This window comes from Acinetobacter sp. WCHAc060033, from assembly GCF_004209125.1.
Lineage (GTDB): Bacteria > Pseudomonadota > Gammaproteobacteria > Pseudomonadales > Moraxellaceae > Acinetobacter > Acinetobacter wuhouensis.
Window position 1 is genome coordinate 1 of sequence record NZ_SGSW01000012.1, and the last position, 57671, is coordinate 57671.

General features: G+C 38.1%; 49 protein-coding genes (1 of these 49 running past the window's edge). 16 read left to right on the forward strand and 33 right to left on the reverse strand.

From position 1 onward, the window contains the following. Nucleotides 1-137: 137 nt before the first annotated feature. Nucleotides 138-1511 (reverse strand): dihydrolipoyl dehydrogenase, encoded by a 1374-nt coding sequence (locus tag EXE10_RS06975; protein WP_130112859.1) that lies wholly within the window; start codon nucleotides 1509-1511, stop codon nucleotides 138-140. 140 nt (nucleotides 1512-1651) lie between these two features. On the opposite strand from EXE10_RS06975, the gene EXE10_RS06980 reads away from it, so the two are divergent. After that, entirely contained in the window at nucleotides 1652-3094 is a 1443-nt protein-coding gene (locus tag EXE10_RS06980; protein WP_130112860.1) for an Ig-like domain-containing protein, read from the forward strand. Between the two features lie 312 nt (nucleotides 3095-3406). Here EXE10_RS06980 and EXE10_RS06985 read toward each other — a convergent pair whose 3' ends face one another. From EXE10_RS06985 to thyA, 4 genes are all read right to left on the reverse strand, one after another. Next, nucleotides 3407-3847, reverse strand: a complete 441-nt coding sequence (locus EXE10_RS06985; RefSeq protein WP_130112861.1) for an META domain-containing protein — start codon at nucleotides 3845-3847, stop codon at nucleotides 3407-3409. A gap of 92 nt (nucleotides 3848-3939) precedes the next feature. Beyond that, nucleotides 3940-5001 (reverse strand): DUF4105 domain-containing protein, encoded by a 1062-nt coding sequence (locus EXE10_RS06990; protein ID WP_130112862.1) that lies wholly within the window; start codon nucleotides 4999-5001, stop codon nucleotides 3940-3942. Between the two features lie 29 nt (nucleotides 5002-5030). Continuing rightward, entirely contained in the window at nucleotides 5031-5543 is a 513-nt protein-coding gene (locus EXE10_RS06995; RefSeq protein ID WP_130112863.1) for a dihydrofolate reductase, read from the reverse strand. 118 nt (nucleotides 5544-5661) lie between these two features. After that, nucleotides 5662-6504 carry a thymidylate synthase gene (gene thyA / locus EXE10_RS07000; RefSeq protein WP_068975504.1) on the reverse strand — a complete coding sequence of 281 codons (843 nt, stop codon included), beginning with the start codon at nucleotides 6502-6504 and terminating at the stop codon, nucleotides 5662-5664. A gap of 218 nt (nucleotides 6505-6722) precedes the next feature. Between thyA and EXE10_RS07005 the strand changes: the two genes are divergently transcribed. Beyond that, complete coding sequence (locus EXE10_RS07005; protein ID WP_130112864.1) at nucleotides 6723-7523, forward strand: YwqG family protein; 801 nt, start codon at nucleotides 6723-6725, stop codon at nucleotides 7521-7523. 423 nt (nucleotides 7524-7946) lie between these two features. After that, the gene (locus EXE10_RS07010) at nucleotides 7947-8471 is read left to right on the forward strand and encodes a CHAP domain-containing protein (RefSeq protein WP_130112865.1); all 525 of its coding nucleotides are present in this window, start codon (nucleotides 7947-7949) and stop codon (nucleotides 8469-8471) included. 200 nt (nucleotides 8472-8671) lie between these two features. Here EXE10_RS07010 and EXE10_RS07015 read toward each other — a convergent pair whose 3' ends face one another. The 3 genes from EXE10_RS07015 to lgt all read right to left on the reverse strand — a co-directional run bounded on the left by EXE10_RS07015 (nucleotide 8672) and on the right by lgt (nucleotide 10347). Then, the gene (locus EXE10_RS07015; RefSeq protein WP_130112928.1) at nucleotides 8672-9043 is read right to left on the reverse strand and encodes a hypothetical protein; all 372 of its coding nucleotides are present in this window, start codon (nucleotides 9041-9043) and stop codon (nucleotides 8672-8674) included. Next, the gene (locus tag EXE10_RS07020) at nucleotides 9043-9441 is read right to left on the reverse strand and encodes a hypothetical protein (protein ID WP_130112866.1); all 399 of its coding nucleotides are present in this window, start codon (nucleotides 9439-9441) and stop codon (nucleotides 9043-9045) included. Before EXE10_RS07020 ends, EXE10_RS07015 begins: the two co-directional genes overlap by 1 nt. A gap of 87 nt (nucleotides 9442-9528) precedes the next feature. Continuing rightward, a complete protein-coding gene (gene lgt / locus EXE10_RS07025; RefSeq protein WP_087552376.1) occupies nucleotides 9529-10347 on the reverse strand; it encodes a prolipoprotein diacylglyceryl transferase in 819 nt (272 codons plus the stop codon). 95 nt (nucleotides 10348-10442) lie between these two features. Here lgt and EXE10_RS07030 point away from each other — a divergent pair, with 95 nt between their 5' ends. Next, the gene (locus tag EXE10_RS07030; protein ID WP_130112867.1) at nucleotides 10443-11225 is read left to right on the forward strand and encodes an NRDE family protein; all 783 of its coding nucleotides are present in this window, start codon (nucleotides 10443-10445) and stop codon (nucleotides 11223-11225) included. 61 nt (nucleotides 11226-11286) lie between these two features. Here EXE10_RS07030 and EXE10_RS07035 read toward each other — a convergent pair whose 3' ends face one another. The 4 genes from EXE10_RS07035 to tatA form a co-directional block, all read right to left on the reverse strand. After that, nucleotides 11287-13449 carry a PhoX family protein gene (locus tag EXE10_RS07035; RefSeq protein ID WP_130112868.1) on the reverse strand — a complete coding sequence of 721 codons (2163 nt, stop codon included), beginning with the start codon at nucleotides 13447-13449 and terminating at the stop codon, nucleotides 11287-11289. Nucleotides 13450-13817: 368 nt separating this feature from the next. Further along, complete coding sequence (gene tatC / locus EXE10_RS07040) at nucleotides 13818-14600, reverse strand: twin-arginine translocase subunit TatC (protein ID WP_130112869.1); 783 nt, start codon at nucleotides 14598-14600, stop codon at nucleotides 13818-13820. Continuing rightward, nucleotides 14597-15052, reverse strand: a complete 456-nt coding sequence (tatB, locus tag EXE10_RS07045; RefSeq protein WP_130112870.1) for a Sec-independent protein translocase protein TatB — start codon at nucleotides 15050-15052, stop codon at nucleotides 14597-14599. The genes tatC and tatB overlap by 4 nt, the downstream gene beginning before the upstream one ends. A 17-nt stretch (nucleotides 15053-15069) precedes the next feature. Then, on the reverse strand, nucleotides 15070-15294 hold the full coding sequence (gene tatA, locus EXE10_RS07050; RefSeq protein WP_068973052.1) for a Sec-independent protein translocase subunit TatA: 225 nt from the start codon (nucleotides 15292-15294) through the stop codon (nucleotides 15070-15072). A gap of 173 nt (nucleotides 15295-15467) precedes the next feature. On the opposite strand from tatA, the gene EXE10_RS07055 reads away from it, so the two are divergent. Further along, nucleotides 15468-16343, forward strand: a complete 876-nt coding sequence (locus EXE10_RS07055) for a permease (protein WP_130112871.1) — start codon at nucleotides 15468-15470, stop codon at nucleotides 16341-16343. Nucleotides 16344-16769: 426 nt separating this feature from the next. On the opposite strand, the gene rdgB is transcribed toward EXE10_RS07055, so the two are convergent. The 12 genes from rdgB to EXE10_RS07115 all read right to left on the reverse strand — a co-directional run bounded on the left by rdgB (nucleotide 16770) and on the right by EXE10_RS07115 (nucleotide 33715). Beyond that, nucleotides 16770-17396, reverse strand: coding sequence for an RdgB/HAM1 family non-canonical purine NTP pyrophosphatase (gene rdgB / locus EXE10_RS07060; protein ID WP_130112872.1), 627 nt, complete (start codon nucleotides 17394-17396; stop codon nucleotides 16770-16772). A gap of 356 nt (nucleotides 17397-17752) precedes the next feature. Beyond that, on the reverse strand, nucleotides 17753-18142 hold the full coding sequence (locus tag EXE10_RS07065) for a DUF4440 domain-containing protein (protein ID WP_130112873.1): 390 nt from the start codon (nucleotides 18140-18142) through the stop codon (nucleotides 17753-17755). 114 nt (nucleotides 18143-18256) lie between these two features. Further along, nucleotides 18257-19426, reverse strand: a complete 1170-nt coding sequence (locus EXE10_RS07070) for a zinc-binding dehydrogenase (RefSeq protein ID WP_130112874.1) — start codon at nucleotides 19424-19426, stop codon at nucleotides 18257-18259. Nucleotides 19427-19587: 161 nt separating this feature from the next. Further along, a complete protein-coding gene (locus EXE10_RS07075; protein ID WP_087552383.1) occupies nucleotides 19588-20184 on the reverse strand; it encodes a tetratricopeptide repeat protein in 597 nt (198 codons plus the stop codon). Further along, complete coding sequence (gene metW / locus EXE10_RS07080; RefSeq protein WP_068973057.1) at nucleotides 20181-20774, reverse strand: methionine biosynthesis protein MetW; 594 nt, start codon at nucleotides 20772-20774, stop codon at nucleotides 20181-20183. The genes EXE10_RS07075 and metW overlap by 4 nt, the downstream gene beginning before the upstream one ends. Continuing rightward, nucleotides 20774-21934, reverse strand: a complete 1161-nt coding sequence (gene metX, locus EXE10_RS07085; RefSeq protein ID WP_130112875.1) for a homoserine O-succinyltransferase MetX — start codon at nucleotides 21932-21934, stop codon at nucleotides 20774-20776. The genes metW and metX overlap by 1 nt, the downstream gene beginning before the upstream one ends. Before the next feature lie 399 nt (nucleotides 21935-22333). Next, nucleotides 22334-24031 (reverse strand): 2-isopropylmalate synthase, encoded by a 1698-nt coding sequence (gene leuA, locus EXE10_RS07090; protein WP_087552384.1) that lies wholly within the window; start codon nucleotides 24029-24031, stop codon nucleotides 22334-22336. 288 nt (nucleotides 24032-24319) lie between these two features. After that, a complete protein-coding gene (locus EXE10_RS07095) occupies nucleotides 24320-25426 on the reverse strand; it encodes an alpha-hydroxy acid oxidase (RefSeq protein ID WP_130112876.1) in 1107 nt (368 codons plus the stop codon). Nucleotides 25427-25428: 2 nt separating this feature from the next. Continuing rightward, a complete protein-coding gene (locus tag EXE10_RS07100; protein ID WP_130112877.1) occupies nucleotides 25429-26112 on the reverse strand; it encodes a Fe2+-dependent dioxygenase in 684 nt (227 codons plus the stop codon). Nucleotides 26113-26228: 116 nt separating this feature from the next. Further along, nucleotides 26229-28445 carry a catecholate siderophore receptor Fiu gene (locus EXE10_RS07105; protein ID WP_130112878.1) on the reverse strand — a complete coding sequence of 739 codons (2217 nt, stop codon included), beginning with the start codon at nucleotides 28443-28445 and terminating at the stop codon, nucleotides 26229-26231. A gap of 353 nt (nucleotides 28446-28798) precedes the next feature. After that, on the reverse strand, nucleotides 28799-31111 hold the full coding sequence (locus tag EXE10_RS07110) for a TonB-dependent receptor (RefSeq protein ID WP_068973063.1): 2313 nt from the start codon (nucleotides 31109-31111) through the stop codon (nucleotides 28799-28801). 414 nt (nucleotides 31112-31525) lie between these two features. After that, on the reverse strand, nucleotides 31526-33715 hold the full coding sequence (locus EXE10_RS07115) for a TonB-dependent receptor domain-containing protein (protein WP_130112879.1): 2190 nt from the start codon (nucleotides 33713-33715) through the stop codon (nucleotides 31526-31528). Between the two features lie 267 nt (nucleotides 33716-33982). Between EXE10_RS07115 and tig the strand changes: the two genes are divergently transcribed. The 4 genes from tig (at nucleotide 33983) to EXE10_RS07135 (ending at nucleotide 38391) form a co-directional block, all read left to right on the forward strand. Continuing rightward, nucleotides 33983-35314, forward strand: a complete 1332-nt coding sequence (gene tig / locus EXE10_RS07120) for a trigger factor (RefSeq protein ID WP_087552390.1) — start codon at nucleotides 33983-33985, stop codon at nucleotides 35312-35314. A 188-nt stretch (nucleotides 35315-35502) separates the two neighbouring features. Then, a complete protein-coding gene (clpP, locus tag EXE10_RS07125) occupies nucleotides 35503-36114 on the forward strand; it encodes an ATP-dependent Clp endopeptidase proteolytic subunit ClpP (RefSeq protein ID WP_068973066.1) in 612 nt (203 codons plus the stop codon). Nucleotides 36115-36150: 36 nt separating this feature from the next. After that, entirely contained in the window at nucleotides 36151-37461 is a 1311-nt protein-coding gene (clpX, locus tag EXE10_RS07130; RefSeq protein WP_130112880.1) for an ATP-dependent Clp protease ATP-binding subunit ClpX, read from the forward strand. A 180-nt stretch (nucleotides 37462-37641) separates the two neighbouring features. Continuing rightward, on the forward strand, nucleotides 37642-38391 hold the full coding sequence (locus tag EXE10_RS07135; RefSeq protein ID WP_130112881.1) for a DUF2846 domain-containing protein: 750 nt from the start codon (nucleotides 37642-37644) through the stop codon (nucleotides 38389-38391). A 45-nt stretch (nucleotides 38392-38436) separates the two neighbouring features. Here the strand turns inward: EXE10_RS07135 and EXE10_RS07140 are convergent, their stop codons facing one another. The 3 genes from EXE10_RS07140 to EXE10_RS07150 form a co-directional block, all read right to left on the reverse strand. Next, nucleotides 38437-38970 (reverse strand): DUF2059 domain-containing protein, encoded by a 534-nt coding sequence (locus tag EXE10_RS07140; protein ID WP_130112882.1) that lies wholly within the window; start codon nucleotides 38968-38970, stop codon nucleotides 38437-38439. A gap of 48 nt (nucleotides 38971-39018) precedes the next feature. Beyond that, nucleotides 39019-39567: a DUF2059 domain-containing protein gene (locus tag EXE10_RS07145; protein ID WP_228256797.1), complete on the reverse strand. Its 549-nt coding sequence runs from the start codon at nucleotides 39565-39567 to the stop codon at nucleotides 39019-39021. An 82-nt stretch (nucleotides 39568-39649) separates the two neighbouring features. Continuing rightward, entirely contained in the window at nucleotides 39650-41176 is a 1527-nt protein-coding gene (locus EXE10_RS07150) for a fumarate hydratase (protein WP_087552393.1), read from the reverse strand. 527 nt (nucleotides 41177-41703) lie between these two features. Here EXE10_RS07150 and EXE10_RS07155 point away from each other — a divergent pair. The 4 genes from EXE10_RS07155 (at nucleotide 41704) to EXE10_RS07170 (ending at nucleotide 44269) form a co-directional block, all read left to right on the forward strand. After that, nucleotides 41704-42336, forward strand: coding sequence for a class I SAM-dependent methyltransferase (locus tag EXE10_RS07155; RefSeq protein ID WP_130112883.1), 633 nt, complete (start codon nucleotides 41704-41706; stop codon nucleotides 42334-42336). 56 nt (nucleotides 42337-42392) lie between these two features. After that, nucleotides 42393-43040, forward strand: a complete 648-nt coding sequence (locus EXE10_RS07160) for a DUF6348 family protein (RefSeq protein ID WP_130112884.1) — start codon at nucleotides 42393-42395, stop codon at nucleotides 43038-43040. A gap of 219 nt (nucleotides 43041-43259) precedes the next feature. After that, on the forward strand, nucleotides 43260-43868 hold the full coding sequence (locus EXE10_RS07165) for a M17 family peptidase N-terminal domain-containing protein (RefSeq protein ID WP_130112885.1): 609 nt from the start codon (nucleotides 43260-43262) through the stop codon (nucleotides 43866-43868). Between the two features lie 14 nt (nucleotides 43869-43882). Continuing rightward, entirely contained in the window at nucleotides 43883-44269 is a 387-nt protein-coding gene (locus EXE10_RS07170) for a hypothetical protein (protein WP_130112886.1), read from the forward strand. Between the two features lie 349 nt (nucleotides 44270-44618). On the opposite strand, the gene EXE10_RS07175 is transcribed toward EXE10_RS07170, so the two are convergent. From EXE10_RS07175 to EXE10_RS07190, 4 genes are all read right to left on the reverse strand, one after another. Then, nucleotides 44619-45080, reverse strand: a complete 462-nt coding sequence (locus EXE10_RS07175) for a DUF2147 domain-containing protein (RefSeq protein WP_130112887.1) — start codon at nucleotides 45078-45080, stop codon at nucleotides 44619-44621. Between the two features lie 164 nt (nucleotides 45081-45244). Then, on the reverse strand, nucleotides 45245-47383 hold the full coding sequence (gene pta / locus EXE10_RS07180) for a phosphate acetyltransferase (RefSeq protein WP_130112888.1): 2139 nt from the start codon (nucleotides 47381-47383) through the stop codon (nucleotides 45245-45247). Nucleotides 47384-47562: 179 nt separating this feature from the next. Beyond that, complete coding sequence (locus tag EXE10_RS07185; protein WP_130112889.1) at nucleotides 47563-48780, reverse strand: acetate/propionate family kinase; 1218 nt, start codon at nucleotides 48778-48780, stop codon at nucleotides 47563-47565. 348 nt (nucleotides 48781-49128) lie between these two features. Next, on the reverse strand, nucleotides 49129-50394 hold the full coding sequence (locus tag EXE10_RS07190) for a glutamate-5-semialdehyde dehydrogenase (RefSeq protein ID WP_130112890.1): 1266 nt from the start codon (nucleotides 50392-50394) through the stop codon (nucleotides 49129-49131). 302 nt (nucleotides 50395-50696) lie between these two features. On the opposite strand from EXE10_RS07190, the gene EXE10_RS07195 reads away from it, so the two are divergent. After that, nucleotides 50697-52043 (forward strand): alpha/beta fold hydrolase, encoded by a 1347-nt coding sequence (locus EXE10_RS07195; protein ID WP_130112891.1) that lies wholly within the window; start codon nucleotides 50697-50699, stop codon nucleotides 52041-52043. Nucleotides 52044-52132: 89 nt separating this feature from the next. On the opposite strand, the gene EXE10_RS07200 is transcribed toward EXE10_RS07195, so the two are convergent. Both EXE10_RS07200 and nagZ read right to left on the reverse strand, forming a co-directional pair. Continuing rightward, on the reverse strand, nucleotides 52133-52975 hold the full coding sequence (locus EXE10_RS07200) for a class I SAM-dependent methyltransferase (protein WP_130112892.1): 843 nt from the start codon (nucleotides 52973-52975) through the stop codon (nucleotides 52133-52135). Nucleotides 52976-53123: 148 nt separating this feature from the next. After that, complete coding sequence (gene nagZ, locus EXE10_RS07205; protein WP_130112893.1) at nucleotides 53124-54143, reverse strand: beta-N-acetylhexosaminidase; 1020 nt, start codon at nucleotides 54141-54143, stop codon at nucleotides 53124-53126. A gap of 197 nt (nucleotides 54144-54340) precedes the next feature. Between nagZ and EXE10_RS07210 the strand changes: the two genes are divergently transcribed. Together EXE10_RS07210 and EXE10_RS07215 are read left to right on the forward strand one after the other, a co-directional pair. Then, nucleotides 54341-56524, forward strand: coding sequence for a carboxy terminal-processing peptidase (locus EXE10_RS07210; RefSeq protein ID WP_130112894.1), 2184 nt, complete (start codon nucleotides 54341-54343; stop codon nucleotides 56522-56524). A 212-nt stretch (nucleotides 56525-56736) separates the two neighbouring features. Then, a protein-coding gene (locus EXE10_RS07215; RefSeq protein ID WP_130112895.1) for an EAL domain-containing protein crosses the window boundary here: on the forward strand, nucleotides 56737-57671 show its 5' portion. It continues 1141 nt past the right edge of the window; the window shows 935 of its 2076 coding nt (coding positions 1-935); the start codon lies at nucleotides 56737-56739; its stop codon lies off the right edge, out of view.

Here is a 57671-nt window from a genome sequence, read left to right on the forward strand (position 1 = left end):
CTAAACACCCCAATCTCTAGCGAGATCGGGGTGTTTTTTTATTGGGTGAAAAATATAAATGTAATTGTTGGTATTTAGATAAAAAGAGCTTCTCTTATTCAATAGAAGCTCATAATCCACATTGATTTAACAATATATTATCGTAGTTGTCTTCTTGCATGTTTCAATGCAGTACGTAATCCTTCTTCTAGTGTTGGATGGTAAAAAGGTTTTTTAAGAATATCATCAATGGTTAACTCTTCACCGATCATCCAAGAGAGTAGATGTGCCATGTGTTCTGCGGATTCTACAAATAATTCAGCACCTAAAAGCTTTCTTGAATTTTTGTCTACATACACTTCTATCGCGCCTTTATTTTTACCTAAAACTAAAGCACGCCCCTGTTTTTCATAGGAAACAAAGCCAGTTATAAACTCAATGTTTGATTTGGTTAGATTTGTATAACTTTGTCCCACAATTGCCATTTCTGGATTGCTAAACACAATACCTAAAGGTGTTAAAGTATTTAGATTGCTTACTTTAGGAAAGTTTAAGCAACTTGAGATAACCTCACGTCCTTCATTGGCAGCTTCATGTTGTAATGGTGTTTGAGTAAAAGCATCACCAATGATAAAGATCGGTAATGACGACAATTGTTTACTTTTTAGATCAATTGGAAGTTTTTTTAGGTCTAAAAAAGTAGGATCAATATTTTCTAAAGCTAAGCTGGGTAAATGTGTATTACGCCCAGTAGCATTTAAAATATAGTCTACATGGATGGATTTAGACTGATTATTCTCAGTAAAGTGAATTTCAACGCCTGCTTCTTTATTTTTAATTTGGCTAGGTAAGACTTCAAATTTGATATTCAATTCTTTTGTTAGTTCTGTTTGGGCAATGTTTTGCAAATTTGGACTGCTGAGTACGCCGACCTTTTTACTACGCGCAAATATTGTTGTTTCAACACCCAAGCGATGCATTGCTTGCGCTAATTCAATTGCGATTACACCACTACCAATGACTGCAATGGATTTTGGTAAAGTATTTAATTCAAATATTTCATCTGATGTAATCAGTTTATCGCCAATTTCATTTTTCCAATTTTGGTCGTAGCTTGGTGTTGAACCGACAGCGATAATAAATGATTTTGCTCGGTATTGTTCTCCATTTACTTCAATGGTATTCGGATTGATAAATTTAGCTTCACCTGAAATTTTATGTTCTACATTCCAGCTTTCAACGTCGTTAAGTGTTGCTCGTGTAAAGCGGTTACGCAAAGTTTGTACATGTTCCATTATTTGGCTTGTATCTATTTCAGATTTTACGTTTAAAGCGACTTCTTGAGCATTTTGAATATCATGCATTCGATTGGCGGTGGAGATGAGTACTTTACTCGGCATACATCCTACACGTGCACAGGTGGTGTCCCATAGTCCTTTATTGATAATAAGTACATTTTGAGTATGTTTAATTGCTTCTTTATAAGCACTTATGCCTGCTGTTCCAGCACCGATAATAATAATGTCGTACATATATTAACCTGATTTTAAACAATAAAAATTACATAAAAAAACATTTATAAATAGCATATTTACACCTGTAAATATCTATGGTTACATAGCAGGCAAATTATACAAATACAAATTTAAGGTTTCTTCAGTTGGGTAAAGTTATGGATACTAGAAAATTTACTGGAAAGTTAAGTGCAATTGCTATTTCAATTTTGTTAGCGAGTTGTGGTGGGGGAGATGGTTACTATGGTAAAAGTGACTCATCAACTGAAACAGGAGGTGAAACGACTGGTGGTGAAACTACAAAAGTAGTAGTGGATTCCCTAAAAATTGAATTATCAAAATTATCAATGGCTGCTAGTAATGATACTTTAACAGTTACAGTACGTGCTTTGGATAATAATAAAGGTGGGCTAGCTGACTCAGATATAATTCTTAGTGTTGTTGATTCATCAGGTAATGTGCAAATACAAGGTGTTTCTAAAGTTACAACAGATGAAAATGGTAATGCAGTATTTGTATTAACAACACCTAGTACATCTTCGAATTTGCAAACTTTGATTGAAAATGGATTTTCAATAAAGGCACAAACAAATAATGGTCAATTAACACAGCAACAAACAATAGCTGTAACAGGTGATAAAACTTCAACAACAGATACCACAAGTATCGTTTTATTTAATGCTACTAAAGCGTCATTGAATGTTCGGAGTGATCTAACAACTTTAACATTAACTGCTGTTGATGCAAATGGTGCGGTTTTACCAAATCAAGCGATTTCATTGAAAGTCAATGATGTTGCTAAAAATGGAGTCAAATATGTACCACAGGCAACACAAACTGATGCTAATGGTCAAATTACATATACTTTAATTATCTCTGAATCAGCCCGTAATAGTAGCTATTCTGCAACTCAATTTATTCAAGATGGCTTAAATTTAGAAGCAAATTTTGGACAATCATCAACTATATATAAATATAAAATTAATATAGTGAATTCTACAGTTCCTACACCTGTAGGTGCAATCAATGTTGCCTATAACCCTACTAAAATTCAAGACTCAGCAACTGGTGTTTACTATTATCAAAATGTTTCAGTGCAAGTAAATGATGTTGATGGTAAACCTTTACCAAATACAGAAGTAACGATGGGGGTGAATCCTCTATCATATATCAAAGGTGGATATAGTTTTGATATAGTTGATGGTGAGAAAAAGTATGTTTATCATCCAACAGCTTCATGTACTAATCCTACTAAAGTTGTAAATAGTAATGGTGTTTCTGTAAATCAATTGGATCCAGTGAATGGGCAGACTGTACAAGTAGTTTCATATATTAAAAATGAAAATGAACCTGCAACTAACAATAAATATACGACTGATCCCAATGGTCGTTTTGATTTAATGATCCAATATCCAAAAATGTTTGGTAGCTGGTTAAATGTACAATTATCAGCAACTTCGACAGTGAACTCATCAACCATAACAGGTACGACATCGCTATTATTACCATATTTAGGGACAGATGTTGATACTACAGCAGAAAATGGTCCAAATATGCGTAGCCCATTTGGCACAAGTTTCAACTGTGCGGATGGAAACTAGGTTATAAAAACAGCGCCTCGGCGCTGTTTTTTATTTCACAGATGTCCCCATACTGACACCGACAGTCGGTCTTACATTCATTGAACTACAAGCTGAAAGCAGTAAACATGCGATCACGACAGTTGCTAAAATTTTCATAAAGACAGCCAAATACTAAAACAAAACTCTATTTTAAATTGGAATAATGGATGGGGTATGTATTAAAAGTATTGTTTCTATCCCGTATTTATGACTAAAAGTATGCCAAAAACAAAAAAGCCAAAATCTAAATGTGTAGACTTTGGCTTTAGATTATATTTAATGATTTGGTACTTATTGAATCTTATACTCTAAAACACGATTTCCATATTGATCGAGCAATTTCAAAGTTTTGTCATAGACTTGATAGCCTTTCACCTTGTTCAACGCCTCAGTATATTGCCCTGCAAGTTGCATCGTATTTTGACAAAACATATTGGTCGCACCCAATTGCCCAAGCGTGATGTGCTGTCCTTTAATCGCATACTGTCCCATGAGACGATTACAACCATCTGAACCACTGACACGTAAGTCAGAACCAAACTGAATACTTGGATTATTACGTGCATTTGGATCAGCTTTAAATTCAGTCGCACCAATATAAGTGAGTTCCCAATTTTTATTTTGTAATAAGGCTAAATTTTGAGCTTGTTGATCTGAATTAGGTGTAGTTGTACAAGCTGTTATCAATAAGCTTGCGGTCACAATTGAAGTTGAAATTAGGGTTTTTAACATAAACGATCTCTTTAATTTCAATAAATTTATCTACATAGAAAATAAATGAAATTTCTGGTCTGAGCAAATTTAAATATACAACTTGCGATTACTCATTTCTCTAAAGGTTGGGGTAAACCAAGACGAACGACTTTTGAAAAATTGGTACTGTTCTGATATTTAAAATGCGCATATCTCGCAGTTCTTGGGTTGATATGTGCATTTTTATACCATTCTTTCATTGACCATTGATGACTAATCGCACCTAAATCATATAAATAATTCGGTAAATAACCAGAAGCAAACAGTCGATAATCGGATGGAAGTTTTTTAGGACTAATGGCTTGAATCATATCAAAAACCAAAGTTGTACAGTTACTTGTTAGCGTGTTGTACCATTTCGGATTTTGGGCTAAACCATCGGATTTTGATAAGTATTCTTCAAACAGTGCTTTGCTTTCTGTTTTTGGTAATTGAATGGGAAAGAAGTAGACTTGTTCACCACGAATATTACTGCGTGTATAGACAATATCTTTTTCATCTGCGGCAATCAAACTCAGCTCAAACTGTCGAAAGAAACCACCGATGGCAGAAAAGCTTTCGGTTTTCTCTTTGCGGATTTCTATTGAAAAAACTAATGGTTTTTGATCTGAAAAATTAAAACTAACCAAGGTATGCGCGATTTGAGGTCCCATCCAATAGGAGGTAATGATATTGACCCCAGTGATGTGATCTAAATTAAATGTTCGAGTATCCCATTGTTCATCATACTGGGTTTCTGAATGCCAGTTAAAATTACGGACATTGTGAATGGTGACTAGATTTCCTTGTTTTTCATAGCTAAAAATACGAGAGACTTCAGGACTCCATTGACGATCTTGTTTTGCTGGAATATTGAAATACCACAATAGACTGATCAAAAAAGCCGCTATGTAAATCAAAGTATCTGTTTTTCGGCTAAACAGATTTTTTGTAAAATAGATTCCTAGAATACTAAAAGCGAAAATAACCCAAAGCGCGATGATGATATAACTCACCACTTGTCCTAAAGGTTGTTGTATCCATATCGCTAAACAAAACCAGAGTGATGTTAGAACAATGAAAAGCCCAAAAAGGGAATGGAGCAAGCCCATTAAAATGGTATGCATTACTGATTTTCTATTTACACTGTTCATAACATGCTATTTTTATTTATTAAACAGCTCTATTTTCGGTAAGTTGCAAACTCAAATGCAATGGCAGTTTTGTCATCAATATGTGATTCAGTTGCGACTTTTTTAAATTCAGCAGGAATTTCTGGGTAATGTGCATCGCCTTGTACATCAAGCTCAACATGAGTGAGTTCTAAACGATCTGCAATATTGACGGTTTGTTTGAAAATTTCTCCACCACCGATGATAAAGATTGTATTAGGTTTTTCTGAGGCTAAAACATCAGGAATGGCTTGTTCTAGTGCTGATTCAATTGAGTCCGCAGTTTTTACACCTTCAAAAGCCCAGTTTGGATCACGAGTAATCACCCAGTTGACACGTTTCGGTAGAGCACGTCCCATCGATTCAAGGGTTTTACGTCCCATTACCACCACACCGCCTTGGGTGATTTCTTTAAAGTGTTTTAGGTCGGCTGAAATATGCCAAGGAAGATCGTTGCCTTTGCCGATACAATGTTGCTGATCCATTGCAACCACATGCACAATTTCAAAATTTTTAAATGTCATAATTAACTCGTTTTTTAATCCTTCCCACCCCCCTTTGTCAAAGGGAGGAGTTTAAGAGAGGAGAATATTTTTAAAGAGGGATTTAGGGGAATTCAATTAATGTGGTGTTATTTTAAAATTAAACCGCAACAGGAGCTTTAATCGCAGGATGTGATTCATAACCGACGATTTCAATATCTTCAAATTTAAAATCGAAAATGTCTTTGATTTCAGGATTGAGTTTCAATTGACATAAAGGTAATGGTTCACGGGTCAATTGTAATTGCGCTTGTTCAAAATGGTTGGCATATAAATGTGTATCACCACCTGTCCAAACGAAGTCGCCTACACCTAAGCCACACACTTGCGCGATCATGTGTGTGAGTAGGGCATAGCTTGCAATATTAAACGGCACACCTAAAAACACATCTGCGCTACGTTGATACAGTTGACAAGATAACTTTCCATCTTGAACGAAGAACTGGAACAAGGTATGGCAAGGTGGTAGTGCGACTTTACCTGCTTCATTTGGATTCCAACCAGATACGATTAAACGACGCGAGTTTGGATTGGTTTTGATTTCATTGACCAACCAACTGATTTGATCAAAGCCATCATTTTCAAACAAACCATCCTCTTTTTTAGTCGCACCAAAGTTACGCCATTGATGACCATAAACAGGTCCCAATTCACCTTCAGGACGTCCAAAACGAGCCGTTTGTTCAGCAGTTGACCATTCATCCCAAATCGATACTTTATTGTCTTTTAAATACTGAACATTGGTATCACCTTTCAAGAACCATAACAGTTCAATGACGATTGAACGGAAATGCACTTTTTTGGTGGTGAGTAAAGGGAAGCCTTTAGATAAGTCAAAACGCATTTGATGACCAAATACAGAACGTGTACCTGTACCCGTACGATCACCTTTGTCACCGCCATTGTCTAGGATATGTTGTAAAAGGTCTAAATACGCTTTCATAAATGTTCCAAGTTGAGGAGAGTGGCTATCGACAAGACCAAAGGATAAGACAAGTCATGTCGCACAGCTACTGATCCGTAATATTTTTGAATAGCTAGAGAGTTTATACTAATCTCATGGTCTTTTTAACTATGATATTTTTTTAGTTTGTGACCTAACTTTAAAAAGCCGATTTATATCGTATTTACAATCAAACCTAAGATGAAGAGAGATAACAAATGAGTATAGATTTGAATGAACTTCCTGCTTGCCTACAACCCTATAAGGAACAAATTGTAGCAACTCAAAAAGACAGTATTGAAATCAATCTATCTGCTGCTGATCAGTTAAGTCTTTGGCAAAGTAAAGTGGGTGGACATCCATATTTACCGATTGGGCAACAATACCCACAAAGTTTAGAGGGTGAAAATTTACAATTATTGGCACAGATTAATTTTGCTGAATTGCCTGAAAATGATCAGTATCCGAAGTCAGGAATCCTGCAATTTTTTATCAATCCAAATGATGATTTATATGGTTTGGACTTCGATGATCAACAAAAACAAGATGGTTTTCGGGTTATTTTCTATGACACGGTTCAGCAAGATGATTCGGCATTGGTACAAGATTTTCCTGTATTGGGGGATGATGCTTATAGCCCAGTTTCAGGTCAATCCGCTGTGCAATTTGAAAAAGCGGTTAGCTATATTGATCTGAATAATTTTGATTTTGCGAGTAAAGTCACTGATCCTTATGATAAAGAGGATGATGAGAGTGAAGCATTCGTGGATGAATATAGTGAAGTGATCTCTGCAAATGGTCATCGTCTTGGTGGTTATCCATTCTTCACTCAGTCTGATCCACGTGAATATAATGAGAATATTCAAGACTATGTCTTACTGTTGCAGATTGATACGGATGATACAGACGGTATAGAGATTATGTGGGGTGATTCAGGTGTAGGGAATTTCTTTATCCATCCAAATGATCTTAAAAAGCGTGATTTTTCCAAAGTGCTGTATAACTGGGATTGTTATTAATTCGCATTGCTGTATCACATTTGTTATTGGTTGTTTGAGGGAAAGCTTATGAGAAATTCATAAGCTTTTTTATTTAAAAATAGAAATTTAGATGCGTTTTAAGCAGAAATTAAAAATATAAATGTGACTTAACTGACAGTTTAATTGATTGATTAGATTCATGAAATATTTTACCAATACGACTTAAAATTCATTGGTTGGTTAAAAAACAATCAATTAAAAGTGTTTTGTATACTTTGTAAATTCAGTAGTTTCAGTGAGTTGGGGTATTTCAAATGAGATTTATTAACACTTACATATTTTTTTACATGTTTTAAGTCTACATTTTAAGGTTTGCTGATTAGTATTCATGGCTTGTGAATTGTTTTGTTGGTTTGAACAAGGCTGTTTGGATCAATTGAAAAGGGCTGTTGAGGACGCTACATGATTTATGACCACAATGTGAATATGAATGAATACGTGAATCCCACGGTAAATGTTCAGATTCGATCAGAAAATAATAATAAATTTAACCCAGAGCAATTTTTAAAAAATAAAGCATTTGAAAATTATAAAAATCAAAATGATGAGAACAATCAGTTTAAGTTTTTGGATATTTCAAAGTTTACTGAAAAGTTAGTGAGCATGTCTCGAAGCACAACTGCGCATCGTTGTGCACGATATGTACGTATTGCACTTCAGTCAGCAGGGGCTCGTTTTACGGATCATCCAATTGCAGCATCAGATTGGGGTTCAACATTAACAGAGATTGGTTATAAGCAAATTCGTCCAGCCTTTGATAATCCACAAGAAGGCGATATTTACATCATTAACCGTACCAGTCGTCATCGTTATGGGCATATTGCTGGGTTTACAGGCTCTCAGTGGGTGTCGGATTATAGACAACGTAGCCACGATGTTTATAAAGATCCAAACGTGACTTATGAATATTACCGTTTACCAAGTTAATCGCTTTTATTTTCAAAATTTTATTTCAAATATGCTGTTATAAATAGACTTCTTACATAATTACTTTGTTGTTTTAGAAAGTTATTTAATGTGATGTAAGACGTGTGTTTATCTAGTTTGATATATTGTGGTATTCGTCGATATAAAAAGAAGTTATTTACTGGATAGCTTCTTTTTTTTTGAGAATTTAGAAACGTTTATTATTCAAATCGCTTGGCTCGATTTTGATAAATAGACACAATAAATAAGCCTAATGCACTAAAGCCAATCGCTTGTATGGCGGTAAAGAGTTTGTGTTGAGGTGCTAATAAACAGATCACTAAAATTACAGCAACAATAGGTGCAATAGAAAACAGAATTTTAAAGCCTTGTGCATAAGGATTATTTTCAGAAATTTTAAGGCTTTGTTGGTGTAATAAATGTGCTACAACACCAATCCCTAAGCAAATCATCGTGAGTGTTGTACTGAGTTTCTCAATGCCTGAGCAATAGTAAATAATGCCACAGACGACGATTGAACTGATCAGCTTTATTTCACGAGTACAGCGTTCAGAATACCAAAACTCCAACATCATTTTGACTCTGATTTTGTTTCTGGCGAAGTTGTGTTTTGGTGCAGTAATGATAAAGGTGAAAAAATACACACTGCCAAAGCCATGAAAGCAATACCTTGCGCACCTGGAATCAGGATTTCACCATTATTCATATTTTTAAAGACCAATGCTAAGACCAAAGCCAATGGAATCCAAGTCAGTAAGCGATAAAAAATTCCTGTTGGATTTTTTGCAGCAAAGTGAATTTTACAATAACGACAAATGAGGAAAATAATCCCTGTTCCTGCAAAAAGTAAAATATTGTCCAATGTTAAAGGTTGGTAAAGATATAAACCAATGCTGACACATGCCAGTAAAACCAGAAAGGCTAATTTTTTTGCAACAGAAACGGTAGGATTAAACCAAAATTCAAGCATGGTAATGTCAAAATATTGAGATGCTGATAATTTAACATAAAAAAGGTGAAGTCACTGCTTCACCTTTTATGCCTTAATGTAGCTTTATTAAGTATTTCGTTGTGGACCCCAGTCGAAGATTTTCTTTTGGTAGGCATACCAGATGAGCCATAGACCAATCAAAATCATTGGCAATGAAAGGATTTGTCCTTTGGTCATCCATCCGAACAAGATATAGCCTTGATCTGCATCAGGTTCACGGAAGAATTCCATAAAGAAGCGTGCGCAGCCATACCCCATGAGGAATATCGCAGAAACCGCGTAACGTGGACGAGGTTTAGCACTGTAGAACCAAAGGATAATGAACAGCAGTAATCCTTCACACAAGGCTTGGTAAATTTGTGATGGGTGACGGATTAACTGTAATGGATCAGTTGGGAAGATCATGCCTAAGGCAAAGTTAGGATCTGTGACTTGGCGACCATAAAGCTCACCACCAATGAAGTTACCAATTCGTCCAAACATCAGACCTGTGGGTACACATGGGGCAATAAAGTCTAAAGTTTCGAACCATGTTTTCTTATATTTATGGCACCACAGTAACATGGCAATCATCACACCGAGAAAACCGCCATGAAAACTCATGCCGCCAGTCCAAACTTTAAAGAGCCAAATTGGATCTGCTAGGAATTTTCCAAACTCGTAAAATAGTACATAACCGATACGACCACCAAGTACCACGCCTAATGCACCATAGAATACGAGATCAGAAACCATTTCTGAGTTCCAATTGTCACGCTTTTTAGCACGATAAGTCGCGAGTCCCCACGCACAGAGAAATGCGAGAAGATACATCAGTCCATACCAATGAACCTTGAGTGGACCCAGTTCGAGTGCTACAGGGTCAATATTCGGGTAGGTCAGCATTCCTAATCCTTTGAAATTATATTTTGCACAGATTTTAGCTGAAACATATTAAAAATGTTGTACATTCAATGTGTAAAGTTCATGGAATGTGTTTTATGTGTATTGTGGCGTTGGCATGGCAAGTTTTAGATGATTTACCTCTATGTTTAATTTCAAATCGCGATGAGTTTTATCACCGTCCAAGCTCTCAATTACATGCTTGGTCTGATTCTCCTATTATCGCAGGGCAAGACTTACAATCTGGCGGTACGTGGATGGGTGTGACACAACAAGGTCGCTGGGCAATTGTCACCAACTTCCGAGATGCTCAGGATAAACAGACTTATCCAACCACACGCGGTCAATTAATACAGGATTTTTTAGAATCTGATCAAACTCCGATTCGCTTTGCACAGGAACTTGAAACAAAACAGTGTGATTATGCGGGCTTTAATTTATTCGTTGGTGATCAACAACAAGCGGTCTATATGAGCAATCGTGGTGAAGCACCGCAAATTTTAGCCAAAGGTGTATTTGTCGTTTCCAATGGTTTGATGACTGACGACTGGGAAAAGACCAAGCATTTACGTAAACGCTTTACCCAAGAATTCTTACCGATGATGCAATTATCAAGTATTCCTCAACAAGATCTACAAAATGCTGTGTGGGATATTTTGGAAGATGAACGCAAAATTATTCCAGACTTATTACCTAACACTGGAATTAATACAGAGATGGAAGAATTACTTTCTTCAACCTTTATCCAAAGCCCGATTTATGGCACACGCTGTTCAAACTTTTTAAAAATTGGGCATTCACAAATTGATTGGATCGAGAAGACACAACAAGGTGAATATTCAGGTGATTTAGTCAATATACAGCGCGATATTCAAAACTAAAAAATCCATACATGCCTAGACGTGTATGGATTTGAAACAGTTTTTTAAAGTAAATGGGTCATTAACCCGCGATCACGCCACCATCTTTACGCGTAATGACGACAGTCGCTGAACGAGGACGTGCAGTTTTGTTGCTTGCATCTTTTTGCGATGCAGGCCAGTTACTATCAGGTTTGTCATAGCCTTTCGAGTCTTCACCAGGATGTTGAACATTGATGAAAATGGCTTTGTAATCTGGTGTCATGGTGACACCTGTGATTTCACATTGCTTAGGTCCTGTTAGGAAACGACGTAAGTTCTCATCGGTAATTTTCTTACCCACAATGGTTTCTTGACCCGCTGATGTTGTTGCTTTTGTACCATCACCAACGACACCAGGCAAGGCTGCGAGCATCATACAGTTAGTAGTATCTGTATATGCGCCGTCATCTGTTTGAATCCAAAGTACACCGCGTGGGTCGAACCACATACCATCTGGTGATGACAAGTCATTATTATCATTTAAACCCGAAAGGTTAATGTTGCTCGCCATTTTTGCTTCTGCACCAAAGAGATAAATATCCCAAGTGAAACTTTCAGCAGTGGTTTTATTGTCTTTTTCATGGAAACGGATAATGTGACCATTAACATTACCCTTACCGCCTTCTGGGTCGGTATAGTTACGTGGGTTTGCTGCATCTAGTGCATGCGTTGTGCCACGGTTTGAGTTGTTGGTCAACGTCACATAGACTTCGCCATTTTCAGGGTTTACTGCAACCCATTCAGGACGATCCATTTTTGTTGCTTTAACTGCATCACCTGCCAAACGTGCAAATGTAGTGATCTCAGCTTGAGATTTAAATGGGTAAACGCTATTGCTCTCATTCAAACCATTTTTACCATAAGCCAGTTCGATCCATTTGCCTGTACCATCGTTATTGAACTGAGCAACATAAAGTTTGCCTGAGTTCATATATTTGTCACCCGCTTTGTAACCGCCGTTGACATCTTTGGCATCCCATTTTGCATCAGATACAAATTTGTAGATGTATTCTCCACGTGAGTCATCTCCCATGTAGAACGCAAGGTTTTCACCTTCAATTAAACGGCTCGCACGGCAGTCTTCATGTGCAAAGCGGCCTAAAGAAGTACGTTTTACAGGGTTTGAGCGACTGTCAAATGGGTCTATTTCAACAATCCAACCAAAGGTGTTGGCACTGTTGCGGAAGTCTTTGTCTGCTGTATCAGCAGTGATTGATGAATTCCAACGGTCATAGAGGTCTTGGCGTTCTATTATACCTACTGCTGTTTCCCAACCATAGCGTGAACTCGCACCATCTTTTAAACCATAGCGATTTAATGCCACGATCTCGGCAGGTGTACGCTTAGTATCATCACCTTTGTTACGCACGAAATAGCCAATGAAGTTTTCTTCAGTGGTTAAATATGTTCCCCAAGGTGTATAACCATTACCACAGTTATTATGCGTGCCACGGGTTTGTTTTGCAGTTGGTGAATACTGAGTTTTAACTAAGTCCGAACCTGCAACAGCCCCTGCAAAATCCATCACTGTAGATGCTGTAATGCGACGATTTAATAATGAGTTTTTAACGACTTCGACTTTTTGTGTTGAGCTATTTTTTTTCAACTCAATTACAGAAACACCATGAGCGTTCATTTCACGAATGACTTCATCTTCAGGGCGACGACCATCAACTTTGGTTGCACCCTTAGGGTGTAAGAATGTTTGGTTGATATATTCATGGTTCATGACCAATAAGCCACGTTCAGATGCTTTAGCATCATATTTTAAAGATGATGCATTTAATCCAAAGTAGCTCATACCATCATGACAGTCACCTGAGCGGAACTGGAAGCTCGGGCCTGATGGAACATTATTGTCATCCCATTCTGCATAACTCGGGTTGATTGAATCACCTAATGCATAGAGTACATTTGCTTCGTAGCCTTCTGGAACGGTGACAATATCATTTAGATTCTTAGCAACAGGTTTGAATGTTAGTTTTTCAGGCTTTTTAATTGGTGAAATTGTCGTGGTTTTATCGTCGTCATCATTGCAACCTGTCAGGGTCGATGCGAGTGCAAGTGCTGTAGCACCGCTGGCTGTTTTTGCAATCAAACTACGGCGTGAAATATGTTGCTCTAAAATATCGCGAAAATGAATATTGTTTGAAGTGTTATTATCTAACTCTTGATTTTCATGATATGGCGTGAGGTCAGTCATGTGATTCCCTTTGGCTAAAGTGTTTGAAAAATAAATATTTAATCTGCTAGACCATACTTGAGTTATGTGTAAACTTTCTTACTGTTATATTTACATTTAATTAAATTTTAAGAATATTTTAAGTTTTTAATAATTTCTTACTCGGCTTTATCGGTACAGTTTTTTATTTGAGTAAAAGCGAAAAGTGGCTTTGTTAAAGCGGGAATGTAAGAATCTGGAATTGAATTGGCATAGAATAAATAGTAGTTCAGACAAATATGAGCCGTCTGAAAAACAAACTTTGATGATTTTGAAATAATTTAAAAATAAAAAAAGCCGTGGCTTAAGACCCAAGCCACGGCTGAAACTTTAAAACTGGTTAGTTGTATTTAAGCTTCGCTTTTTTTGCCTTTCTCGATCAGTTTGCCCAGCACTAAACCGATTTCAAACAACATCCACATCGGAACTGCGAGCATGATCATTGAAATTGCATCTGGTGGTGTAATAAACATTGATACGAAGAAACAGCCAACGACTATGAAACGACGTTTCTCTGCTAAGGTTTTAGTGCTCACTAAACCGATTAAAATAAGAACTAATGTAATAATCGGAATTTCAAAGGTCAAACCAAAGACCAAAAATAGTTTTAAACAAAAACTGAGGTAGCTATTAATATCAGTCATTGGTGCAACAGTTTCAGGAGAAACACTGATAAAAAAATGCAGTATAGAGGGGAGTGCAATAAAGTAGGCAAATGCAACGCCTGCGTAAAATAAGATAATACTGCCAAATAACAAAGGAAAAGCCAGATTTTTTTCTTTCTCGTACAGCGCAGGTTTGATGAATGCCCATAACTGATAAATGATAAAAGGCATTGCAATCATCAGCGCAATGAAAAAATTCAACTTAAAGGGTGCCATGAATGTTGCTGTTACATCCGTGGCAATCATGGTTGAATTTGCAGGGAGTTGTTTTCTAAGTGGTTCTGATAAAGTAATGTAGGTTTTATTGGCGAAGGGTAATAAGCAAAAAAATACCGCAATCAATACACCGACGATTTTAAATAAATGCCTTCTCAATGCAACCAAATGCTGAGTAATCGGCATTGCCTCTAGTTGAGGGGTATCACTCGAAGGATCTGTTTGTACTTGAGGTAATAAAGATTCGGTCATACAGCTACCTTAAGTTCAGGTGTATTTGTTTCAATTGGCACGATTCGAAGTGTCGGTTGGCTACAGTTTTGATGTTCAAACCAGTTTTTTGATTGGTAAATCAATGGCATGGAAATATCTGTTTTATAGTAGTTTATTGACTTATTAAATGTTTTTGATTCTAAAGATGTTTCTTGTTCTGCCAAGATTTTTTGTTGTTGTAACTCTTGCATTTGAGCTTCCATTTTCTTTTCAAGCTCTTGAATGCGTTGCATCTCTTGTTGCATCTGCTCTCTAAACTCAGAAAGACGTAATTCACGATCAATGTCATTTTGAACATTGCTGATTGCACGTTTAAATTTGCTATACCACTTTGCAGCAAATCGTGCAGCTTCAGGGAGTTTTTCAGGACCAAGCACCAACAGGGCAATGATGCCGAAAACTAAAAGTTCTGAAAATCCTACATCTAACATGATCTACGCCTCACCGATTAGTGTTTTACCGTAGAGTTCACATCAGTATGAGTGGTTTGATGCTCAATCGTACGTGCTTCAGTTGCAGATGTGGTCGTTGCTTCATCTTCTTTGATTGATTTTTTAAAGTCTTTAACTGCACCACCAACATCTTTACCAAGGTTTTTGAGTTTAGATGTACCGAAAAGCAAAATCACCACAATAGCAAAAATCAGTACATGCCAAATTGATAAGCCAGCCATAGTTTTAACTCCTATTTTATTAACAGCTATAACAACAGTTCTGCATGACAAAAAGGTGACATTAATATTTCAATTTAAAGACAGGGGGCTTCTGGTTAATTTTTTCAATTGCTTAAATGCATCAATTTTTAAAGTGGTACTATAGTCATGATTTGAGAATCAGGTGTAGGATCATGGCGTTGTTATTTCCAGTTTTATCATTTATGTGTGGTTTGATACTGGCAAGTAGCAAGTTTTCGGCAGAATTAAAGCCATTATTGTCCTTATTGCTGGCTCGAATTTTTATCCCGATTGTGATTATTTACAATATGGTGTTTTATAAATCGGGTAGCATCACTTTAATTTTATTTGCTTTTTTCTCATGCTTTATTCTGTTCTTTGTCTTTCTGCAACTGTCAAAAGATCGCTTGGCTTCATTGTGTTTTAGCTATACCAATATGGCGTGGTTGGGCTTTCCAATTGCGATCGCGATTTTTGGAACAGAACACAGTATGGCAATGATTCCACTCTATATTGGGGTATCTATTTTTGGTAATTCATGGGCGGTGACCTCGGTCAGTTCTGAACCACAGCCAAAGTTATATTTATTGAAAAAAATGCTGCAATCTCCGCCTGTAATCGCCTTGATTGTTGCAGGTGTTTTACGCTGTTTTGATGTACAACATTTTCAAAATAATCTGATTGTTGAATGGATTTACACTTTGGCGAAATGGAGCATGAGTTTTGCTGGCATGTGTGTTTTAGGCATGTGGTTGCGAAAAACCAAAGTACATTGGGCGGATATACAAACCAGTGTCAAACTTGCTGTATTGAAAATGTTTTGTGGTTTGATTTTGTGTGGCATGGCTTATTTTCTTTTACAACTTCCGAATATTAATACCTATATTGGCGTGATGTTTCTATTATTTTGTTTGCCTCCAGCTGCCAATATTGTAGCGTTGGAAACACATTATCAAGGCACAGGTGTTTCAGCCAAATATATTGCTTCTGGAACGATTGTCAGTGTGGTGGTGTGTGTGATTTATGGTGTGGTGGTGCAGTTATTGTAAATGACTTAAGTAACTGATGTTACGCAGTAGCATAAAAAACTTATTTTGATCTCCATGGAAGTTGATACGCGTTAACGTCATCCGCAACGTGTTTGAGGCAGGACTACATCTATAAGTTAATGTTTCTGCGATCTATCAATCAGATGATGGTATTTGACGAGTTTTGCGGATGACAATGGTTTTGCTTACTTTTCCCGTAAGAAAAGTAAGGCGAGCCGCAGGCTAATCCCTAAATCAAAATAATTGATGTAAGACTCCGTCAAATAAGTTTTAAAATTATTTTTAAAAGACATCTTTATTTTAAAGTGAGTAACACCAATAAATAATTTGAATAATAGAACGTCTTTCTTGCTCATAAGTTTAAATCTACCCTTGCGGAACATGTCCCTCACTTTTGAAAAAGGAGGGCGGACTTCCCATAGGGGCTTACTTTTCTAAACTTGCTTTAAATAATTGCATCGCTTGTCCACGATGGCTGATTTTATTCTTTTCTTCCTTACTCATTTCGGCACTTGAGATATTGAGCTTAGGTAACCAGAATAAAGGATCATAACCAAAACCATTTTCACCACGAGCTTGTTCTAAAACTTCACCTTGCCAAATGCCTTGGAAAATTTGTGGCAATGGATCTTCGGCATGTTGTACCAAAGCCAATACACAAACGAACATGCCTTGTATTGGTTGATCACTTTTACGTAAAGGTTTTAAATTTTCTAAAAGTTTTTCGTTATTCGCCGCATCATTGCCGTGTTCACCTGCATAGCGTGCGGAATAGATGCCAGGTGCGCCACCTAAAACAGGTACACAGATACCTGAGTCATCCGCAATCGCAGGTTTTCCTGAAATTTTAGAAGCATGACGTGCTTTGATAATGGCATTTTCAATAAAGCTTAAACCATCTTCAATTGCATCTTCGATATTGAGTTTTCCTTGAGGAATCACTTCAACAGGTAGTTTTAACTCAGCAAACATTTTTTCAAATTCAGCAATTTTACCTTTGTTATTACTTGCGAGTACCAGTGTTCCTTGGGATAACCAATCTTGTGCAGACATTTCAATTGCTCTGAGTTTGAATCGTGGGGGATAGTTTAACGGATTCTATGTATTAAATTCCTTTCAATTTTTAGTTATCGTGTTTTATTGAATATTTTTGGCTTTCTTGGAAATGATTTCATCTAAACTTTGTTTTAATTCAATAATATCTGAATTTTGACTGAGAATATAAGTAACACATACCACTAGAGTTATCGGAATAAGAATAAATAAATCTTTTAATCCTTGATCAAATTTAAACAATTCCATGCAGAGGAGGGTGGTCGCCAATCAAAAGGGCGGGCAAAGATTCCGATAAAAATGGCTAAAATACGTATACGTACGAGTTAAGCGAAGTAGTATTTTTTATCATATTTTCAGAGCTTATCATCACCAGCTTGAACTTGTGGTGTACCTTGATGAAAAATCATTTGCCATAGACCTTGATCATTCATGATCCAAATGGAAGAGCGCAAAGCAAAATTATATTTATCCTGTGTTATGGTATTGATCTGATAACTTAAGTAAGTCAATAACATACCTTGATTAGATAATGCTTGAAATTGAAAATCCTGTGCATGAATGATATCTGAGTCTACATCATTTAAAAGCGCATTGATCATTTCGGCTTTATGGACAACTCGTCCAGACTTTGTAAACTCTTTAAAATCTGTATGTAAATATTGATCGAGTATGATTAAGTTTTTTCGATCAGCATGATGCAGTTGGCATTCATATTGGATGAGCTGCTTAAAGATTTCATTCATTGTTCCGAGTTCTCATCGTAATATTTAAATGATTTTAGATTTAAATTAAACAGACATCCGAATCAATTAGCCTCATTGCGGTTTTACACAAAAAGGCTAATTGAGTGATTCAATTTATTTCATTGAAATATCTGAACCAACTTTCTTAGGGTCAACCAAAATTTTTGCATGTAATTCAGGATCACGTAGCGCAGAAAAAGCATTAATCACGCCATCTAAACCCACGATGCCTGTAATCAGCGGTGAGCAATCAATTTTGCCTTCTGCAATCATATGTAAAGCGTCACGAAATTCTAAAGGCGTATAACCCAGTACAAATTGCATTTCGATTTCTTTATTAATCGCCAAAGCAGGCTCAATACGATCGCTTTGCATACAAACACCTACACCAATGATTTTTGAAAATAATGGTGCGCCGTCAATGATATGTTGCAAAATTCCAGGTACACCGACACATTCAAAAATCACTGCACGTTTAGGTAATGCACCTAATTTATCTGCAACTCTCCAAGCATGCCACCATGGCATTCCTGTCGCCTGAATTTTATCGAAAATACCTAAACCATAATTGAGCGCATCGGCAGCATTACCAAGTAAGCCAAGTTCTTTCCAGTTTTCAAAAGGGGAGTTTTGCGCAGGGTCAATCACTACATCTGCACCACAACGTTCAGCCAGTTTACGACGATTGGCAGAAAAGTCACTGGCAATGACTTTTTTCACGCCTGCTGCTTTGAGCATTAAGATAATACCGAGTCCTACAGGACCACAACCAATAACAATTGCAGGCTCACTATTTTTGATTCGGCTACGTCGAACGGCATGTAAAGCAACAGCCATCGGTTCAGTCATGGCAGCACTGTCAGCATCTAAACCATTGGGAACTTCAAACATCAGACTAGATTGCGCTAATACTTGTTCTGCATAACCACCCGATGCATTTGGTGACAATCCCGTGGATTGATAGCCTAAATCATCGAATTGCAATAAAGGCATAGCGCAGACGAGCGTATCGGTTTTGAACTTCTTACGTGTCTTTGGTCCATAATCCATGATTTTTCCGCAAAATTCATGCCCCATGACAAATTTATCTGCATTTTTTGCTAAACCTTGGAAGCCAACTTTTGCAGCTAAATTATGCATATGGTCACAGTTATGTTGCATGTGTAAATCACTACCACAGATTCCACAACGGACGACTTCAAGTAGTACTTGTCCTTTGGAGGGCTTAAGTTCAGCAAGGTGTTCTATGGTTAATTCAGCATTTTGGCAGACAACTGATTTCATTCTAACTTCCGTATTTTTTATTTAAATATTGAGTTCATCATTACAGTTCTTATTGTATAAAAATATGGCTCTTATTCACGAAGCCGACGTTGGATAGGCAAATGTTGTGTTATGGCAATAAAAAAAAGCACCTTGCGGTGCTTTCAGTTTTAATGGTCAGCTTATTGTGCTTGAATCCATTGATCTGCACGTTGTGTTGCAGTACGGATTTGATCTTGGGTTAAATTGGCAGCCAAAGCCGTTTTTTTGCTTTGCGACATGTTGATGACTTTATTGTCTAACATGCCATCACGTGTTGAAAGCTCATACCACTGGTAAGCACCCATGTAGTTTTTCTTTTGCTCTTCCATCACTGCTAAGTTAAAGCTGGCACGGTTGTCGCCGTGGCTTGCTGCTTTTTCAAAGTATTGGCGAGCAGAAGTTTCACTTTTAGAAACACCTAAACCATCTGCATACATACGACCCACATTCAATTGAGCTGATGAAATACCTTGATCAGCCGCAGCTTTAAACCAAGTAAAAGCTTGTTTTAAATCTTTAGAAACACCACCACTACCTGCTTGGTAATGGGTTGCTAAATAAAATTGAGCCGCAGGCTGTCCAGCTTTCGCTGCTTTTTGCAAAGAGTTAACATCCATGTGCGCATATTGCGCAGCCATTTGTGAAACAGATTGCTGTTGTTGTGGGACATAGTCCGCATGGGCTTGAATACTGAGCAGCCCAAAAAATAATGTACTGCCTAATAATAATTTTTTCATATAGCGCTCACTCGATAGATCGCGACTTCGCCAAACAAATTCGGTACAGCTTTGCTTAAAAAACTGCCTTGTTGGTTCCCATTTACAGCGAGTCGGTCAATAATTTGAATCTGATTTTCAGCACACAGGGCTTCAAAATCACGAAAGGTGCATAGGTGGATATTGGGTGTATTGTACCACATATACGGTAAGGCATCAGAAACAGGCATCATCCCTTTTAAAGCAAGGAATGAACGAGTTTTCCAATACGCAAAATTAGGAAACGTAATAATTGCTTGTTTCCCTACACGCACCATATCGCGCAGAAGCACATCGGGTGCATCTACAGCTTGTAAAGCTTGTGCCATCACCACATAGTCAAAAGACTGGTCGGCAAAGCGTCCCAAACCGAGGTTTAAGTCTTGTTGGATAATATTTAACCCTTTGCTGACCGCAATTGCAATCTTTTCTTGATCAATTTCTAAACCGTATGCCTGAATTTGATGTTTTTTGCTCATTTGTGACAATAATTCACCATCACCACAGCCTAAATCAAGCACGCTTGCGCCAGGATTAATCCATTTTTCGGCAAGTTGTTGGTCAATACGCATTACACAGCCTCCTTAGGTGTTGAATTAAGGTGTTCAGTACCACCTAAAAATGCACGTAAAGATTTGACGTACAACGGAATAGGGAAGAGGAATGAGTCATGACCTTGTTCAGCATCAATATCTAAATAACTGACAGGTTTATGATTGGTAATCAATCCATTGACAATTTCTTGTGAGCGTTGTGGGCTAAAACGCCAATCGGTCGTGAATGAAATTACCATAAAGCGGCATTTAGTATTTGATAATGCTCGGGTTAATGATTGCTCATATTCACGAGATGGATCGAAATAGTCCAAGGCTTTGGTCATGATCAAATAAGTATTGGCATCAAAGTTACGGCTAAATTGCTCACCTTGATAACGCAAATAGCTTTCAACTTGGAATTCGACATCGAAACCATACATAAATTTGCCCGACTTTAAGTCACGACCAAATTTTTGTTTCATCGCTTCTTCAGAAAGATAGGTAATATGACCGACCATACGTGCCAAGATTAAGCCACGTTTAGGATAACTATCATGTTCTAAATAGCGACCATTGTGAAAGTCTGGATCTGACAAAATCGACTGACGCGCCACTTCGTTAAAGGCAATATTTTGTGCTGAAAGTTTCGGTGCAGAAGCAATAATCACACAATTTTTCAAACGATCAGGATAATCAATTGACCATTGTAAAGCTTGCATACCGCCCAATGATCCACCAATGATCGAGTACCATACATCAATACCTAAACGATCTGAAAGCAAGGCTTGAGTTTTAACCCAATCACGTACAGTCACGAGAGGGAAGTCTGGTCCATAAGGACGATTTTCATTTTCAGGATTTGGAGAAGTTGGTCCTGTAGAACCGCTACAGCCACCAATATTATTCAGTGCAACCACAAAGAATTTTGAGGTATCAATGGCTTTTCCTAGTCCGATGCAGGCATCCCACCAACCCGCTTTTTTATCATCTTCATGATGATAACCCGCCGCGTGATGATGCCCTGAAAGTGCATGACAAATCAAAATCGCATTGGATTTATCTGCATTCAGTTCGCCATACGTTTCCACCATGATTTCATAGCGTGGCAACATTCGACCACACTCAAGTTCTAAAGGTTCTTCAAATTCAAACTTTTGTGGGGTTACGATCCCCACCGAATCAGCTGGAAAAGACACAGGAAATGTTCGCCTTAAATTTTGAGAAATAGGTAATTTTCATAAATCAATTTTTGATCGGAAAACGCCTGGTTTTGATCATTTGAACTTGACTATATTTCGCAAAGAAAGTTCCCTCTTTTTTTAGGAGAGGGTAAGGGAGAGGTAATTATTTACCCTCATCTGAACCATCTCCAACGACCTCTTGTGCTTTAACAAAGCGATGCTTTATTGCGCTTAAGGAGAAAGGATTTTCATTGCTGATTTAATAGCACTTTAGCCTGTAAAGTTGTTCATTCTTTGATTCGTGAAAATACTCATTTCTAATGAATACATAAAAGAAAGGATACCACTAGAGGCATCCTTTCTAAAGTCTTTTAATTGATATGGCTTATATCGATCAGGCACATTCGCCTTGATTTATACGGCAGCAGCAATCACTTGGTCTGTGCTAAGTACACCTTGATCAATCAAGCGGTTGGTTGCTGCAATAATCGCTTCAATAGATGATGTGACGATATTGTCATGAACCCCTGCACCGAATGCAGATTTACCTTTACCTTGAACTTGTAATTCAATCAATGCCAAAGCTTTTGCATGTGCACCTGAGCTAATACTGCGTTCTTCATAGTTCAAGACATCAATCGGCAATTGAAGTGCATTCAAAATTGCAGAGATAGGACCGTTACCTTCACCACGTAAATGCTGAGTTTCACCATTCACTTCAATATCAAGTTCAATCACTTGGTTGCCATTTTCATCCGACAAACGATAGTTTTTCGCTGAATAATGGGCATCTTTTGCAGCAACATAAGTGTCTTTGAACAATGTCCAAATTTGCTGTGCAGTAACTTCAACACCTTCATCATCAGCCACTTGTTGAACCACTTGCGAGAATTCAACTTGTAAACGACGAGGTAATACCACGTTGTAGTTCGATTCCAACAAGTACGCAATACCGCCTTTACCTGATTGTGAGTTAACACGAATCACTGCATCGTAGTCACGACCTAAATCACGTGGGTCGATTGGCAAGTAAGGCATATCCCACATTTCTTCGTTCTTTTGGAACTCGAAACCTTTTTTAATCGCATCTTGGTGTGAACCTGAGAATGCTGTGAAGACCAAATCACCTGCATACGGATGACGTGGATGTACAGGCAAGCCTGTGCATTCTTCAACAGTGGCAATGATTTCATTGATGTTTGAGAAATCCAATTCACATGGCACACCTTGGGTATACATGTTCAAGGCAATCGCAGCAACGTCGACGTTACCTGTACGTTCACCATTCCCAAACACACAACCTTCAACACGGTCTGCACCTGCCATGATTGCCAATTCAGAAGCAGCGATACCACAACCACGGTCATTATGACAATGAACTGAAATGATCACGCCATCACGACGTTGGATGTTACGGTGCATCCATTCGATTTGGTCGGCATAGACATGCGGGCCTGAAACTTCAACCGTTGCAGGCAAGTTCAAAATCACTTTATTTTCAGGCGACGCTTCCCAAATTTCAGTCACAGCATCACAAACGTCTTTTGCGACTTCTAATTCAGTTGCAGTAAAGCATTCAGGGCTGTATTGGAAAATAAAATCTGTTTCAGGCTGTTTTGCTGCATATTCTTTGACTTTGGTTGCAGCATTGATTGCCAATTGTTTTGCACCTGCAACATCAACATTCAACACTTTCTGACGGAAGGTTGGCGAGTTTGAGTTGTAGATATGCACAATCGCGCGTTTTGCACCTTGTAAAGATTCAAAAGTACGTGCGATCAAATGATCACGTGCTTGAACCAAAACTTCGATATAAACATCATCAGGAATATGACCTTCTTCGATCAATTTACGAGTGAAATCAAAATCCACTTGTGATGCAGATGGAAAGCCAATTTCAATATGTTTAAAGCCAATTTTCACCAACATTTGGAACATTTTGAATTTTTGTTCAATGTTCATCGGTTCGAAAATCGCTTGGTTACCATCACGAAGATCCGTGCTCATCCAAATCGGCGCTTTATTGATTTCGTTGTTTGGCCATTGACGGTCAGGCAAGTCTACACGTTGATACATGCGACGATATTTTTTACTTGGATCAGCCAACATCATGAGGTAACTCCTTGTGTAGTTCTTGTTGCTCGTTGCTTCGGTAAAGACAAGGGATAAAGGCAACTTACTACATATATAGATTGTGTCTATCTGTTCAATTTACAAGTGTTTTTACAAAAAATGCTGTAAATTTAAATAAGCTTCATCGTGGGTAATATAACTCAGCTTATATACGGATGACTTGCAAATGGTTTAACTTGAGATTAATTCTAAAACAGTTGTCTTGGAAATAATTTCCTTAATTTGCACAAAAAATATAAGTTGAGAGAAAAATTTCCTTTAAAAAGCTTAATCGTGAAAAATATATTCTTTATTGATTTCTTTCACGGTAGCTGTTCCCATCAAAGCCATAGTAATTTCAAATTCTTCCTTCAAGATTTTCAATACATGCGCCACACCTAAAGCCCCTGCGACGGACAAGCCATAAATCGCAGGGCGACCAATCAAGATTGCAGAAGCACCCATTGCCAAAGCTTTAAAAACATCAGTTCCGCGACGGATACCGCCATCGAGTAAGAGTGGAAAATTAGCAGGAACCACAGCTTTGATTTTTTCTAAGGCTTTCAGTGGAGAAATAGACGTATCTAAAACACGCCCACCGTGATTAGAAATGATTAAGCCTTGCACACCGATTTCTACTGCTTTTTTAGCATCAAGCGGATGTAGTACGCCTTTTAAAATCACAGGTAAATCTGTGTTTACAATGATAAATTCGATGTCCGCCCATTTCGGTGCAATTTGCATTAAACCTTCAAATACAGGATGTTGATGCGCTTCTAATTCAGGTAGGGGAATATGTGCAGGTGTATGTGGATGTTGCATGCCTTCGGGTAGTTGGAAAAACACACGACGCTCACGATCTCGAATGCCTGTATGTGGAGAATCCACTGTGATTACAATGGCTTTAAAGTTTTGTTGCTCTGCAAGGCGTACCAAAGCCAATGATTTTTCCCGATCACCTTGCCAATACAGTTGAAACCATTTCAAAGGATTTTCTTGTTTTAAATGTCGCATGTCGGTATTGGTGAAAGTGCTCAATAGCATATTGCTTCCCAATACTTCAGCTGCCAAAGCGGTGGCTGCTTCTGCATCAGGATGGAACTGTTGTTGATGTCCAATCGGTGCAAGAAAAATCGGATGCGGAAATTTCTGTCCAAAGATTTCAATCTCGGTTGAACCTTGCGTCAGGTCATTGAGCAATCTTGGAACGAGTTGAATGTTTTGAAATTGTTGTAAATTATTTCTGACACTCTGTTCATCCATTGCACCGCCTTGTAGATAGTGCCACACCATATCAGACAGATGTTTCTGCGCCTGAATTTCATAATCTGCAATGGTTTGTAAATACGCAGGGATTTGTGTCAATGGAGCGAGGATTTGCTGTGTTTCTGCCATGTTTATAAATCTCCCCATTGACGAAGCAAATTATGATAATGGCTAGTCAAACTCACCACTTCTTCATTATCACCCAACTGTTGACGGAGTTTGATAATCGTCATGTCTAGATTAAACAACATGGTACGTTGCCAATCATCTTTGACCATGCTTTGCATCCATGTAAATGCTGCGATACGTTTTCCTGAAGTGACAGGTTCAACACGATGTAAACTGGTCGCAGGGTAGAGAATTGCATCGCCTGCATCGAGTTTAACTTCATGACAACCATAGTTATCTTCTACGATCAGCTCACCACCTTCGTATTCTTCAGGATCAGATAAAAAAACAGTCATCGACACATCGGTACGAATCATTTGCCCTGTGAGTGATGAAAATTGCACTGCATTATCAACATGATTACCGTAGTTGCCACTGTCCTGATAACAGTTCAGCATCGGTTGTAAAATGTGTTTAGGCAGTCCTGCTGATTGTACCAAAAGATTGTTTTTGAGCGCTTTTAAAACTTGAGTTGAGATCTCTTGGTAGACTTCGTGATGAACATCAACTTGTAAATTATTCTTAATCTGTTGAGCTTGTGAGCCTGCACTTAATTTGCCATTGAGCCAAAGTTTTTCATCTTGTAACTGTGCTCGAAACTCAGCGACTTGTTGTTTTGTTAATACTGCTGGAATATGTAACATCATTGGCTTGGATCACTCTTTGAAACAATATTTTGTACAAATAATAAAGTAGTACACTCGCTAAGAATGTACTACTTTTTGACATTCAACTAAATGTAAATTTAGGAGAATTTGAACTTTTAGAACTTGTAGTTTACCGATAATGCAGCAGAACGAGGTTGTCCAATAGAAACACGACTACCTCCATTATTCAGTGTATTGAGGTACTCTTTATCTGCAAGGTTATAGACGTTTAAGTTCACTGAGGCATTTTTAAAGCTATAACCTGCTAAAGCATCAAAAACCACATAACCTGGAATAGAAGGCATTGCTGCTGGAGCTGTACTGTCGGTAATAACACGCTTTTGATCATCTACATATCGTGCGCCTAGACCGATGTTAAACCCTTTGTATTTGTAAGTAGACCATAAACTTGCAGTCCATTCAGGTGACCAACGAACACTATCAGTTTTTGTCACTACTCCTGTTGTTGCATTGACACTGATTTGATCTTCTTGCTCAGTTTTCATGTGAGCAATACCTGCTGAGATGTTCCAAGCATCGGTAATTTTGCCTACTGCACTCAGTTCTACACCTTTAACGATGGTTTTACCTTCTTGTACAGATTCAAGAGTGATCGCATCTTGAGTAAATTGATTCTCATTGACAGTGTAATATGCTGCCGCATTGACTGCTAATTTGTCATTGAGTAAGTCCCATTTTGTACCCACTTCATAGTTATGTGTTTCTTGTGGTTTCGCTGCTGAACTATTCGCTCCTGTTGCAGATAAGCTAAAGTTTGCACTGCCTGGAGGTGTCAATGATTTTGCATATGCAGCATAGACACTACTTTTTTCTGTTGGTTTAAACAGTGCGCCTAATTTCCAACTGACTAAAGTATCGTGAGCAGAAAAAGAACTGAGTACGTTGGTTGCGCTGAGTGAATCATAATCTGTGTCGTAATAATCAACACGAATGCCTGTGTTAAACTGTAAGCGGTTATCTAACATTTTTAAAGTATCAAATAAGAACACAGCCGCGGTATCCGTTTGACCATCATTTTTTGCACCTGTATGTGTAACTGGTGCAAATACGTCAGTTTTATAATTTGGTCTATAAAGATTTGCAGGCGTCGTCGTTGTACCTGTTGCAGCAGCCAGTGGTTTTGTGATTTGTTGCTCTTGTAAGAGTTCTAATCCAGCAACGACATTGTGTTCAATTGCCCCAGTTTTAACATTCCAGTTTAAGGTTGACTGGTTTGCTAAAATTTTATTGGTCTGATCTACCCCTTGTCTTGAACGTGTTAGTGTCCATTTTGAAGGATCTGTAGAATTGTTGCGATTGAGTGCACCAGTCCCTGTAAGTACTCGATCCATTTGGGTTTTGCCAAGGCGTGTTAAGTTCGTAAACTTTAAATTGTTGGCTAAATCACTTTCGATTTTTGCACTCACTAAATTAGAGTCAATATCTTCATAATCATTTTTGCTACCATAATAATTTTCAAAATCTACTTTCGGTGCTGTTGCTAAAATAGAGTCTGCATTCCAGAAACCTTTATGCCCAACAGCAGGGATGCCACCATCTGGAATATTACGTTGACGCACATGTTGGGAATATAGATAGAAGCGTGTATCTGTATCTAAACCAAAGGCGATCGATGGTGCGATGGCATAGCTATTACTTTCTACGACATCACGACCTTCCACACCACCATCTTGTCCCATGACATTGAGACGAACAGCAGTACTTCCATTAATGGCTTGGTTTAAGTCAGCTGATAAACGACCATTTTCTGCGGTGTTATAACGTGCTGAAACAGAACGGCTGTTAGTCAGAGAAGGGAGTTTACTCACAAGATTAATATAACCTGATGCTGAACCACGACCTGTTTCAGAACCTGATGGACCTTTTACAACTTCGATCTGTTCTAAGTTGAATACATCACGGCTGATTGCACCTAAGTCACGGATACCATCAAGATAAGTAGAGGTTTGAGTTGAAAAACCACGCATTTGGAACGTATCACCAGCACTGGTATTCCCATTTTCACCCAGCTGTAAAGTAATCCCCGGTGTGTTGCGCAAAGCTTCAACTAAAGAAGTTGCACCTTGTTCTTGAATAATTGCTTTTGAAATAATCGAAACTGTTTGAGGTGTATCAACCAAAGGCTGTGTGTATTTTGCTGAGCTAACTTTGTCTACTTTATAAGGATTCTCTTCTGTCTTTTCAGCTTTAACATCTATCGTAGGTAGCTGAGAAACATCAGTTTGCGCAGCATGTACAAATAAAGGCAACGATGCAGCAATTGCAATAAATGATGCAGATTTATTGAGTTTTCGGCTTTTGATTTGTGCCATGTTGGAATCCCTTAAAATAGATAATTCATGTTCATAAGCACTGCACAATAGTTCTGGAGAAAATTGTGCAGAGTTCATGAAGGCTTTGTTAAATAGTGTAACAATGGTGCGAATAATAATGAGAATACTTATCAATAACAATGGTGATTATTCTTATTTATATTTGGAAATTATGTTTGATTTTTAAGTTTTGATTTATTAAAACAATAATGAAAACGATGAAAGCATGTCTTTAACTATATGAATAATGAGATTTTTTTAATATTTGGTAAAATTTAACTACTTAAAGACAAGCATAAAAATAGCCCCTAGGAGTAGGGGCTATTTTATAGTTCGATCAGTGTATTGAAAACTTAGTATTTAAAGTTTAAAGATAATACTGCACTACGACCTTCAGCTTCTGTTGCATAATGTGAAGAATATGCTTTAGTGAAGTAGCGTTTGTCTGAAAGGTTGTTTAGGTTAAGTTGTAAATCAACATTTTTGTTTACGTTATAACGTGCCATAGCATCGTAACGGACATAACCTGGTACAAATTTAGTATTTGCAGCATTGCCATAGACTTTATCCATTGCAATAGCACCAACACCTAAATTTAACTGTGGAAGTACTTGGTAAGTCGTCCAAAGAGTAGCTGAGTTTTTAGCAACGTTTTGAACTTGGTTCCCTTCATTTGTTTCTTTTGGACCATCATCAACAAGTTCGCTATCTAAATAGGTATAACCAGCGCTTACAGCCCATTTTTCAGTGATATTGCCATTAGCACCAAGTTCAAGACCATCTACACGAGTTTCACCGATATTACGTGTAAATCCATCAGTAGTAACTGCTTTGGTATTTTCTTTTTCAGTACGGAAAATTGCAGCAGTTAAGTTTAGCTTATCATTTAGAACATCCCATTTTGTGCCAATTTCATAAGTTTTAACTTCTTCTGGCTTTAAATTGTTCATCGCACGAGCTTGTTCTTCTGTCGTGTTACGACCTGGCGCACCGATCCCTTCTGAGCCATCGCCACCATCTACACCGACAGGATTTGCAGAGGTAGCATAGCTGATATAAACAGAACCATTTTCGCGTGGTTTAAATGTTAAACCAGCTTGGTAATTGAAAAAGTCTGAGTCACTGTTCAGTTTAAGTTTGTCACCTACTTTAGCTGTAGGTTTTGCAGCTGTCACAGCACTGTTTAATGCGCCATAAGTCATGACCTGATCTGTTTCAAACTTATCCCAGCGAACACCAAGATCAAGGATCCATTGCGGGTTAAATTCAATGCTGTCTAGGAAATATACAGAGGTGGATTTAGACTGGATGTTGTATTGGTCAGCGCCTTGAGTACTTAACGTTCCATTGAAACCATAGCGTTCAGGGTTATTGACATTAACACATCCAGGACCTGTAGATGTCACTGCTGAACCACAAGCATACGAAGTACCTGTAGCGTCCTTACCGTTGATAATATACTGGGTACGATCAGTTTCCTGGTCTGAATATTCAGCACCTAAGTTGAAGCTGTGTTTGAGTGCGCCTGTATTAAATTTACCTGTCAGAGCCAGCTGATCAGTAAATGTATCTGTATCAGCAATACGGGAGTTTGCACGTGCCCAGACATTGCCTGTTAATGCACCTGTAGCAGAGTAGAAGTTACCTTTAGAGTCATCAGGGTTTGTCCAGAGGTAATCATTTTTAGACTTGTTATATACTGCCGTATTAGTAAGTGTTAAATCATCAGTTAAATCATGTTCTAATTTGATCGTACCTACTTGATTTTCTTGTTTTTGGAAATCACGGTCTTTCCATCCATAATAGATGCCTTGTTTAACATCAATAGGTTTACCATTTCCGTTCAAACCAGCATTTGCATTGGTTGCTGCAAATGGATTGTTGTAAGGAATACCTGAATCAGGAGTATCGTCAGTTCTTAAGTAATAATAGCTTAACGTCGCACGAGTTGGTGTATCTAAACCAAAAGTAATACTTGGTGCAATACCTGCACGTTTGTATTCAGCGCCATCATCTTGACCTGCTTTTTCGTTATGGTGACCCATCACAGCAACACGTGCTGCAACGCCGTTACCAAAGTCTTTGTTACCATCTAAAGTAATACGTTGATAGTTATCTGTACCGCCTGCAACAGAACCTTCTAAAAAGTCACCTTTTTTAGCAACTTTAGAAATCATATTGATGCTACCACCTGAAGTACCAGCACCGCCCATAGCAGATGCAGAACCTTTGGTCACTTCAACTTGTTCTACAGCGAACATTTCACGGTTTTGTGAAGTTGAATTACGTACACCGTCAACATACATAGAGCTTTCAGAGTTATAACCGCGAATGAAAGGACGGTCACCATTTGGATTACCACCTTCACCTGCACCCAAAGTAATACCAGGAACGGTACGAAGTGCATCACTCAAAGTTGTAACCTGAGTATCCTCGATCAATTGTTTTGAGATCACAGAAACTGACTTAGGCGTATCTAGTAAAGGTGCAACAAATTTTTTATTTGCAGATTCATCTACTTTTAAACTTTGTTCAGCAGTCGCTTGTGCTTTAATTGTTGGAAGTTGTGTTGTTTCTTCTTGTGCGATCGCTGCTGTTGCAATAACAGAAAGAGAAGAGGCGATTGCGGTTGAAACAATCTTTTTGCGTGATTTGATAAAAGACATACGTGACTCACAAAGAGTAGTGTAAATTTGTATGCGAATAATAATGATTCTTGTTTTTTGTTGCATCTGTTTTTTATTGAAATTGTCGATGGTTTTCTCATTGAAATTCGTCTAAATAAATTAAGGAAAAGATATTTTTAAAATAAAATATTGATATTTATTTAATTTTTTGAAAATTGAAGTATTTCAAAATGTTAAAAAAAGGATGGTTCATGGATGCTGTTTTATCATTAAGTAAGTTTGTTGAAGATTCAAACAGCTTTTTAAAGTGAGGTTTGAGAGCGTGGGATAAGAATAAAAATGAGTTGTGAAATAGTGCGAAATAGATATTGCTATTATAGAATAATAAAAACCCATTAATTTTTATCCAATTAATGGGTTTTTTAGGTAGATTTTTAAATATTATTAATTAAATTAAAACTTAAACGTTGTACTGAGTTGTACACGACGTCCTTCCTGCGTATTGCTATATCGGTTGTAATAACTTGAATCTACTTTTTCATAATCGATAAAGTTTTTATCAAATACGTTATATAAAGCTACACCAACATCCCAGTTTTTGTTAATTGTAAAGTTTGAACCAAGATGCAGCAGGGCATATGATTCATAGTCGCCTAAAGCATCATAAACTTTTTTATTGGCTGCACTTAGGTTTTCATATGTTGATGTAAAACGAGCACGGTCACTTCGGTATTCACCTCTTGCCCACAATTGAATATTGTCATCCGCTTGCCATTTTAAAGAGGCATTCACGATATGCTTAGGTGTATCATTAAGAGGTGGATTCCCTAGTTTTGAATCTTTAATTTCAGTTTCTGTCCATGTGTAATTTAAGCCAAATTTCCAAGTAGGTAAGAATGACCAGTTTAGACCTGTTTCAATACCATAGATTTCTGCTTCTTCTGCATTCATTGAACGAGAAATTGTCCATGCACGACTACCCGTATCGCCCGCTTGCATCACCCAAGGCGTTCCGATGCTCGCCATGAATTGCTCACATTCAGCTTTATTGATGTTGGCATCACAGGTTTTTTCGATAGGACCAGAAACAATCTTATCTTCAACTTTATTGTAGAATGCACTGATATTGGCGTCAAAGTTTGATGTATTACTAAAATATGCACCGAGTTCGAAGTTTTTACTGGTTTCTGGCTTTAAATCAGGATTACCAAATAAAGGACTACGACCTTGTCCACCCACATTATAAATACCAGTAGTTAGACGCTCTAAACGAGGTGCTTTATATCCCTCTGAATATCCACCTTTGAACGTCCAGTTATCATTGGCATTCCATACTAAATACGCACGAGGTGTCCAAAAGTCACCAAAAGTATCATGATCATCAAAGCGTAAACCTAATGTTAGCGCTAGGGCATCTGTAAGTGCCCAAGTGTCTTCAGCAAATAAGCCTAATTGTTCAAAAGAAATCTCTTTATTTACTCTTAAACCATCTTTAATACTGGCATCCCACCATTGACCGCCAACCGTAATATTGTGACCGCTGAAATGTTGAGTCGTGAATTTTGTATCAAAAATAGTATCTTCACTCTCTAATAAACGTGGAGTGATATTTGTAGAGCCGTTTTGCGCACGTGAAGGAATCAAACGACCAATCGTTTCAGTTTGGGTGTTCGTAATGCTCGAATCTAAAGTGCCAAGATGAGTTCGCCAAGTATGTGCTAGGGTTAGTTTTTCACGATTGTATTCTTGTGCTTTGTCATAACCACCATTTGCACCCAACGTACCTAATTGACCGAGTGAATTGTCATACCATTGTTCTGTCTGTTCATATTCAGCAGAAATATCATGGTTATCCGTCGGTGTTAAAGTAAAACGCAGACCGATCGTTTCTAAATCTGACTTGGTTGGGTTATTTCCCATACTGAGTTCAATAGCGTCATCTTTATCATCAGTACGAGTCACATGAGATTGGCTTCTTTCTGCTTTTCTTCCACGAAGCTGAACACCTAGAAGATCTTTAATAATTGGTCCTGATAAATATGCATCAGCAGAACGTTGGTTACCAAAGTCTGAAGAGTTTGGATTTATCGTTCCCTCAAGTGTTACAGCACCTGTCCATTCATTGCTTACTTTCTTGGTGATAATATTGACCACACCACCCATTGCGTCAGAACCATATAATGTTGACGCAGGGCCGCGGATAATTTCGATTCGTTCAATCGCAGAAATAGGCGGAATAAAACTATTATTGGATTCACCAAAACCATTTGGTGTGATGTCACCTGTACTATTCTGACGACGACCATCGACTAAAACTAAAGTGTATTCAGAGTCCATTCCTCGAATACGAATGTTCAATCCACCTGTTTTCCCCGCTGTTGGACTAATATCGACACCTTCAACATCAACTAATGCATCAGCAATTGAGTTTATTCTTTTATTTTTAAAATCTTCGGCGGTAATTACTGTCATTGTTGCAGGAGCATTTTTAATATCTTGCTCAAATCCAGATGCAGTAACCACAATGGTAGAAAGTTGATGAGATGTCGTGGTGTTTTCAGGACTAGCTGTATTTGCAAATGCTGAACTTGCAGTAATGCTCAGGATCGCAAGTGCGAGTGGGCAGAGTGGGGATGTACTCATAAATAGAATTCCAAGTGGACGAGATAAATATATGAAAATAAATAAAATATAAAAAACAAACAAATGATAATGATAAAGTTTATCGTTTGCAATAAAAAATGTACAAAAATGAGTAATTATTCTAAAACATTGAAAAAAATAATAATGACTAGAAAGCTAAGAAAAAAAACGATAGTTTCGTTATCCTGTTTTGTATATCCTTTAATGTTGTCATATAATGTGGCACTTTTTAAAAAACTGTAATTACTAAATTCTATCGAGGAAGCCATGCAAGTAACTTCTGAAGCGGTTTCGGGCGTTGCCCGTCGTTTAAATGTATCTGTACCGACGAGCCGTGTGAACGCGCAATTTGAAGCTCGCTTAAAACGCACTGCTAAAACTGCGAAAATCAATGGTTTCCGTCCAGGTAAAGTGCCATTAGACGTTGTACGTCGCGAATATGGTGCGGGTATTTATCAAGAAGTAGTGAACGATGTAATTCGTGACACTGTTTTTGAAGCGATTCAACAAGAAAAAATCAATGCTGTTGGTATGCCAAACATCGACAAAGTTGAAAACAAAGATGATGCTTTAGTTTATCAAGCAACTGTAGAAGTTTACCCTGAAGTTGAAGTTAAATTTGACGGTCTTGAAGTAACACGTAAATCATCTGAAGTGAATGACAAAGATGTAGACGTAATGCTTGAAAACCTTCAAAAGCAACGTGCTGAATGGACTGAAACTAAAGGCATGGCTAAAAAAGACATGCAAGTAACTTTCGACTTCGAAGGTACTGTTGATGGTGAGAAGTTTGAAGGCGGCGCTGCTGAAGACTTTAAACTTGTATTAGGTTCTGGTCGTATGATCCCTGGCTTCGAAGACGGTATCGTTGGTATGAAGAAAGGCGAAGAGAAAGTTATCGACGTAACTTTCCCAGAAGACTACCAAGCTGAAAACCTTGCAGGTAAAGCTGCTCAATTCAAAATCACTGTGAAGCTTGTTGAAAAACAAAAACTTCCTGAAATTGATGCTGAATTCTTAAAAATCTTTGGTCTAACTGAAGAAGAAGGCGTTGAAAAATTAAAAGCTGACGTTCGTAAAAACATGGAACGTGAAGTGAAAAACGGTCTTCGTAACCAAGTGAAAGGTGCAACTTTTGATGCGCTTGTTGCTGCAAACGAAGTTGAAGTTCCTGAGTCTATGTTAGCTCAAGAAATTGATCGTCAACGTCAACAAATGATTCAACAATTCACTCAACAGTTTGGTGCTCAAGGTGCAAAAGCATTTGACAGCAGCATGCTTCCAGATGAATTGTTCAAAGAACAAGCTGAAAAATCAGTTAAACTTGGCATCTTAGTAAGCAAAGTATTGGCTGATGCTAAACTTGAAGTGGATCAAACTCGTGTAGATGCTTATATCGAAGATATGGCTTCTTCTTATGAAGATCCAACTGAAGTGATCGAATACTTCAAAAATGACAAACAACAGCGTGCTCAAATTGAAGGCGTTGTGTTAGAAGATCAAGTAGTTGATCACATTCTTGCTGCTGCAAAAGTGACTGATGAAGCTGTAAGCTACCAAGATTTGTTAAAAGAACAACAAGCGCGTCAACAAGGCTAAGTTGTTTGATCTAAAAAAGGCGCTTCGGCGCCTTTTTTTATGAGGTTGGAAATAAAATTATTTCATCCATTCACAATACTTATGCAAAAAATATCTGATATTTAGTTGGGAATATTTTGCATTTTCAGCAATTATCCCGCATATTGTGAACATGAGTGCAGTTACAAGAATTCAGGAATAAATAACATATGTATGTTCCATCAATTGAAAACGCTTTAGTGCCAATGGTCGTTGAACAATCTTCTCGTGGTGAGCGTTCTTTCGATATTTTTTCACGTCTTTTACGTGAGCGTGTGATTTTTTTAACAGGTGAAGTTGAAGACAACATGGCCAACCTTATCGTTGCGCAAATGTTGTTTTTAGAAGCTGAAAATCCTGATAAAGATATTCATTTATATATCAACTCACCAGGTGGTTCGGTGACTGCGGGTATGGCGATTTACGATACCATGCAATTCATTAAGCCAGATGTTGTGACTTACTGTATGGGTCAAGCAGCATCTATGGGTGCATTCTTGTTGAATGCGGGTGCAAAAGGTAAGCGTTACTGTCTTGAAAATGCACGTGTTATGATTCACCAACCATTAGGTGGTTTCCGTGGTCAAGCATCTGATATTGAAATTCACGCACGTGAAATTCTCTTTATCAAAGAACGTCTAAATCGTTTGATGGCTGAACATAGTGGTCAGGATTATGAGCGTGTTGCAAAAGATACAGATCGTGATAATTTCATGACAGCGCAACAAGCCAAAGAATATGGTTTAGTGGATCAGGTGTTAAGCAAACGCCCTCAAGACTAAACATTTAAAGATAAGATTTAAGAATTTGGAGTGAAAATGTCCGATCTTCCTCAAGGACAAAAGCATTGTTCATTTTGCGGTAAAACGCAGTCTGAAGTCGGTAAGCTGATTGCAGGCGAGGACGCGTATATTTGTAATGAATGCGTGGACGTATGCTTAGACTTAGTTCAAACAAGTCAGCAAGTGGAAACTGGTGATTGGGCATCACGTCCTTTACCAAAACCACATGAAATTCGTGCGGCTTTGGATCAGTATGTTATTGGTCAAGATACTGCGAAAAAGACTTTATCTGTCGCAGTGTATAACCATTACAAGCGCTTAAAAGTCACTCAATCTGCAAATAAACCTAAAGATGCAATTGAACTTGCGAAGAGTAATATTTTGCTGATTGGACCAACAGGTTCAGGTAAAACATTGCTTGCACAAACGCTTGCACGCTTGCTTGATGTGCCTTTTGCGATGGCAGATGCGACGACATTAACTGAAGCGGGTTATGTCGGTGAAGATGTTGAAAACATCATTCAAAAGCTGTTGCAAAAAGCGGATTATGATGTAGAAAAGGCACAAAAGGGCATTATCTACATTGATGAAATTGACAAGATTACCCGTAAATCTGAAAATCCATCAATCACTCGTGATGTGTCTGGTGAAGGTGTACAACAAGCATTGTTAAAAATGATTGAAGGTACAGTTGCATCAATTCCTCCTCAAGGCGGTCGTAAGCATCCACAGCAAGAGTTTATTCAAGTGGATACATCGAATATCTTGTTTATTTGTGGTGGTGCTTTCGCAGGTTTAGAGAAAGTCGTGCAACAGCGCCAAGAAAAAGGCGGTATTGGTTTTACTGCTGCTGTGAAGAATAAAGATGATACCAAGAAAGTATCTGAATTATTCCGTCAGGTTGAAGCGACTGACCTTGTTAAATTTGGTTTAATTCCAGAGTTTATTGGTCGTTTGCCCGTGATTGCGACACTTGAAGAGCTTGATGAAGAAGCATTAATGCAAATTTTGACTGAGCCAAAAAATGCATTAACGCGTCAATATCAGTATCTCTTCGAGATGGAAGATGTAGATCTTTTATTTGAAGATTCTGCATTGCGTGCAGTGGCGAAAAAGGCGCTTGAACGTAATACAGGTGCGCGTGGTTTACGTTCGATTCTGGAAAATGTATTGCTTGAAACCATGTATGACTTACCAAGCCGTACAGATGTGGGCACAGTTGTGATTAATGAAGCTGTGATCAATGATAAAGCTGCACCAGAATTTAAACCAGAACGTCAGCCAAAGCAGGATGATGTTGAAGTTGAAAAAGTGGATTTAAAAGTACTTGATACAAAATCAGCGTAAAAGTTGTTTTTGATCGAATTCACTTTGCAATTCATCCGAAACGTGTAATTAGCTTGACTATTTACACGTTTTTTTATTTTTAAAAAGTCATTGAAATGTTAAGCTGACTGTGGAAAATAGTGTTTATTCAAATTATTTTATTAAATAACGAAAATAAAAAATACGTGGTGAGGGAAAATCATGCGTTACTTAGGTCTAATCATTTTGGTCAGTTGTGGGTTAACAGCTTGCCAAAGTCATAAAGCAATTGAACAGCAATCCACGAAAGTTGTATCAACTTTAAATCCGATTGATTTTAAAAAAGAAGATTCATTTGTTCATGAAAAACTGGATCAATATAAAGTAGGTGGTTTTTCAGTTGGCTCTTGGGTAAATCAAACCCCAGGACAATATTTTAAACTGGTTAAACCTCAAAGTGCTCAAGCTGCTGTGGTTTATTTTTATCGTGCAGATAGTAAATGGAATCGCCAGGAAATTATTCCCACAAACTTCTTTTTAAATGGAAAACGTATTCCAAGTTTGATTAGCAATCATTATTATTGGATTGAGCTTGCACCAGGGGATTATAAGTTAAGTATGAGTCGCCCTCTGGCTGTTTTTCATTTCCAAAAGCCTAAAGTTGCCTATTTTACTGTTGAAGAGGGTGGGCAGTATTTTGTGAAATATGAAGAAGAAAAATTCCGTGGTGGTCCAAATGGTGAAGCAGGTTTATTGCGTGTTGGACCTTTGATGCAAATGCCAACTCGTCAAGGTTTAAAAGAAATAGCGATGACTCAACTTAAATCACCAGGCTTAAACTTTGTTGCTGAAGTGACTGCTGATGGGCGTGTGCTTAAACCGAAACAAGAAATTAAAGGTGAAGCATACAAAGTCAGTGATGATGTGCATTTGGCGACACCATTTAAATTATGGAACCCAATGACTTGGTGATGTGTTGAATATAAAAAAAGAGAGCGTAGCTCTCTTTTTTTATATTTATTTGTTCTCGGCAGCTTTTTTTAACGTATCTAGTTTTTTATTAATTTCCTTAAAATCAGCTGCTGTTGTCTGCATACTCGACATCAATTTTGTATTCATAAGTGCCATGGTTTCTTGAGCGACTTGTGGTGTTTTTTTCAGAATAGATTGCCCTACGGTACTCGAATAAAAGTCGATTTGTGCTTGAATTTCTTCTGCGCTGTAAACCTCTTTATAAATTTTTTGATAAAGTGGTTTCATTTGATCCCAAGACACGGTCTTCTGGCTTTGAGCATAAAGTTTATCGGAAAGTTCATTGGCAACGATTTGTTCTTGTGGATTGAGCTGATCTTTCTTTACCGTCATTTTGACAATTTGATACGCCTGTTGATCTAACTGAGGGCGGATTTTTTGTATGGTCTCTTGCAAAAGTGTATCAAGATTCATGACATTGAGAAGTTGTTGTATTTGTTGATCAGATGCAGGCGCTGCAAAAGTTAGATTTGCTGTCAGACATGAACTGATTAAAAGAAGCTGTGGAAATAATTTCATAAAATACCTGAGTGATTGAACGTCATCTTGATTGAGTTTACAAAGGTCTTAAGGTTGAGTTGGGAGAATTGGTTTGAGTATGGCTTCCATTTTGGCTTTGAGTACTTTTTTGTTTTCAGGCTTAAGCATTTGTTTCTGAGAGAATAAGGTTGTTTCCTGTAATATCTCAGTCATTAAACTATTCGTTTTATTATTGATGGATTGCCCGAGTGGCGTGCTTAAAAAAGCAATGTTGGCTTGGACTTCTTCTTCAGTAAAAGTCTTTTTGAACAAGGCTTTAAACATATCTGTAAATTCAGGGTTGGTAACGAGATTTTGCTGTACTTCTGTATATAGCGCACTGATTTGTAAGACTGCATTTTGCTGTTCAATATTCAGTGTTTGAGCACCTGTAATTTGACGGACAAGGTCTTCAGCTTGCTCATCAAAGTAAGGTTGCATATCTCGAGTACTTTGTTTAAAAATTTCTGAGATATTAGAAAGTTGTATAAGTTTATCGACACTTTTATCTGTCGCAACTGTTGCAAAAGCCGTAGATTGAATTCCCCAGATGAAACATGTAAACAGCATTGGCGCGAAGATTCGTGTTATTTTCATTATTTAACTCAAAATAAAAAAGCACCCTAATCATAGGATGCTTTTTCATTAAGATACAAGTTGTATCTTTCTAAATCTCGGATTAGTTCGCAGCAGCATCAACCACTGGAATTTTTCCAATTTTTGCTTGCCAGATTTTAGGTGCAATGGCGTGGATAGATGTACCATTGACATCCACAGCAACAGATACAGGCATGTCTTGTACTTTGAATTTGTAAATAGCTTCCATACCCAAGTCAGCAAATGCAACGACTTCAGCTTCACGGATTGCTTTAGATACAAGGTAAGCCGCACCACCTACAGCCATCAAATAAGTTGCTTTGTTGTCTTTGATTGCTTCAACCGCAGCAGGACCACGATCCGCTTTACCAATCATACCAAACATACCGGTTGCTTCTAAGACTTGGCGAGTGAACTTATCCATACGTGTTGCAGTCGTAGGACCAGCAGGACCAACAACTTCATCACCCACAGGATCTACTGGACCAACGTAGTAAATAAATTTACCTTTAAGGTCGACAGGAAGCTGTTCACCTTTATTCAACATATCAACCATACGTTTGTGCGCAGCGTCACGACCTGTATAGATTGTTCCGTTTAAAAGCAATGTATCACCTGGTTGCCAAGTGTTCATTTCTTCTTGAGTGATGTTGTCTAGGTCAACACGTTTAGATTGTGAAGAATCCCAAGTCACTTCAGGATAGTCAGAAAGTTTAGGTGCTTGAATGTGTGCAACGCCTGAACCATCTAATTGGAAATGAGCGTGACGAGTTGCAGCACAGTTCGGGATCATACCGACTGGTTTACCCGCAGCGTGGCAAGGGTAGTCTTTGATTTTAATATCAAGAACTGTGGTTAAACCACCAAGACCTTGCGCACCAATACCAAGCGCATTCACTTTCTCGAAGATTTCAATACGAAGTTCTTCAAGTTTGCTTTGTGGACCACGGCGAAGTAATTCGTCCATATCCAATTCTTCCATCAATGCTTCTTTAGCAAGCATCATGGCTTTTTCAGCAGTACCACCAATACCGATACCCAACATACCAGGCGGACACCAACCTGCACCCATTGTTGGCACAGTTTTAAGTACCCAATCCACGATTGAGTCTGATGGGTTTAACATTGCAAGTTTAGATTTGTTTTCTGAACCGCCACCCTTAGCAGCAACAGTAATATCAACTTTGTTACCAGGAACAAGTTTGTGATAGATCACTGCAGGCGTGTTATCTTTGGTATTCTTACGACCAAACGCTGGGTCTGCAAGAACAGATGCACGTAGAATATTTGAATTTTCTAGGTAACCTTGACGAACACCTTCGTTAATCGCATCGTCTAAGCTCATGGTTAAATCAAATTTAACATCCATGCCCACTTCAACAAATACGTTCACAATACCAGTATCTTGACAGATTGGACGATGACCTTCTGCACACATACGTGAGTTAATTAAGATTTGTGCAATTGCATCCTTGGCAGCTTTGTTCTCTTCACGATCATAAGCACGGCTCATCGCTTGGATGAAGTCTTGTGGGTGATAGTAAGAAATGAACTGAAGCGCATCCTTGACCGATGTGATCAAGTCATCTTGCTTGATAATAGTTGTCATATCGAAAATCTCTTGAGCGGGCTGATAGCTAGCGGGCTAAATTATACGTGATAATCCAAGTTTTGTCGGCACTTTGCTTAAGATTTGGTCTAAAGTTTAATAAATTACATCAGGCAATTTTTTGTCATATTTCAGCGTGAAAATCGTGAATATCTGTCATATAAAAGCGGGATTTTGAAATATTAATGATTTATTTTGGAAATAATTAATTTATAAGTATTTGAATATTAATAATTAATTTTATTAATATAGCAAATTTTCTAAATATGACATCATTGTCATATATTTGTCATAAAACTTTCACATAATAAGCCTGTCCAAAAATGAGTAATGAAATATGACAATTTCGAGTATCTTAATGGTTGTGGGCTTTAGCGTTTATATTGCAGCAACTTGGATGTACGGTCAGAAAGAAGATCAAGTCTAACGCTTTATCTTCTTTTTTTATGTTTCAAAATTTTTAAATACAACAATAAATAACTTCCCCATTTATACTGATCATAAAAATTATTCCTCTATTTTCGACTATGACAGATCAAACTTATCTTTCTGAAAATATTATTGAAATTTACAAAAAACATGGTCATGCATGGACTGAACTACATGGAGAATATCTTTATGAGCGAGCATGGCTTGACCGATTTTTAGCTTTGCTTCCGCAAAATTCTAATATTCTAGATTTAGGCTGTGGTTCAGGAAAACCGATTGCTCAATATTTAATTGAAAAAGGACATTCTGTAATAGGTGTAGATACTTCGGATAGTATGATTGCAATGGCACAGCAGAATTTTCCACAACACTCTTTTCCAAATTTACATTGGATTCAGGCAGATATGCGAACGCTTGAACTTGATCAAAAGTTTCAAGGGATGATTGCTTGGGATAGTTTTTTTCACCTCAGCCCTGATGATCAGCGTGCGATGTTTCAGCAATTTGCAAAATTTTCGGAACAGGGCACAGCTTTAATGTTCACAAGTGGTCCTGCGCATGGTGAAGCGATTGGTAATCTGTTTGGTGATGCTTTGTATCATGCCAGCTTGTCACCAGAAGAATATCGTGAATTATTCAAAATTTACGGTTTCGAGGAGATGTTGATGATCGCGGAAGATCAAGACTGCACAGGGCATACGGTGTGGTTGGTGAGGAAAATAAGAGATTGACCATCGTGACTTGGCACTGTTAAATGTGGAAAGTATTTCATTAAAAGAATAAATCAATGCACTCGATTCCAATTATTGAACCTATTCAGCAGTTATTTGAACAGCATAATATTCCCTACGCAATGGAACAGGATTGGTTGGTTCCATATCAGGATTTCACACAGTATCCAGCAATTCGAGCTTTATGGTTTCCTTACACGGTAAATGGTTGTTTACAGATTGAAGTGTTACATCATGATAGTGAGTTGATGATTGAGTGCTTTGCAGGGGTTGGAGAAGACAATGATGCTATTACGGATGCTTTGCAAATTTTTTGCTTAAATTCATTTCATGTATTTGCTGTCGCATTTTGGGATTTACCACAAGGTGATCAGGTCACCATTGAACAATGGGAAATCCAAGGGGTAACTTATCAGGCTTATTTGGGTGCGATGGGAACACGTTTAATGAGTAATGATGAATTCCCTGCTTTACCTGAAAATTGGTTCGATAGTTTTTCCTCCGAGATCCAGAATGAATCAAACTTAGATACTTTGGCGTGGTTTCGATTATTCATCGGAAATAATCAGGGAGATTTGACGGTTGAAGTATTGAGGAATAATGATGTTTGTGAAGAAATGCAAAAAGTGATGCGTGAATTCGATTGGATAACATTGGATGGGTATTATAGTATTCGTCATTTTATGATTTTAAAAGCACAGTAAGATAGATAAGATATAAGAATAAGTTAGGTTTGTCTTAAAAGACTTATGTTATTTTGATGTTAATCTATTTAGCAACGATTCAAGGCTCTCTAATATTGGTTCTGCTAATCGATGCTGTCGTTCTTTTAATCAAAACACCACAAATTATCAGCATTTTTCAACGATTCTTTTTTGTTTAATTCGGCAAAATAACAACAATCACTCTACCGAATATTGAAAATGCCTAATACAAAACAGTTTCTTATTGGTCAATACAAAAAATTAAATCTCAATATAGTGACTTGGGATGGTGTAACAGCAGAGGTGGATTTATCCTGCGGTTGTCTATTTGAGCATGAAGTTGATCATGCGCCAGTACAAGGTGGTCTTGCGGATCTCAACCAAACTTTAAATGGAAAATTACTACACATTCGGGAGCAAAAACTCTTTCAAGCTGTGCGTTTTGAAACTTTATTGTTTGACCAAACTCAGCCGAATATTCAGTCTGAAAAAGTCTTGTTAATTGGTATGGGAAGTCCAGAAGATTGGAGCACAGCCGATACCGCAAAAGCGGTACAGATTGCATTTAGAACCGCACAACAATTGGGTTTGGAAAGTGTGGCTTTTGCCCCCAGTATTTTAGATACAGGTTTAAAATTAAAAGTAGATTTGAGTTCAGTTTTAGTCAAGGCTTTGCTTGACGTTTATGATGCACAATGTGAATTAGAACAGTTAGGATTGGTGAAGCCTTGCACTGTGCAAAATTGGTATTTTGATGCGGGTGATCATCAATTTGAAGACAAGGCAAATAACTATATTCAAATATTTAAACAACTCACAACAAAATAATAGAGAGATTAAATATGAGTGACATTCAGCAAAAACTTAAGTTAAGAGAATTGGAAATTGTCGATGAGCATGATCAACCACGGATTCGACTTAGTGTTGAACAAGGTTTAGCATCAATTCAATTGTTGAATTTACAAGGCGAAGTTGGCGCTCGTATTGAATTAGATCAAGCAGGATTTTCCAAGATACAACTGGCTTCAATCGCAGAGCCTTTGCTAAATGTCAAACTTGAAATGGATCCCAAAGGCTCTCATCTCAAATTTGATCATCAGAATGGTGCTTCTAATTATTTGTTTTTAAATAATCAAGGTGCTTCAGGTTTGGTGATGTTAGATGCACAGCAACAGCGTAAGTTTGCCGCGACGGTGAGTGAACAAGGTGTTTTAAAGATTGATCAATAGCGTGGATATTGTGGCATGAAGTAAAGGATTGCTGTTGAGTCAACGCCGAATGGTTGTGTAGCGTCGTAATATGTCTTTGTACGCTATGGCGTACATGAATTGAAGGCGTTGTCCAATATACAGCATACCTATATTTTTTTATCATGGGGACATAGAGAGCAGGATGCTCCGAAAATAAAAAGAAAATACAGAACAAGGAATGTGAGGTAAGACAGGAGTCATACCTAAGCATCAAATACGAAAAAAGCCCGACAGGATGTCGGGCTTTTTTTATGTTCAAATTTTACTGATGCGATGTACATTAAAAGGAAGGGTTCTTTTAAACTGTTTTATAGCTTAGTTATAGAGTTTAGTGAACATCCTGTAACTTGATCCAAAGCATAGAAGTCGTATGGTTTTGCGTGGTACGACCTGTCATTTGCAGTTGTGTCTTTGAGTGATTTAACTGACCACTGATTTTATATTGGTAACCATTGTCAGGATTTGTCCACAGACCATGGCTAAATTGACTGTTGTTTGTATTGGTACTAAGCCCTTGTAATACCTCCATACCGATAACAGGTTGGTTTTTAAAGCTTCCAGTACATTTTTGACAGTTTTTTAAATTTTTTGAAGCACCATGCAATTGGGTAATCACTGCACTGTACTGTTGTGTTTTTGAGTTTTTGCGAATCACTATGTCGGAAATATATGCGTCTGTGCGATGATCAATGACTTTCCATGTTCCAATCAGTGGATCGAAAGTATAAGAAAACGCAGAGCAGCTGAATAAGGCAAATGTGAATGCTGTAGATAAAGATTTAAAATTCATAAATAAAAAACAATCAAATAAAAATGTGAATATTATACTTGTTGTAATCGGTATTATTTTTTAAATATTTGATTTAATGTGTCTTTATTGATTTTAATTTAAAAAAAACCACCCAATTTTTCAATTGGATGGCTGAGTATCAACTTGAAAATCAGATGAAGTGATTAAGCTTCTTGTTGTGCAGATTGAATCGCAGTTAAGGCGATGGTGAATACAATATCATCCACCAAAGCACCACGAGACAAGTCATTGACTGGTTTATTCAAGCCTTGCAACATTGGTCCTACACTCACGACATTGGCAGAGCGTTGTACTGCTTTATAGGTGGTGTTTCCTGTATTTAAATCAGGGAAGATAAATACATTGGCACGCCCCGCAACTTTAGAATCAGGTGCTTTAGAACGACCAACACTTTCTACTGAAGCAGCATCGTACTGTAATGGACCATCGATCAATAAATCAGGGCGACGTTGTTTCGCAATCTCAGTGGCTTTCGCGACTTTCTCAACTTCGGCACCTGCGCCTGATGTTCCTGTTGAATAAGAAATCATAGCAATGCGTGGGTCGATACCAAACGCTTTTGCAGAATCTGCTGATTGAATGGCAATCTCAGCCAATTGTTCTGCATCTGGATCTGGGTTGATCGCACAGTCACCGTATACATATACTTCATCAGGCAATAGCATGAAGAATACAGAAGACACCAGTGAATAATCAGGTGCTGTTTTAATCAATTGGAACGCTGGGCGTACGGTATTCGCAGTGGTATGTACTGCACCAGAAACTAAGCCATCGACTTGATCGAGTGCCAACATCATCGTACCCAGTACAACCGTGTCTTGTAGTTGTTCACGTGCTTGCAATTCATTGATTTTGCCTTTACGTAATTCAACCATTTTGGTCACATAGTTTTCACGAATCAGATCAGGATCAATGATTTCTAAGTCAAATGGCAATTCGATATTACGTGCTTTAGCAACTTCAAGAACCGCTTCTGGTTTTGCCAATAAAACACATTGTGCAATTCCACGAGATTGACAAATCGCAGCTGCTTGGATGGTACGTGGTTCATCACCTTCAGGAAGGACAATACGCTTTTTCGCCGCAATTGATTTTTGTACCAATTCATGACGGAATGCAGAAGGTGATAAACGTGGTTTGTAATCACCATTGAGCATTTGAATCAGCCATTCTTGATTGATATGACTTGAAACAAAACGCGTCACTTGATCCGCACGATCGGTATCATCGACTGGGATTTCATTGCTTAAATTCGCCAATTGTTGTGCAGTTTCAAAAGTGCTTAATGGTGTATGTAAAATTGGTAAACCATTTTTAATTGCAGACTGACAGAAATCTAGTACCAATGAATTTGGTTCATGGTGCTCAGTCAAAACAAGACCAGCTAGTGGAATACCATTGCTAGTTGCAAGGCTACTTGCCAGTAATACATCAATACGGTCAGATGCGCTGATAATCAATTCGCCTGCCGTGAATTTATGTAACTCATGTTCAATATTTGCGGCAATCAAACTGCTGTGTAAGACACGACGTGTTTTTGCTTTACCTTCATTGATCCAAGTGGCTTTGATCTGTTGTGCAAGGTCAGAAATACGTGGCACACTCAAAGTATCGCTAAATGGTACTAAACCAATGATTGGAAACTCAGTTGAGCCAATGTGGGCATGGGTTTTATGAATTTCATTTTTGAAATTATTGGTATCTGAAATTAAACGTAAATTCGGATCAATGGTGACAGGAATCTGTGCAGAATCCGCAGGTAAACCACGCGTACGCATGAATAAAACACCTGCATTACGCGAAGATGATGCACCACCAAAGTTGCGTAGTTGCGCTTCAACTTTTTCAGCTGTTTGTTCTGGCTTCGTAATATCTGCATTGCTAACAAAAATAACTTTTGCATCTAAAGCTTGAGCCAATGATGCGTTTAAATCACTGGCAAAAGAATCACGTGCAGTCGGCACTAAACCTTCAACAATAATAATATTGTGTGACTTCGCGACTTGGCGTTGTAGGCTGACAGCTTCTTCAAGCAATTCATCAGTTTCACCACTGTTTAATTGCTGAGTCAGCTTCGCATAAGAAATAGGCTCAACTGTATCCAATTTTGAAATATGGCGATACAGTGCCGTGGTACGATCTGGATCGGTATTTAATTCTTGTGAAAATGGTTTTACAAAACCTGCTTTAACACCTTGGCATTCCAAAGCATATACTAAACCTAAACAAGCAGAGGTTAGACCTACGCCTTCTCCAGTTGGAACCAATAAAATCGTTTTCATAGACTATTTCTTTAATAAATAAAAAGCTGTTAATTTTTCAAAGGTTTGTGATGAAAAACTCCGTACAGGATTTGTCGGAGTTATTCATTTATCTGTTGTGTTTGGGTAAAACCAGATTATTTTCAGTGATGGGATAATGATAAAATCATCCCTTCGACAGCTACAGGTGTTAGGACAGCTTAAGCTGTCACAACATCAGATTCATGCTTTTTTGCAGCCTGTTGTACCTCATGCTCTACAACGCTTTCAGTTTCTTTAGCAATACGACCTTCTTCATCTGTAGGAACAACCCAGATTTGCGGACCAGTACCTGCATCAATACGACCTTCAGTACCACGTTTTAAACCATCATTGTGTTCTTTGCTGAGGTTAAAACCGAAGTGTGGTAAGTAGGCAATAGTTTTTTCACGGATATAAGCAGAGTTTTCACCAATACCACCCGTGAAGAATAAGCCGTCAATGCGTGGAAGACCACAACTTAAAGCTGCAAGTGATTTTGCTAAACGGTAGCAGAATACTTCAATGGCTAAAGTTGCATCTTCATTGCCTTGTTCAGATGCTTCAATCAAAGTACGCATGTCATTTGAAAGATCAGATAAACCTAATAGACCTGATTGGCTGTTGAGCATCTTATCAATTTTATAGATGTCCCAACCTAAGTTCGAAGCAAGGAAGCTGTGAATACTTGGATCTACATCACCACTACGAGTACCCATCACTACGCCCTCAAGCGGTGTTAAGCCCATAGATGTATCTACAGATTGACCATTCCAGATCGCACAAGTCGAGCTACCATTACCTAAGTGTGCTGTTAACCAACCACCGTGTTTGTAGCTACCTGCAAGTTCAGAACCACGTTCAGATACATACGCGTGACTTGTACCGTGGAAGCCATAACGGCGTACATTGTGTTCTGTATATAAGAATTTTGGCAATGCATAACGGTATGCATGTGCAGGCATCGTTTGATGGAATGCAGTATCAAAAACAGCAACTTGAGGAAGTTCAGGGAACAAACGCATTGTTGCTTCGATACCCACCAAGTGAGCAGGGTTGTGAAGTGGTGCAAGCGGTGTTGCTTCACGAATTTTGTCTACAATTTCAGGTGTTAATAATTCTGCCTTAGTCGAAGTACCGCCGTGTACAACACGGTGACCAATCGCTTTTGGTTTGTATTGAGACAGACGACCTAAGATCGTTTCCAATGCTTTTTCATGATCAGCATGTGGAATAGAAAGTTCAAGCGGTTGATTACCCGCTGTGACGCCTTTGATACGTGCCTCAGCAGAGCCTAAGTTTTCTGCAAGACCAAAGATTCGATCTTCACGACGTTCAGAAACAAGCGCATATTTGATTGATGAAGATCCGCAGTTAATTACTAATACTGATGTAGACACGTTTTAATACCCGAAATTGTAATTTGAAAAAGTCATCCTGATTGATCTGATTACGCTTCTTTGCAGGGCAATTTAGATCAGTAGTGATGTTTTACCATGTGTAGTTTTTTTGTCCTAGATAGACTTTAGGTGATTAGACTTTTGGATGATCGACCTGAAATTGATTAATATTTAATATTTATCAGTTGATTGCTAAAAATTATCACTCATTTACACGCTTCGCTAGAGTCTTTATGTTTTTCTTGTAAGCAAAAGATTTTTTTGAATATTCACAAAAAAACAGATTGAAAATAAAAAACTCAGTACCTATTGAAATAAATACTGAGTTTATATTGCTAATTTATTGAATTATTGGCGAATTTGCCCATCACCTAAAACAATCCATTTTTGCGAGGTTAAGCCTTCTAGACCGACTGGACCACGTGCATGGATTTTATCAGTTGAAATACCGATCTCAGCACCTAAGCCATACTCAAAACCATCGGCAAAGCGGGTTGACGCATTGACCATCACTGAACTTGAATCCACACGTGTTAAGAATTGACGTGCTAGGCTAAAGTTTTCAGTAATAATCGCATCGGTATGGTGTGAACCATATTTGTTGATGTGTTCAATCGCTTCTTCAATTCCAGAAACAATTTTGACTGCCAAAATTGGACCTAAATATTCTTCATACCAATCTTCTTCACTGGCAGGCTTTACGGTATCGCCTAAAAGTTTTTGTACTTTTAGGCAACCACGTAATTCCACTTGCTTTTCAGCATAGAGTTCAGCAATGCGCGGTAAGAATTCATCTGCAATTTTTTCATCCACAAGCAAACTTTCCATGGCATTACATACACCATAGCGATGCGTTTTGGCATTTAGTGCGATTGGCAAAGCTTTATGTAGGTCTGCTTGTGCTTCCACAAAAACATGACAATTCCCATCCAAATGTTTAATCACTGGAATCGTTGCTTCATTGGTAATTCGTTCAATCAAGCCTTTACCACCACGCGGTACGATGACATCGACATATTCAGTCATGGTAATCAATTGACCGACAGCAGCACGATCGGGTGTATTGAGTACTTGCACGCAAGTCTCAGGTAAACCAGCCGCTTTTAAACCATGTTGAATTGCTTCAGCAATGGCTTGGTTAGAGTTCAAGGCTTCAGAACCACCACGTAAAATAATGGCATTTCCTGACTTAAGTGCAAGAGAGGCAGCTTCAAGGGTCACGTTTGGACGAGATTCATAAATCATGCCGACCACACCTAAAGGCACACGCATTTTACCAATTTGAATGCCGGTAGGGCGGTAAGCCAAATCTGTAATTTCACCAATAGGATCAACAAGGCTAATCACATCTTTTAAGCCTTGTAGCATCCCTTTAAAGCGTGTGGGGTTGAGTTCTAAGCGATCAAGTAGGGCACTATCCAAGTTATTGTCACGACCTTTGGTCATGTCAATTTGGTTGGCAGCTAAAATTTGCGGTTCACTATTTTCTAAAGCAGTATAAATAGCAGATAAGGCATTATTTTTTGCAAGTGTAGTCGCACCAGCCAAAACACGAGAGGCTTGGCGAGCTTGTTGACCTACAGTTTGCATATACTGTTCGATGGAATCTTGCATAGCAGTTTATTTGATCACTTAGAAATTTCCCTTTGATAGTAGCAGTCTAAGCAATAGCAAGGAAGTATTTCTCTGAAATAAACTTGTTCTCAAGCTTACCTATTCATATTTTGAAAATCTTTTTACCATTTAAACAAGATAAGCGGTCAATTTTGCGATTGCGTATAAATCCGACATCTGTAAGAATGAAACAATAAGGACATTGATGTGATACAGAACTTATACGTATCACAAATTTGAAAGAATAATGTAGGTTATATTTCTTGCAGATTAAAAGAATAAAGCAGGGATGGAGGAAGGATATGAATTCCATTATCCAAATGGACACCGAAACGAACCAAACTTTAACAAGCTTTGGTTTTTTTGACATCTATCATAAAAACAGCTTTAAAGAACAGCCTCGAGAAACATGGATTGATGGCTGGAAAGTTGAATATATGGCAATCGCAGATCCTCGAACGATTCACAATACGCCTATTGTGATTGTCGGTGGGGCATTCCAAAATTTTAATTCCTATAAGTATTGTGTTGAGCAATTCTTTGAAAGTGGTCCAGTCATTCTTATTGATTTGCCTTCTATGGGTGCAAATCAACAAATTACCAATGTGGATACGGGGTTGTCTGCGGGTACATTAGCACTGCCTGATCTGTCACGTATGTTAGGTCAATGGCTTGATATTGTGAACATTCAAAAAGTTGCTGTAGTCGGTATTTCCTTAGGTTCTGTAATTGCCTCATTCTTTGTAGATCAACGTCCAGAATTGGTAGAACGCATGATTCTGATGGGCGTGATGCAGGAAACCCGAAAAAGTTGGCGCATGCTACTTGAAGAATCTTTGATGTTGATGAAAGAACAGCGCATGGATGAGTTTGGGCAAGCCGTCATTCTATATTTGGTCAATCATGCCAAAATGGATAAAACTCGTATGTCGCCAACAGCGAAAAGATTGTTCTTTAAGCAAATGGCAGAATTCTCCAATACTGAGCAAGAGCGTTATGAAATTAACTGTAATCGCTTACTGCGTCTAAGTCATGTGCCTGCACCACAAGTCAATACATTGGTGGCATGTGGTCAGTATGATAGTTTTACTTTGCCTCATGAAAATGCAAAATTTGCGATGCAATGCCCAGATATGCAGTTTGCGATGATTGCCAATGCAGATCATGTCCCGCAATTGCAACGTCGTAAAGAAACTATGCATCTATTCACAACTTATCTACAAGGTAAATCGATTCAAGGTTTAGATGGCATCATTAACTTTACACGTGAAGAAATGCAACAGATTGAACGTCGTGGAGAACAACGTATTCAGGTGCTTGAACCATATCGTCAATTGACACATCGACATTCGAATAAAGTGATCCCTGTAGACATTGTCGATGTGAATTATTTTGGTTTACTGATGAAGCTTGATACGCAAAATGACTTGGATTTTGTCAATGCACATACCCGTGATTTAGCATTGAATTTAAGTGATGATGAAGGTGAGTTTGCGATTGAATGTTTGATTTTCGAAACTTCAGAGCAGGGTATTCGTGCCTTATTCAAACATGGTAGTTTTGAAAATGCAGATCGTTTGTTACGTTTTATTGCACGTCAAAGTCAAGGTCAAGAAACGTGTGAAGTGGAAGAGGAAGCTCTGGCTTAAGTGATGGTTGACTAAAGATTGTTGATGTAAAAAACCAGTCGAATGACTGGTTTTTTTATTGTATTTAACGAATAGTATGTAGAGATTGGTTATAGACTCGCATCAATCATCCAGACCAAATCGCCTAAGTGTTCTTCAGGATCTAATCCCACTTTGTCTTTTTTGAAATAGAGACTTGGTTGAACCACTTGAACTTTAGAAAAGCCTGCCTGTTGCATAAAATTGCGTACTTCTTCAGGAGTAACAAAGTGAAAGCTAAATGCACTTCGTGACATGACTTTTAATAGTTTGCTACTGCTCCAAATGACTTTGGCGAGTTTATTCTTCACTGGCTCAGGATAAAGATCAGTGAGGTAATGTAGTGATTGGAAGTCTTTGCCATAATGTGCAATGGATTGAATGAGTTGTTGTAAAAGCTCTTTGGTAAAATAATTAATTAAGCCTTCACTAATCACCACCAATGGACGACTTGGGTCGAAAACATCAAAGGCTTTTTGGAAGTCTTCGGTAAATAAATCGACAGACAAAACTTCAGGGCTATTAGCATCAATTTGTTTGAGCGCTGTTTGTTTGGTATTTGCCATATCAGGCAAATCCAGTTCACGATAGTCAATCATTGGATAATGTTGTCTAAACCACCAGCCACGTGGTGAAAGCCCAGCTGCTATTTCTAGTACTTGTAAGTTAGGATGTTGCTCAATCAATTGGCGGAGATGATCGTCAAGCATGGTATGGCGTTCTTTGAGTGTAGTCCGCATGCTACCACCGACATATTTTTCGCCCCAGCTTTCGATGGGGTGCGCAATCATTGCCAAAGTTTTACCTTTGGAGGTTGCGAGTAGTGGGTGTGAAATCCCCATTTGATACCAGATATAGCCTGTGTAGTGAGCTGTAAATGAAATATGGCGATGCTTCGATAGCGCTTGAGTCATGGTTATCCTTAACTTTTCTTTTTTTAATTTAAAATTTACTTTACAGAGATTAAACGATAATCAAAAAGGAATATGAAAATTTAATTTATTCAAGAATGCCTTAAATCCTCCCCAACCCTCCTTTTAAAAAGGAGGGAGTTTTATCTTTTTAAAGAGATTTTTTGAAATCTTCAATGACTTTTTTGACAGTCTGCCATTCATTTCCAAGATCGAGAGTTTCGCCAATGTTAATTTGTGGAATTTTCCCACGCATGCGCTCTAAACGCTCTTGATTCGGCATAGGTAAATTTTCGATACCACTTAGTGCTGTGCATGCTGATTCGCGATTATTGCATACCAAGCCCATATCACAGCCTGCATCTAGAGCTGCACGAATACGAGCATCTGCACCACCTGCGACACAGGCTGCTTGCATGCTTAAATCATCAGAGAATAACACGCCATCAAACTTCAATTCTTGACGTAAGACTTTTTGAATCCAATACGGTGAAAAACCTGCTGGATTTGGATCGACTTTTTCATAGATCACATGCGCAGGCATCAGTGCATCTAACTGCGATTGTAGTTTGATAAAGCTTTGCATGTCATTATCGTAAATATCTTGATATTCACGAGTATCAACCGCTGCTGCAACATGCGAATCTGCTTTTACAGAACCATGACCAGGGAAATGTTTGCCTGTAGTCGCCATGCCTGCACGTTGCATACCTTTCATAAATGCACTGGCTAATGGCACGATATCATTTACATTCTTCGCAAAAGCACGATCACCAATCACATCACTAATATCATTGAGATCTAAAACGGGTGCAAAACTAAAATCAATACCGACAGCGAGGACTTCGATTGCCATGAGCCAACCGCATTGTTCAGCCAGTTCAAGTGCTTTTTCAGGTTGGGTTAAGTAAAGTTCACCAAACTTACCCATAGCAGGAAGTAGTGTGAACCCACTTTTTAAGCGTTGCACGCGACCACCTTCTTGATCTACAGCGATCAGAATATCAGGTCGAATACGACGCATATGATCGGTTAAGGCACGGACTTGTGCAGGAGATTCTATATTTCTTGAAAATAAAATCATGCCACCGACTTGCGGAGCTTGTAATAGTTCAATATCTTCTTGAGTAAGTTCTGTGCCTGCAATATCAAGCATCAATGCGCCGATCATAGGAATCCACGGTTGTATTTATATAAACTTGGAAACAATACCCGATTTCTGCAATGATTTGCTACATTTACACCGTACAGATTATGATAAAACTACACAACATAAACAGATAAAGTTGTTTAAGATCTTGAAACTGTTGAGTTCAGATTGAAAAACGCTATAGAAATTGGGAAACCTCTAGGAAGTATTAAGAATTTATGAAACTTCAAAATCTCGCTTGCGCCATAGCACTTGTCACTGGTGGTTTATTTTTCACGCATACAATTAATCAAGCAGTGGCTGAAACCAATGCGACTAAAGTGTCTCAATCTATTCAGCCCTCACAAGAACAAGCCTTGGTGACTCGCCAGTTGGCTGCGCTTATTGACCGTCAACATTATTTGAATATGCGTTTGGATGCGAATACATCAAGTCGCATTCTAGATATGTATATCGACAGTCTTGATCCAGAGCACACCTTATTTTTAGCTTCAGAAGTTGAGCAGTATAAAAAAGAATATGGTGCCACTTTAGGTGCAAAATTAAAAGCAGGTGATTTAACGGGGCCATTTGCGATTCATGCACATTATCGTGCGAGATTAAAAGAATTTTATGATTTTGAATTGGCTGAACTGAAAAAAACACAAAATTTAAAGCAGTCTAATGAGTTTATTGATACTGATCGTGAAAAAGCAGCATTTTTTGGTAGTAAAGCTGAATTAGAAAATTACTGGCGCAAAATGTTAGTTTCTCAGTTGATCAATCTAACGATTTCTAAAGAAGAAGATCAAGCTAAACAGAAAGCACTCAAAGATGATCCAACTTTGGCGAATGGGCAAGATCTGACTGCATCTGAGGATTTGACCCCAGCTCAGACATTGACCAAGCGTTATACTCGTCAATTGGCACGTATCGGACGTACCAAAAGTGATGATGTGTTAGAGCGTATTCTTAATGCAATGACACTCACTTATGATCCGCATAGCAATTACTTCCCTCCTGTCGATGCGATGGAGTTAAATCGTCAAACAACCTTGCAACTTGAAGGGATTGGTGTATCGATTCGTCCTGAACGTGGAAATGAGGATTACACCAAAATTGAAACCATTGTGGACGGTGGTCCTGCAAGTAAAACAGGACAAGTCAAGTCAGGTGACCGAATCATAGGTGTTGCACAAGATGGCGAAGCAATGGTGGATGTCATTGGTTGGCCGAGTTCTGAAATTGTCGGTTTAATTCGTGGTAAGCGTGGCACCAAAGTTTCTGTGAAACTTCTTGGTGCAGGCGCAGCGATGAACCAAGCGCGTGTGGTGACGATTACTCGTGACATTATCCAAGAAGAAGACGCAGGTGTACGTTCACGTACGGTTGAAGTGACACGTGATGGGAAAAAGCATAAGTTTGGTGTTGTGGAAATTCCATCATTCTATTTGAACTATCGTGCGCGTCGTGCAGGAACTGAATATCGTTCAGTGGCGGAAGATACCAATAATGCATTGAAATCATTAGCAGCGCAGAATGTTGAAGGAATCATTGTTGATTTACGTAATAACCCAGGTGGCTCACTAGAAGAAGTTGCCAAAATGATTGGTCAGGTTGTCAAAGAAGGTCCAGTGGTTCAAATCCGTGATGGCAATGGTAATGTCAGTGTATTTGAAGATACCGATGGCGGTGCACAAACTTATGCAGGTCCAATGGCAGTCTTAGTGAATCTGGCATCTGCTTCAGCAAGCGAAATCTATTCTGCTGCATTACAAGATTATGATCGTGCAGTCATTCTTGGAAGTACAACCACAGGTAAGGGAACTGCACAAGTTCAATTGGATAGTTTGGCTTATGGTCAAGCAACTTTGACGCAACGTAAATTTTATCGAATTACCGGTGGAAGTACTCAAAATAAAGGCGTTATTCCAGATATTAAGTTAGTTGATATTTACGACGAAGAGTTTGGTGAACGTAAAGCCAAGAACGCGTTGAAATGGGATACCATTCCAACCGCACCATTCAAGCGTGAAGGTTCGATTCAACCTTATGTGGCTCAACTCAGTGAAAAGTCGAAAATCCGTGTCAGTACTGACCCTCAGTTTCAATATTTGAGTACGCGTAAGACCATTGCGCAAGAAGCTAAAGATCAAAAGCAAATTTCTTTAGATATTGAAAAGCGTAAAGCGGACTTACTCGCACTTGAAGCAAAAACCTTGGCTGCTGAAAATAAGCGCCGTTCTGAAACAGGTTTAAAACCTTATTCGAATTGGGAAAGCTACCAAGCAAGTTTGGATGCATTAGCAGAGTCTCGAGCAAAAATGAAGGTGAATCAGCGTCCTGCATTACCTGAGGAGGAAACATTTGTGAACGAAGCTGCCAATGTTTTGTTAGATTTAGCACATATCAATAAAAAATAACTAAACACTATTTTTAATTGAATTTAAAAAGTATATCTCGGATATACTTTTTTTTTATTCTGTTTAAAAAATAACTTGACCTTCAATAGGATAGTGATATTTTAAGGAGGACTAACGTTCTTTAAAAAATGTGAATCTTATCGCAGTTATGCGTTGTAAGTATTGGAGTTTCCTAATAACAATAACAGGTTCATTACTGGAAGAAAATTTTTATGAGTTATATGAGTTATGATAGTAGTCTCGTAATTGGGTCTGCATGCGTTGCAGTATTCATTTGTTACGTGGCTATTTCATTGGAGCAACTCATATTTGTACCACGTACGCCTCGTGGGCGGAAAATAATATTATGCCTCAGTGGAATGGTTTTTGGATTTGCAATTTGGGCGATGCATTTCGTTGGGATGCTGGCTTGTCACTTGCCTGAAGGTTACTTTTTTGATCCAACCTTAACCGTTATTTCTTATGTAATCGCTGCATTTGCTTCCACCTTTGCAATTTGGTTAACGACTCGAGATACGTTGCCGATCACGCGCCTAGTCTTAGGTGCATTGTTGATGGGGTTTGGGATCTCAGGCATGCACTATGTGGGTATGTTAGGGTTAAATCTACCAAACCAGCAGATTCATTATAATTTAATTATTGTTTTCTTCTCAGTTATGATCGCGATTAGTGGATCTGGTCTTTCTTTTTGGTTAGCTTTTAAATACAAGAATACCTTTAACCATAAAATGCTCTATAAATCTGCGGTGTCTATCATGATCGCATTGAGTATCGTGGGTATGCACTATACTGGTATGAGTGCTGCGACGATTTCTTCAATAGACGCAGGGCATTTTTCTGAGCATATTCATGAAGGACAGGGTATTTTATTATTTACGATCCTTTTTGTGGCAAGTCTGGTGTTGGTTTCAGCTTTTTGTGTCGCCATTTTAGAACGACGATTAGAAGAGCGTAGTTTGCAACTCATTCAGGCAAATAAAGAACTTGAATATTTAGTCCTTCAAGACAATTTAACTAAACTTCCAAATCGTCTTTTTTTGGTTCAATACACAGATTCTTTATTTCTAGAACTTAAAGAATCTCCTCATAAAATTGCATTTTTATATATTGATTTAGATCGCTTTAAGTCTGTGAACGATGCTTTTGG

Bases quoted from the DNA above. Each gene is read 5' to 3' on its own strand.
- rdgB (WP_130112872.1), bottom strand. From the start codon at position 17,396: ATGTCTGCACAAGATTGGTTATCCCAAGGAACACTGGTACTCGCAAGT.
- EXE10_RS06990 (WP_130112862.1), bottom strand. From the start codon at position 5,001: ATGAACAGTGTAAATAGAAAATCAGTAATGCATACCATTTTAATGGGC.
- lgt (WP_087552376.1), bottom strand. From the start codon at position 10,347: ATGCTGACCTACCCGAATATTGACCCTGTAGCACTCGAACTGGGTCCA.
- EXE10_RS07195 (WP_130112891.1), top strand. From the start codon at position 50,697: ATGAATTCCATTATCCAAATGGACACCGAAACGAACCAAACTTTAACA.
- EXE10_RS07070 (WP_130112874.1), bottom strand. From the start codon at position 19,426: ATGAAATCAGTTGTCTGCCAAAATGCTGAATTAACCATAGAACACCTT.
- EXE10_RS07095 (WP_130112876.1), bottom strand. From the start codon at position 25,426: ATGGCAGAAACACAGCAAATCCTCGCTCCATTGACACAAATCCCTGCG.
- metW (WP_068973057.1), bottom strand. From the start codon at position 20,774: ATGCGTATTGACCAACAACTTGCCGAAAAATGGATTAATCCTGGCGCA.
- EXE10_RS07145 (WP_228256797.1), bottom strand. From the start codon at position 39,567: ATGAAAATAACACGAATCTTCGCGCCAATGCTGTTTACATGTTTCATC.
- pta (WP_130112888.1), bottom strand. From the start codon at position 47,383: ATGAAAACGATTTTATTGGTTCCAACTGGAGAAGGCGTAGGTCTAACC.
- EXE10_RS07190 (WP_130112890.1), bottom strand. From the start codon at position 50,394: ATGCAAGATTCCATCGAACAGTATATGCAAACTGTAGGTCAACAAGCT.
- EXE10_RS06985 (WP_130112861.1), bottom strand. From the start codon at position 3,847: ATGTTAAAAACCCTAATTTCAACTTCAATTGTGACCGCAAGCTTATTG.
- EXE10_RS07105 (WP_130112878.1), bottom strand. From the start codon at position 28,445: ATGGCACAAATCAAAAGCCGAAAACTCAATAAATCTGCATCATTTATT.
- EXE10_RS07010 (WP_130112865.1), top strand. From the start codon at position 7,947: ATGATTTATGACCACAATGTGAATATGAATGAATACGTGAATCCCACG.
- nagZ (WP_130112893.1), bottom strand. From the start codon at position 54,143: ATGATCGGCGCATTGATGCTTGATATTGCAGGCACAGAACTTACTCAA.
- tatC (WP_130112869.1), bottom strand. From the start codon at position 14,600: ATGACCGAATCTTTATTACCTCAAGTACAAACAGATCCTTCGAGTGAT.
- EXE10_RS07175 (WP_130112887.1), bottom strand. From the start codon at position 45,080: ATGAATTTTAAATCTTTATCTACAGCATTCACATTTGCCTTATTCAGC.
- EXE10_RS07210 (WP_130112894.1), top strand. From the start codon at position 54,341: ATGAAACTTCAAAATCTCGCTTGCGCCATAGCACTTGTCACTGGTGGT.
- EXE10_RS06995 (WP_130112863.1), bottom strand. From the start codon at position 5,543: ATGACATTTAAAAATTTTGAAATTGTGCATGTGGTTGCAATGGATCAG.
- EXE10_RS07140 (WP_130112882.1), bottom strand. From the start codon at position 38,970: ATGAAATTATTTCCACAGCTTCTTTTAATCAGTTCATGTCTGACAGCA.
- clpX (WP_130112880.1), top strand. From the start codon at position 36,151: ATGTCCGATCTTCCTCAAGGACAAAAGCATTGTTCATTTTGCGGTAAA.
- EXE10_RS07160 (WP_130112884.1), top strand. From the start codon at position 42,393: ATGCACTCGATTCCAATTATTGAACCTATTCAGCAGTTATTTGAACAG.
- EXE10_RS07005 (WP_130112864.1), top strand. From the start codon at position 6,723: ATGAGTATAGATTTGAATGAACTTCCTGCTTGCCTACAACCCTATAAG.
- EXE10_RS07100 (WP_130112877.1), bottom strand. From the start codon at position 26,112: ATGATGTTACATATTCCAGCAGTATTAACAAAACAACAAGTCGCTGAG.
- EXE10_RS07170 (WP_130112886.1), top strand. From the start codon at position 43,883: ATGAGTGACATTCAGCAAAAACTTAAGTTAAGAGAATTGGAAATTGTC.
- tatB (WP_130112870.1), bottom strand. From the start codon at position 15,052: ATGTTAGATGTAGGATTTTCAGAACTTTTAGTTTTCGGCATCATTGCC.
- EXE10_RS06980 (WP_130112860.1), top strand. From the start codon at position 1,652: ATGGATACTAGAAAATTTACTGGAAAGTTAAGTGCAATTGCTATTTCA.
- EXE10_RS07115 (WP_130112879.1), bottom strand. From the start codon at position 33,715: ATGAGTACATCCCCACTCTGCCCACTCGCACTTGCGATCCTGAGCATT.
- EXE10_RS07015 (WP_130112928.1), bottom strand. From the start codon at position 9,043: ATGTTGGAGTTTTGGTATTCTGAACGCTGTACTCGTGAAATAAAGCTG.
- EXE10_RS07075 (WP_087552383.1), bottom strand. From the start codon at position 20,184: ATGAAAAAATTATTATTAGGCAGTACATTATTTTTTGGGCTGCTCAGT.
- leuA (WP_087552384.1), bottom strand. From the start codon at position 24,031: ATGATGTTGGCTGATCCAAGTAAAAAATATCGTCGCATGTATCAACGT.
- tig (WP_087552390.1), top strand. From the start codon at position 33,983: ATGCAAGTAACTTCTGAAGCGGTTTCGGGCGTTGCCCGTCGTTTAAAT.
- EXE10_RS07165 (WP_130112885.1), top strand. From the start codon at position 43,260: ATGCCTAATACAAAACAGTTTCTTATTGGTCAATACAAAAAATTAAAT.
- EXE10_RS07150 (WP_087552393.1), bottom strand. From the start codon at position 41,176: ATGACAACTATTATCAAGCAAGATGACTTGATCACATCGGTCAAGGAT.
- EXE10_RS07200 (WP_130112892.1), bottom strand. From the start codon at position 52,975: ATGACTCAAGCGCTATCGAAGCATCGCCATATTTCATTTACAGCTCAC.
- clpP (WP_068973066.1), top strand. From the start codon at position 35,503: ATGTATGTTCCATCAATTGAAAACGCTTTAGTGCCAATGGTCGTTGAA.
- EXE10_RS07065 (WP_130112873.1), bottom strand. From the start codon at position 18,142: ATGAATGAAATCTTTAAGCAGCTCATCCAATATGAATGCCAACTGCAT.
- EXE10_RS07155 (WP_130112883.1), top strand. From the start codon at position 41,704: ATGACAGATCAAACTTATCTTTCTGAAAATATTATTGAAATTTACAAA.
- thyA (WP_068975504.1), bottom strand. From the start codon at position 6,504: ATGAAAGCGTATTTAGACCTTTTACAACATATCCTAGACAATGGCGGT.
- tatA (WP_068973052.1), bottom strand. From the start codon at position 15,294: ATGGCTGGCTTATCAATTTGGCATGTACTGATTTTTGCTATTGTGGTG.
- EXE10_RS07035 (WP_130112868.1), bottom strand. From the start codon at position 13,449: ATGACTGACCTCACGCCATATCATGAAAATCAAGAGTTAGATAATAAC.
- EXE10_RS06975 (WP_130112859.1), bottom strand. From the start codon at position 1,511: ATGTACGACATTATTATTATCGGTGCTGGAACAGCAGGCATAAGTGCT.
- EXE10_RS07030 (WP_130112867.1), top strand. From the start codon at position 10,443: ATGTGTATTGTGGCGTTGGCATGGCAAGTTTTAGATGATTTACCTCTA.
- EXE10_RS07135 (WP_130112881.1), top strand. From the start codon at position 37,642: ATGCGTTACTTAGGTCTAATCATTTTGGTCAGTTGTGGGTTAACAGCT.
- EXE10_RS07110 (WP_068973063.1), bottom strand. From the start codon at position 31,111: ATGTCTTTTATCAAATCACGCAAAAAGATTGTTTCAACCGCAATCGCC.
- EXE10_RS07055 (WP_130112871.1), top strand. From the start codon at position 15,468: ATGGCGTTGTTATTTCCAGTTTTATCATTTATGTGTGGTTTGATACTG.
- EXE10_RS07020 (WP_130112866.1), bottom strand. From the start codon at position 9,441: ATGCTTGAATTTTGGTTTAATCCTACCGTTTCTGTTGCAAAAAAATTA.